Raw genomic sequence first — 57,671 nt, forward strand, 5'->3', positions numbered from 1 at the left:
TCTTGAATACGGAAGTAAATTTCTTGAGCGATACCAAGTTCTGAGGTGGTAATTAGGGAATAAATCACTCTATCTAACTGGGTTTTCCGTTGAAAAAAGTAGGAGTTTAAATCCCCTCCCCAGGTTTCCTCTTTGAACTTTTCTAGTTTTAATTGTCGTACCGCCATGATTTTCAGTTTTTGGAAACTTTCGCTCTGTGGTTCTAGTCCTTGATATTGTTGGGCTAATTGTTCGCAGGCTAGTTTTTCTTCTTCTGGGGTACAGACAATTTCTGCGATCGCTTGATCAATGAATATTTCCTTAATTAATAGCGGTAATAGCTGGTATTCCGACAATAATGATAAAACTTCTGTAGGCTGGAGGGTGCGATCGCCCAATTGTAGAACTTGATTCATATTATTTGTAATCAGGTTTGTCACCATTGTTAATTTCTCTTCAAAAGATAGTAGAACTAGATTGTCACCAAGTTATATTTTGGTTAAATTATACAATTTATGACAACTTTACTCTGCTTTGGTTTCAGTGTAGTATTTAAATACTAATTATTTGCCAATAACCAAAAGTTGATTTCTGGGCATTTAAGTAGTCAGAGTGTTGATATTTGGATATTATCGTACCAACTTACCATAAATTAATAAATTTGTCATATCAAACTTACTTTGTAGGAAATCGGGCATAATGACGAATTAGCAGCCTAAATTAGATAACCAGTCATTGCGGTTATTGCGTATTCTTCACTTACCCACTAATCTTCAAAAACCAATCCATCCTGAGAAATAATTACAACACCTAATAAGTTAATACAGGACAAAATTATATAAAGGGTAAATTTAATTTCTCTAAAAAGGTAAATATAATCACAAAAATACTGTAGGGGCAATCCCCCTGTGGTTGCCCGGAATCATAATTAACGAAATCTGCCCGGATTTAGCCGATTGGGGCTTTGGCGTGTGGTACTACCTTTAATTGCTACTCCATTTCTCAGTTTTCCACCAGTACCACCATCTTTAGGATCAAGGTATGGTTTCAAATTAATCCCACCTTTAGTAGAAGTAACTTGATTCTTGCTACCACCTAAAAGCGTTTGTCCGAGACTGTATAAGCTATTGCCATTACTGCTATTACGATTAGTGTAAGTATTGACAGCAATAGTTTGTTGTCCACTATCAGCAGTAGTTAAATTTTGGAATACACTATTGCGAATAGTATAAGGATCTTTGCCACGAGGGACTGTTAAGACAATTCGACAACTGGGTTGGGCTTCGGTGGTGACACAGATAATATTTTCGCTATTTTCTACGGCTATTTGCAGTTCTTGTAATCCATCTGGGCGATATGATTCTAAACGGGTGGCGATCGCTTGACAACGTTTCTGAGCATCCCATCCGCCTCCTAAATTCTGAGGTGCAGCCCAAGCAAAGTATTGTCCTGGTTGACTTTGGGGCTGATACATGACTGTAAACTGTCCATTGTTAGACTGGCAACTAAATCTGGCGCTACTGTCAACTGTGGTGGAAGTTGGGATGGTGGTTGATGAACCTGATGGTACTGTAGTAGATGAACCTGATGGTATTGTAGGAACAACAACTTGAGCAAAAGCTACAGTATTACCAAAAAATAAAGAACAGCCCAAACTACTCAACAATAAAACCCGAAGTGATTGTAATGACATAAATATAACCTCTGTGAGAAACAGGTAAATAGTTGATATCTCTATTGACGGAGAATATATTTTTTTGATTCATTAACAATACCTATTTTTTTGTTTTTAGTATACATAGCAGAAACCGCTACAAGCTACGAAGGATTATCAGCAGCTTACAGCGGTTTCTTGATTAGGTTGTGGTTCAATACAAAAATAATAGAAGTGGACTTGACAAGCAATCAATTAAGCTCGATTTAAACCACGCTTCCCTTATTTCTAATGGGCAGGCACTTCTGGCTGCGAGTTCAACACCTCCAATAACAATTTGGTGAGATTTAGGCGGAAAAACTTTGACAGGAAGCTAAAATCTAAAATTGATTGCCGATACATTAGAGCAGGAGGCACAAACTCTAATGAAAAGTTTGGATTTAAGGTTTGACTTTTAACCTTTTTGTACCATACCCTTAATCTAGCATGAGTTTTTTTATTTGTGTTGTCTGTTTACTAAACTTGAAATTTATTAATATATTGCAACAATTCGGAATGGGCGCAGACCTCACAATTCGGAATGGGCGCAGACCCTGCGCCCCTACTTGACTCCTGCTATAGTAGAGGTTTTATAAGTTATAAACCGATGGAAATTATTATTGGTTGGCTATATCCCAAGTTGATGAGTACCTATGGCGATCGCGGAAATGTGATCACTATCCAACGTCGCGCTCAATGGCGGGGGTATAATGTCATTGTTTTACCCTTAGACCAAGAGTCCACCACAGAAGATATAAAATCAGTAGATGTGATTGTTGGTGGGGGCGCACAGGATCGTCAGCAAGAAATTGTCATGAGGGATTTGCAAGGGGCAAAAGCTGAGGCAATGCGTGATAAAATCGAACGTGGCACGCCGGGAGTTTTTACCTGTGGTTCTCCCCAACTGCTGGGAAATTATTATGAACCAGCCTTTGGACAAAGAATTGAAGGTTTAGGAATCTTAGATTTAGTTTCTATTCATCCTGGTGAAAATACTAAAAGATGTATTGGTAATTTAGTGATAGAAGTTACAGCCTCCCGGTTAGCGCAAGAACTAGAAGCAATGACAGGGACAAAACCTTATTTGGTCGGGTTTGAAAATCACGGTGGCCGGACTACATTAGGAAAAGTGGAAGCTTTAGGGCGTGTGGTGTATGGTTTGGGGAATAATGGAGAAGATGGCACAGAAGGCGCGTTTTATCAAAATGCGATCGCTACCTATTCTCACGGTCCATTATTACCAAAAAATCCTTTTGTTGCCGACTGGTTAATTCAAACTGCGTTAAAGTTGAAATATCAGCAAGAAATTAAACTTTCACCTTTAGAAGATACTTTGGCAATGCAAGGACGGGAAGCGATATTGAAACGCTTAAAAGTTAATTTGCCCAGTGTGGCTGGAGTTAGGTAATAGGTGATGGGTAATGGGTAATGGGTAAAACATTCTTCCCAATTACCAATCACCAATTACCAGCTTTATAAACTACATTATTTCTTTATTAAATAAGAATAATTTTCTGTACAATGTCTGATAAATTTCTATAGAAGCGTGAAATTGTGTAATTAGTTATTATTTTAAATCTGTGCAACTTCCTTTCGACTCCGCTCAAGGTAAACCTTCTTCCCCAGAATTTGAAAATCGCTCAAATTGTCACCCTGATGAGGGGTTGCAAAAATTACTTAATCGCCTTGTTATCAGAATAGAACGCGATGAATTAGTGCGAAAAACGACAAATCACCTGAGAGAATCACTTCAGGCTAATCGTGTAGTATTGTATTATTTCTATGAACAATGGCAAGGGCAGGTAACATTTGAATCATTGAGTGCTGATGAATATTCGATTCTTGGTTTTACCGGACCAAGCGGTTGTTTTAACCATGAATATGCTGCTTTGTACTTAGAAGGAAGAGTAAGAGCGATCGCTGATATAGAATTAGAACCAATTCAGGATTGTCACCGTGATTTTCTTCGCAGTATGCAAGTTCGCGCCAACTTGGTAGTACCAATTCTCATACCGAGAGGATTATGGGGACTATTAGTAGCGCATCATTGTCAGCATCCCCGTGATTGGACATTAACAGATATTGAACTTGGTATTGAGCCGAGATACGTGTAAAAACCTGCAAGATGGTCTGGAAACGCTTACTGTGTCTACATTTCAAAGATTTCTGGAGGGAGATTAATCGCCGCCTCCAAAGGTTGAGGAATATTATGTAAATTCACCACATAATCACCGTATCTTTTGATATGTCTTGTAATATAAGGACTCAAAGCAGCAAGGTATCGCATAGGAATCACCTCACCCTGTGACATCAACGTTTGAATCGCCAACGACATATCCACCGTATTTTGCAAAATCACCGCACTGGCCACCAAATCCAGATACTTTAACCGCTTTTCCTGCTCAATTGGATCATTCTCAGTAATCATCCCTTGCTTACCAAAAAATACCCAATCCAGAAAACCATTGTACATCTCCACAACATTTGTTACCGCCGTAATTTCCCGTCTCAACGTAACATTAGAAATATAATCCAGCAGAAACATAGTCCGTACCACCTTACCCAACTCTTGAAAAGCTTGATAAAGACGATTTTTCCGACTGTAGCTCCCTAACTTACGTAACAGCGTCGAAGGCATCACCTTACCAGCCTTAATTGACAGTACCACCCGCATCATGTCATACCAATGAGTCTGAATTAAACTCCAATTGACAACACCCTTAAACAGCGGTTCAATATGCTGATAGCTCACATCCGTACCAGGACGCACAAAACTAAGATCCTGCCAATTACGGATACGTGGCATCAACTTAATACCCAGAAGATAGGAAATAGCAAACACAGGTCCAGATTGACCTTGAGTATCTGCGTGTAACGTATCCGGCTGAATATCCGAAAGATTTTTCAACAACCCATCCAAAATATAAACCGCTTCCCAAACCCCACAAGTAATGAAGTGAGTAAACAAAGCAATGTATTTATCAGAAACATGATGATAGGCAATACCACCATAGCCACCGTAACGGATATGATACTCACTGTGTAAATTATTTTCGTATATCTCAAACTTACTACCATCCGCTGCCGCCTTTTTCCCCGTCCCCCAACAAGAAGGTAAGCTGAAACGGTTATAAGCATTAATAATATCCCGAATTGCCGCTTCAATCTTGGCAGCACTAACATGGCGACGGTTAGTATAAGAAATTTCATGGGCAGTCACCATACCCCCCGAATGACGAGCCATTTGATTAGGTCCAAGATTGCAACCATAACCAAAAGTAGTAAAAATATAACGTTCCCCAGGGTCAGATATTTTGGCTTCACTTCCCGACATTAAACCAAAATGTCTAGTCCAATTCAACCAATGCTCAACATTGCATAATATGTCTAAAATACTCCGTTCCGGCATCAGCGCCCGGATTTTCGACTCCAATAAATCCACCTCTGGAGGTTGGGTAAATGATGGCGGTTTCTTTAATACAGGATTGCCTTCCTTATTAATTGTAAATTGTTTATCGACAGCACAAATATTATCTACTTTCTCAGCGACTTGTGTTAAACATAAGCGTAAATGTTCGACAAAATCCGTTGGATTAGCCGGAAAACCAATTAAGTCACAGTAATCTTTTATTAATGGTTCACACTCAACAGGACTTAATAATTGTTCGCGGAAATCCGCGTAGCTCTCCGACCCCACAACACAGGCATCTCCCGTTTTAAATTCAGTCGCCAAATTGTAAAAGATGCAAATTTCTAATTGCTGACGTACCAAAACCTCGGTGTCATCAATTTCGGCGACAACTAGCGCCCGCCAGTTATTACTAATAAAACCCAAATCAATATCAAAAGGTAAATATTTAGAGCGTTTGTGTTCATGATCTAACACAAATTGCAAAGCTTCAATCACTGATTCATCCGCAGAAGTAGAAAGAATATCTAGAGAACGCACTAAACTAAACAGTGCTTTGCGGTTGGCAGCATAAAACCGCCACATTAATGGTAAATAGTTATTGGTATTGTACGCCGCAATTTCATCTAATTTTTGCATCAGCAATTCTGCCCCACCATGTTCATCCAAAATTAACTGCACCTGTTCTCCAAATACAGCATTATCCTGGGTTTCCTTGGCTTGTTTGGATGCTTGCAATACTTGTCCCAATGTCGCTAACAACTCTGATGTTTCTGTCAGATGTTTATCCCGGAGTTCCTGCAATCGCAGTTTGGCATTATTTTGAATTTTCAGGATACGTTTAATAAACATCTCAACCAGATAATCACGAGTTTTTACCTGTGCTTCGTATAATAGACATAATAGCAATGTCCGCCGTTTGGGTAAATTAATATCTTGAAATTCCGTGATATCTAAAGTTCTAGCATAAGCGGCAAAATGTCTAACTTTGGTAGGAGTAATATTTTGTAGTAATCGCTTGGCATCTCCAAAAGTCATGAGCATATCAAACTTGTTTTGCAGGAGTTTCATCCCATTTAGTTTGGCACTTTTAGGTGGCGATTTTAATAAATTCAGGGTGGCATTTTCATCATCATCCTCATTGTCTATCACCACGAGTAATTGGTCTAAATAAGTTTGTTCGATAGTTGAAAGTCCTTGAGAACAAAGTGCAAATAACTGATTATTGACCATTGACCGAATATGGCGAATTAATCGGTCAAGGGTGCTAAATGCTGGTAATTCGTATCGTTCTTTCACTAATTCCTCAATTGCCACATTGATTAAATCAGCAGGGTGGTCTTTAATTTGGGCTGCTTCTGCAACTAATGTGGCTATTAATCTTTGACCAGTTTTATCATATTGTTTGACCCCTAAATATTCCCGAATAATATTTTTATAGGTATGACGTTGGCGTTCGGAGGGTATTGCTTTTACTGAGTCTTGTAACTTTAAACACGACCGTAAATGTTTAATTACTGCAATTGGGATCTGTTCAGGATGAGGGAAATATCCCAGACGTTGAAAGGATTTGAGCATCACCATTAACCGTAGTAATCCTTCATGGTTCTTGGTTTTAGACTTAACAAACTTGATTTCTGTGGGTGTCGGAGTATAAAGTTCTGCCAGTTCTTTGGGGTCAGGAAATTGTTTAAATTTGGGGTAAGCGGTACGGTCAATTGAAGCCATTCAAGTAATATTTATAACATAAAATTTAAGTTAGCCCAGAAAATGCTTTTATCCCTCACTCCTCTACCAAAGAGTATTTTATATTCTTTTGGGTAGAAATTGACAATGCCCATAAAAATGTTGTTTTTTAGCTCAAAAAGTTGTCAATAATTATGAATGTTATGGTGACTCAGTTCAGCTTTGTAGTTCTGGATTAATCAGCATATTTAAGGCGTGACGGGCGGCTGATTCAGCTTTTTGGGAGGTAACTTTCTGGTAGCGTAATGTGGTTTGAATGCTTTCATGTCCCATGAGTGAGCGTAATTCTTCTATGCTGATTAATCCTACTCGTTCTGTAGCATAAGTATGGCGTAAATCATGAATACGTACCCCGGTTAATTCGGGATTTGTGCTGGTAATTTCTCGCCAATAATCATGCAATGTATGATAGCTAATTCTACTGACTTTGAGGGTAACTGGATGTTGTGCTGTGAACAGTGCGTTGATGTTTTGATGTCGTGTGTGTTGGAAATATTTATTTAGTGATTGGGCGGCATCATTGCTATAAAAACACCACCGTTGTTTGTTGCCTTTTCCCAATACCTGAAATTTCTGATTTTTGATATCTATGTCTGATAAATTCAGGGCTAAAAGCTCTCCTATTCTGCATCCTGTGCGATGCAATAGATGAATTATTGCTGACAGCCGCAGGTTATCTTTGGTTGCTGTATAGAGGATATTTAGCTGGTCTGATGTTAGATATCTTATAGGAGTATCACTTTTATGTTCACCTTTTTCTCGTTGTGGGGAACGCTGTTTTAATCCGTGAATTGGGTTGATTTTTATATAATCTTGTTGGACGGCGAAGTTAAATAGACTTTGTAGCAGAAGTGTTGAATGTTAGGAAAAGATTAAAAAAAAGTACCATAATTTGATACAATCTAAAAAAATCTAGATAAAGAATTATCAAATTATGCGCTTAAAGAATTTCCCAGAAGTGGTCAAAACAATATTGAAACCATTGCCCAAAAAAGATTATCCAGTTCTGGACACATTTTCATTTGTATCAGTGTGGTTACAGTATGTCATGGATAAAAGTATAGTGAGTATGAGAGATTTATTTCAAAGACTAAATAATCAAGGGATAGATTTAAAAATATCAAATTTTTCCAAGGCAAGTAAAAAGAGAGATACTCAAGTATTTTTGGAGATAATAACTGAATTAAACAATCAACTGAGAAAGAAAAAAGGAAAGGAAGAAACCCAAGCATTATTTCCTATAGATTCAACAATTATTACATTAACAAGTAAATTATTATGGAGTCAAGGATATCATCAAGTAAAACTATTTTGTGGGTTAGATAGTTTGACATCAGAAGTTGGTGGAATGGTGATTCATTTTGGGCAAGGACATGACCATAAATATGGACAAGAAACAGTAGAAGCAATTCCGTCAAAAGGAGTAGGGATAATGGATAGAGGATTTGCATCCTCCGAAAGAATATCTGAATTAAAACAACAAAAAAATAAAGCTTTTGTCTTAAGAATTAAAAATAATGTCACTTTAGAAATGCTAGAAAATGGTAATTGTAAAGTTGGCAAAGATGAAAGAGAAGTGGAAATTAGAGTAGTAGCATTTTGTGATATAGAAACTAAGAGTGAATTTCGTTTAGCAACAAACTTATTAAATGAAGGAGAAGAGCAAGTTAGTAATCAAGAGATTATGGAAATTTACATACAAAGATGGCAAATTGAATTGTTATGGAAATTCTTAAAAATGCACCTCAAGTTAGACAGACTTATGACAAAGAATGAGAATGGAATTAGAATTCAGATAATGTGCTGTTTAATCGCTTATTTGATATTGCAACTAATAGAAATACCGCAAGAATTTGGCAAAACTTTATTAGATAAGCTCCGTTATCTTCAGTCCTATATGTGTCAGGAAATAAGTTATGTTCATTGGTTTAGAAAACTTATTTGGATAAGATGAAAAATAGCACTTATAGGCTAAGTTTATTTCAATATGTAAAGTTTTATTACGCTATTCAACATTTCTGACTTTGTAGTATTGCTTGATGCTTGTGGTGGGTTGTGTATTTTAAATGTGAGAGGCTATCTAGATACTCTACTAATGTTTGCTTACTGATTATTTCGATTGGCCAACTTCCATACTCTGCCAGGAAGTTTAAGAGGGTTAGTTCGTAGGTTTTTATGGTACTGGGTGCTAGTCCAGTCCGTTCTAAAAATTTGACGGCAACGGTGGCTAATGTGACAGCTTGCTTCACGGAAATTTGTGTGTTTTTAGCAAGGTTATTTATTCCTAAATTATATATGTTTTAGGGAGAAATATTGGCAGCGTTTTATGGATACTTTTAAAACTCCCAAACCCGGAGAATCTCTGTCCGACTATGTTTTGCGGATGAGAAAGGAACTCAATTTAACTCAGTTTGAGGTGGCGAATGCGGCTGGTGTTCATTCTCGTTCTGTGGGGAAGATTGAACGGGGATTGACAAGGAAACTCAGCCATAAAACTCTCAGCGGTCTTGCTTTGGCTTTCTCTGTGCCTGTTGAGTATTTGCAGGCTGTTGTCAGGGGAGAAGAGGTTCTGGCAATGGCAGCGATTAAGTTTTGCCCCCAATGTTGGAATCCTGGTGGTGTTGTGGATTTAATGTGGGGTAATGTTAGGGCTAGGTTTTGTTATCTATGCGGTACGCAATTACGGTCTAGTTGTGCCAATTGTGGTGAGTTGGTGGTGTCGTTGAGGTATAAGTTTTGTCCTCTGTGTGGAAAACCTTATAAGGATGGGGGTGAAAATTGATGAAAGCTAGACACAGTAAGCGTTTCCAGACCATCTTGCAGGTTTTTACACGTATCTCGGCTCAATACCGTGTTTCTTTGTCAGTATTGGCCGTACCTTTGTAAAAAGCCCGAAATCCTTCTTGATAATCTACCCACACACTCCAGTAATCTTGGGGAACAAAAGCCAGAATCTCTCTTTCGCGCTGACAAATTAGGTGTAATGTGGCGCTTTGAACTCTACCTACGCTTTTTGCCCCGTTATTTAATCCCCAAACCAGGGGACTACCTTTATAACCTACCAACTTATCAAGACAATCTCGACATAATCCTGCACCGATTAAATTAGTGTCAAGTTTTCTGGGATGGGCGATCGCATTTCGCACTGCTGATGGTGTAATCTCAGTATAAACTACTCGTTTGGGGTCTCTTAATCCTAACGTTTCTTTAAGATGCCAAGCAATGGTTTCTCCTTCTCTGTCTGGGTCTGTAGCTAAAACAACTTCATCAACTTGCCTAACAGCGGCTTTTAATTGTTGAATTGTTTCTTTTGCCCGTTGGTCACGGGGGATATAATTGCAGCGAACAGTATTACCATCCATTGTAAATCCTAGTGAATCATCACCGTCGTTACTGAGTTCGCGGATATGTCCACAACTAGCGCGGACAATCCAATCTGCACCGAGAATTTGACTCAATTTTTTGACTTTTCCGGGAGATTCGACCACTAGGAGGCGTTTAGGCATGGCGCTTGTTTTTGAGATGCTTTATCTAGGATAATTGAGAACGAGTGTATTTACCATTCATAGCACAAAGAAAAATTAAGTAATTGGACAAAAATATTTATACTCAACACGGCTTAATAATTTGATTCTGTGGGTAGGGGTAAAGCAAGAGCTTCATTGGTGTCAACTTAAGCTCAAATCCTGATGATATCTCGTTCCCAGTCTCTGACTGGGAATGCTATTACAGAGGCTCTGCCTCTGTTTTCATAGAAGGCAGAGCCTTCTAGAATTCATTCCCATACAGAGTATGGGAACGAGAAATTCATTCCCAGGCGGGCTATGGGTTTTACGTTAATACTATTAGGGACTTCCAAGAAATAAATTATCTTGATTAACGAACCACAGAGGCGCAGAGGACACAGAGGAATAAGGGTTTGAGAGATTTTTGCGTTAGGTGGTTGAGTATTTTTTTATTTGGAAGTCCCTTAGACTGGGAATTCATTCCCAGGCGGGCTATGGGTTTTACGTTAAGTTGACACCAATGAAGCTCTTGCTTTACCCCTACAAATCTAGGTTTTTCGTAATTTTGTAAAAGTCCATGTCTCAACCGTGTTTAGTATACAGTCATTGCGAGCGAAGGGAAGCAATCACAACCCTTGCGATTGCTTCATTTCACTTCGTTCCATATGGCTAACGCCACGCAACGCTTACGCAATGGCATTGTGTAATTAATTTTGCCTCACTACTTAGAGCCGCTTTAAAATCTTTAAATTATACTGTAAAAAATCAATTGGGAAAGGACTATTTAGCTCATATCACAGCAATTTTCTCATTAAAACAAGGTATAAACATCTAAAAACCCGATCAAGGTTGACCGGGTTCTAATGAATTTGCAGGTTTCAAATGATTAAAGTGAGTAAGTGAATTTAAGTTACTAAGGGTGGACTTTCTAAAACGCAAATACAGCATCTCCACGTCTTTCCGCTCTGGGATTTGGCCTCGCCACCTCATCTAGAGTTTGGCTAGTTGCCACTTCGTCATCAATAACGCTGTAATTGTCGGGCTGATGATAGGGGACACACTGAATCATTTACCCTTTCTTTTAGTTGGTTTTTATTTGCTTGGTGTCCTATGCTTTTAAGATATCATTTGATTTTTGAGATAGGACTTATTCTTTACATTTATTAACAAATTGGTGGCCTTATCTTCGATGATTGCCTTTTTGCCAACTTTGACTATTAGGCTGTTTGCTGAATTTAGCTTGAGGAAAAAGTCGCTGTTCTATTTGTTCATAACTGCCTTCAAAGTCGCATTTACCAAAATGGGGACATTGACGACAGTAAACGCCTTTGCTGTAACGTTCTAGATTCTCACGGTTGAAAAAATAGGGTTTATGACTAAATGTACTTGCTACCCATTGCCATGACATATTGTTACTTGCTGGATCACCGTCGAGTAAATGTTGAAGAAACCATTTTGCGCCGGCTTGCCATTGAATATGTCGCCAATGGATAATATAAGCTGCTAACCACATTCTTGTATGGTTGTGTAGATAGCCTGTTTCTCGTAGTTCCTGACTAAAGCTGTCAATGCAAACTAGTCCTGTCGTTCCGGTTGTGATATCTTCAGGTAGTTGGGCTGCGTAGTCTGTTGATTGATAACCGGTTTTGAATTCTTCTTGATTTTGCCAAATCTCGTTTCCTAGTTTGACATATAATCTTTGCCAATAATCACGCCAGCCTAATTCGTTAATTAGTTTATTAGCATCCTCTGGATTCTCAATTCGGTTCAGTATATATTCTCGAACTTCCCGCAAACTCAAGACTCCATGACGAAGGTATGGTGACAATTTGGTAATGTCACCAGTTAGGAAGTTGCGGGTTTTTGCGTAAGCTATGGGGTCAATTTTTTGTAGCGCTTGTTGTGCGGCTTTCCTTCCTCCGGGAATATCGCTAATGTGATCATCTTGTGCTGCGGCTTGGGGGAACTGTTCCTTGAGATATGCGACTAATTCGGCTCGATTTTGGAAATCACGTAACATAAAATTTGTATATGTCAATTTAAGATTTTAAGAATAATTAAACGCAGATGAACGCAAATAAATGCAGATAAGGAAGGATGAGTCAATGTATTTTATGATTCTGTGGAGATTCACGTAAAATTGGTATTAGTAGTTTACAATCAGATGTGGTTTTATCCCCTAACTAATTGGTCTATATCCTAACTCATTTTACCTATTATACTCAAAACGGCTTGATTGTTTGATTCTAAACGTAGGGGTAAAGCAAGAGCTTCATTGGTGTCAACTTAAGCTCAAATCCCTACCACATCTCGTTCCTAGTCTCTGACTAGGAATGCAGTTGATGAGGCTCTGCCTCTAATATTATTGAAGGCAGAGCCTTCTAGAATTCATTCCCAGTCTCTGACTGGGAATAAGATGAACAGCATTAATATTTAAAATGAGTTCGTAGGGGCGCAGGGCCTGCCCCCAAATAAGGACTGCCCCCAAATAAGGACTGCCCCCAAATAAGGACTGCCCCCAAATAAGGACTGCCCCCAAATAAGGACTGCGCCCAAATAAGGACTGCGCCCAAATAAGACCTGTACCCAAACAAGACCTGCACCCAAACAAGACCTGTACCCAAACAAGGACTGCACCCAAACAAGACCTGCACCCAAACAAGACCTGCACCCAAATAAGACCTGTACCCAAACAAGACCTGTACCCAAACAAGGACTGCGCCCAAAATATTATGCGCTCAACATCGTATTTATCTTGAAGATACATTAAAGGAATTTAAAAACCCTTCTATACTCTTAGTTAAAAACTTCTGTCTTTTTTTGGTAGTTTCCGCACTTACTTGATATAACCGGGTTTTAACTAAATATATTCTTAGTTTGACAATGTTTACTCCTGGTTTACTATAGCTAATTTCCCTGCCAAAATAAGAACCTAATCTAATTTTTTGTTCACTAATTAAAGTTCCTTTGGCTTTTTTAACCACATTATTGCGTCCGTTATCTAAAGCCTTTTCAACCAGCTTTTTGCGATTTAATAATTCAATATATTCAGAGGAATAATCAACATAACCAACGGCATAATTAACTTCCTCTTGTTGGCGTTCAACACTAAACAGATTTAATTTAATTTTCCCCGATTTTGTATTTACTGTTTGTTTAGTCTCCCTGGGATTCCCTGGCATTAAAATCCGAAAACTACCGTCAGCAGGAGAAAACAACTTCCAGATAGATTTCGCTACTTTTACCTGTTGGTTAGCGGCTATAGTTGGAGTAATTGTATATCCGCCACATAAAACCACCAGCGCAAGAGAATAATTGAGAAATCTTATTTTCATGATTATCGAATTTAAGTAGGTGAACACAATAAAACCAAACTGTGTAAAGAAACGTAAAATCGCCCAAACCCTCTTGCCTCTTGCCTCTTGCCTTTTGCCTTTTGCCTTGCCATAACGACAATTTTCAACGCCAACCTACTTAATGCTATGAAATTTTATAAGAAAATAGGCTAAAAACCCTTGAGGGCAGGTTTTGGACCTTGGCGGAAAAACTTAACTGTCCTTTAGGGACTTCCAATTAAAAAAATCCGCAAAAGTTTCTTGTGGTGCGGGCATCTTGCCCGCTGATTACCAAGGACAGGCAGGATGCCCATCCCACAAAATTGGGTAATTTATTTTTTGGTGATCCCTTAGGCAAGGAATGAAAGCCAATGGAACGAAGTGAAATGAAGCAATTCCAAGGGTTGTGATTGCTTCCCTTCCCTCGCAATGACTGTAAGTAGGTTGGCGTTGAAAATTGTCGTTATGGCAAAGCAAGAGGCAAAAGGCAAAAGGCAAGAGGTAAGAGGGTTTGGGCGATTTTACGTTTCTTTACACAGTTTGGTTTTATTGTGTTCACCTACTTAAATATTTTTGTCCAATTACTTACCGGGGTAGGCACGGGGGCGCTACCCCTACACCTACATTAAATCTAAATCTTTTATATAATTAATTTTGCCTGCCTACTTATTCAAAACTACAAACCATTGCAAAATGTCTTCAGAATTCCCAATTGGTAGTAAAGTCCGTGTGGTATCATTGCCACCATACCTGAAAACGGCTGAACCAATGCCTATGTTACGTCCCCCTGAAGTAATTCATATTGGCGAGGAAGGTATAGTTCTTGACCATCGCCCTGGTGGTTATTGGGGTGTCCGCTTTACTAGAGGCGCTTTTCTCATAGATAGCCAACACATTGAAAGTATCGAAAACCTGTCCGAACCGCAATCAGATTGAAAGAGAACAACAAAAATGTAAACTTATTTAAGTTATTCTTTTGGTTGAGAAAATGGGTTCCCGTCGCACTTTTATTAGCATTTTATTTGCTTCTTGTTTGGCTGTTATTAGTTGGTTTAATTTTACCCCTCCTGCTCAAGCTTTAGGTGGTAAATTACCCACAATTAATCAACCTGCACCTGAGTTTACCTTACCCACTAATACAGGCAATGGTAAAGTTTCTCTAGCTGATTTTCGGGGTAAGTGGGTAGTTCTTTATTTCTACCCCAAAGATTTTACTTCTGGTTGTACTATTGAAGCACGACGGTTTCAGCAAGATTTACCTAAATATATTCAGAAAAATACTGAGATTATTGGTATCAGTGCTGATGATGTTGATTCTCATGCAGAATTTTGTGACTCGGAGGGGTTAAAATTTCCTTTGTTAGCTGATATTAAGGGTGAAGTTAGTAAGGCTTATGGTTCTTGGATAGGTGTTGTCTCCATGCGCCATAGTTTTATTATTGATCCTCAAGGGATATTACGCGCAACTTTTGTGAAGGTTAATCCTAGTATTCACAGTATGGAAGTTTTGGAAATGTTGGCCAAGTTGCAATCTTCTATTTCTTAGAAAGACGGCGATTAGAAAGATGCCGGAGGCATCTTTCCAATCGCCAGGGATAATTCCATTGGAGGCTAATTTTTTGAGATGAATCATGATCCTTATATTGTTAAACCAGGTGATCAGATTTCTTTGATCAAGGACTATAATCCAGGTTATAGATGCGAGTTTCACCCAAAAACTGATGCGATTAAAAAATTAAAAACAGGTGTTTTACAACTAGCTAAATATCAAGATGTTCTCTATGCCCAAAATAGTTATTCTTTGTTAATTATTTTTCAAGCTATGGATGCTGCTGGTAAGGATAGCACCATTAAGCACGTGATGTCGGGGGTGAATCCCCAAGGGTGTCAGGTATTTAGTTTTAAATCTCCTAGTGAGGAAGAATTAGATCATGATTATTTATGGCGTTCGATGAAGTCTCTCCCGGAAAGGGGTAGAATTGGCATTTTTAATCGTTCATATTACGAGGAATTACTTATAGTTCGTGTCCATCCAGAAATTCTTAAAAAACAACAATTACCCAAGTTTCCTCAAGGTAATCAGATATGGAAACAGCGATTTGAGGAAATTAATAATTTTGAAAAATACTTGGTTAATAATGGGGTAATTGTGCTGAAGTTTTTTCTAAATGTCTCAAAATCGGTGCAAAGAAAGCGGTTTTTAGCACGGATTGATTCACCGGAAAAACATTGGAAATTTTCTGCTAGTGATATCCGAGAAAGGGCTTTTTGGGATGATTATATGGATGCTTATGAGCAAGTTTTTAACAATACAAGTACAGAATTAGCTCCTTGGTATATTGTTCCTGCTGATCGGAAATGGTTTACACGGTTGGTGGTAGCAGATATTATTTGCACAAAGTTACAGGAGTTAAATTTGCAATATCCTGAAATTAGTGAGGAAAATAAAAAGCAATTACAGGAAGCTAAAAAAAATCTGGAAGCAGAAAATTAGCTTTGTCAGTGAAATGTGAACAAAAAGATCCCCGACTTCTTTTCAGATCCCCGACTTCTTTAAGAAGTCGGGGATCTAAGCATTTATATGTTTACAAATTAGCTATGATTGATCCATAGGTCTGTAGGTACAGGGAATGAGTTGAAAATTTAGATATCTTAGAGTTGGGAAAGATGATAATTTTCAGGATAAATATGCCAAATCTTCCTAACTTTGATATTGTGGCTTTAGCGGCTTCTGCTGGTGGATTAACGGCATTAATTGAGGTGCTTTCAAATTTACCTGCAAATTTCCGAGCAGCAATTGTTGTGGTTCAACATTTAGATCCTCGTCATCCATCCCTGATGGCAGAAATTCTCAGTCGTCGGACTCCACTGAAAGTAGTCCAAGCAAAAGCAGGAGATGAACTCACTCCGGGGACTGTTTATATTGCTCCTCCGAATAACCACCTGTTGGTGAATAGTGATGGTACAGCTTCTTTGTCTCAGTCGGAAATGGTGCATTTTCTCCGTCCTTCGGCGGATTTGTTGTTTGAATCCGTGGCAGCAAGTTATAAAGAAAGAGCGATCGCTGTTGTCCTCACAGGAACTGGTAGTGATGGCGCAATGGGAGTGGAAGCAATCAAAAAAATGGGTGGGACGGTAATTGTCCAGGATGACAAAAGTGCTGAATTTCCGGGAATGCCATCTTCAGCAATTAAGACAGGGAATGTAGATTTCATCCTCCCTTTAACAGAAATTTCTTCCGCTTTGATAACTTTGGTTATGTCTCATGCTATTTCGTCATAACATATCACTAATTTAGGTTATGATAAAAAGCTGACTGTGTATAAACAATAGTTTTGCAAATTCAATATCCGTAAGCCAGATTGATTTAGTTTACAATGATCTGAGGATGTGTATCTGTTTCTAGTAAAACCCTAATTGATTCTATGAATGCTCCACACAAAGACCTTGATTTTGAAAATCTCCTCCAATATTTGAGAATCAATCGAGGGTTTGATTTCACAGGTTATAAACGTTCGACTTTAATGCGTCGTGTTATTAAAGAGATGGAGACTTTAAATATAGATAGCTTTGTGAATTATCAAGATTATTTAGAAGTTCATCCAGATGAGTTTAAAAATTTGTTTAATACCATTTTAATTAATGTGACTGCTTTTTTTAGAGATAGTTCAGCTTGGGAATATTTAGCCAAAGAAATTATCCCTGATATCATCAAAAATAAACAAAAAGATGAACAGCTTCGGTTCTGGAGTGCTGGTTGTGCGTCTGGACAAGAGGCTTATACTTTAGCAATGGTTCTAGCAGAAATATTGGGAGTAGAAGAGTTTCGTAAGCGGGTAAAAATCTACGCAACAGATGTAGACGAAGAAGCTCTCACCCAAGCTCGTCAAGCTAGTTATTCAGCCAAAAATATCATTGAAGTTCCATCAGAACTGCGCGATAAATATTTTGATCTAGTAAATAAAAATTATGTTTTTCGCCAAGATTTGCGTCGTTGCGTGATTTTTGGTCGTCATGATTTACTTCAGGATGCACCAATTTCTCGTTTAGATTTATTGGCTTGTCGCAATACCTTAATGTATTTTAATTCAGAAATACAAGGAAAGATTATCAATCGGTTTCATTTTGCCATTAATGATCATGGCTATCTATTTTTAGGAAAAGCAGAGATGTTAGTCATGCACTCTAATTTATTTATACCTATACATTTAAAAGATCGTGTATTTGCGAAAGTATCTTTGGGAAACATCCGTAATCGTCAACTAGTTATGACAAATTTGCAAAATAAAGAATCCTCTAATAATGTTTATGCTGAAGAACTGCGAATTAGAGATTTGGCTTTTGATACAGCGTCTAGCGCCCAAGTTGTTATTGATAATCATGGTATATTAATTATGATTAATGAACAAGCTCGGAGTTTATTTAGTTTGACAACGAGAGATTTAAATCGCCCTTTTCAGGATTTAGAATTATCCTATAGACCTGTAGAGTTACGCTCATTAATCGAGCAAGTATATAATGAACGCCATCCTATTATACTCACAAATGTTGAACGTTATCAGCCAAATTCAGAAGTTCAATATTTAGATGTGCGAATCATTCCTTTACAAGATAATGATCAAACCATTCTCGGTGTCACAATCTCTTTTAATGATGTCACCCGTTATCTGAAACTCCAAACAGCATTACAACGTTCTCGACAGGAATTAGAAACAACCAATGAAGAATTGCAATCTACTAATGAAGAACTAGAAACAACCAATGAAGAATTGCAATCTACTAATGAAGAACTAGAAACAACCAATGAAGAATTGCAATCAACAAATCAAGAAATGGAGACAATGAATGAGGAACTGCAATCTGCTAATCAAGAATTACAAACAATAAATAATGAATTAAGCGATCGCACCACTGAACTTGACCAAACTAATATTTTTCTTGCTTCTATTTTAAGCTCTCTGCAAATGGGAATGGTAGTCTTAGATAATAGTTTTAATATTTTAATTTGGAATCATACAGTTGAGGATATGTGGGGTTTACGCAGTGACGAAGTAATGAATAAATCCTGGTTTAGTTTGGATATCGGTTTACCTGTAGAACAACTGCGAAATTCCCTTCGTGATATTATATCTAGTAAGAAGAAATTACAGGAAATACTTCTGAATGCCACCAATCGTCGCGGTAAAAAAATCCAATGTTATGTTGCCTGTAGTCCTTTACTAAAAGAAACAGTAGAAGGTATTATCATTATGATAACAGATGTGGAGAAAATCAATAGTATGATTTCTCCAGTGGACATTGAAGAAAGACAACGGGAAGGATAATAGCAAGGAGTCAGGAGGTAGGGGCGCAGGGCCTGCGCCCAGTCTTTATTTTTAATTGTTAATTTTTAATTGCTAATCTATGTCTATAATTATTGCTGGAGAACGGAGTGGAGTCGGGAAAACAACAGTTACACTTACCCTATTAGCATCTTTACGTCGTCGTGGTGTAAAAGTGCAATCTTTTAAGGTGGGACCCGATTATATTGATCCGATGTTTCATCAATATGTTACTGGTCTTCCTTGCCGAAATTTAGATGCTGTGCTAACTTCAGAAAGTTATGTGCAGCAATGTTTTCACCATCATTCTCCCCAGTCTGAATATACTTTAGTTGAAGGGGTAATGGGTTTGTTTGATGGTATTAGCCATTTGTCAAACACAAATGAAAAAACCGACTTTGCAAGTACAGCCCACGTTGCTAGATTATTAGATATACCAATAATATTAGTAATTGATTGTAGTCGTTTATCGGGTTCAGTAGCTGCGATCGCTCACGGTTATTGTTCTTTAGATAGTAGAATTAAAGTTGCTGGATTAGTCTTAAATCGAGTCGGAAGCGATCGGCATTTATCATTATTAAAAGCTGCCCTTTCACCTTTACAATTACCCATACTCGGTGTCTTACGACGACAAGATAATATTACCATTCCTGACCGTCATCTGGGTTTAATTCCCACCGCAGAATTACCAGAATTAGATCAAATAATTAATAGTTTGGCAGATTTAGGTGATATTTACTTTGATTGGGATAAACTTCTCCCACTTTTAAAATCAGCATCTTCCCCAATTCCCAATTCTCAATTCTCAACTCCCAATTCTGCTGTAAGAATTGCTGTAGCGCGAGATCAAGCCTTTAATTTTTACTATCAAGATAACTTAGATCTACTAGAAGAATTAGGAGCAGAATTAGTATTTTGGAGTCCATTAAATGATGATCAATTACCCAAAGATATCCAAGGAATGTATTTTGGTGGAGGGTTTCCTGAAGTATTCGCACAACAATTATCTAAAAATACCAGCCTAATACAAGCAGTCAAAAACTCAATTTTAGGAGGAATACCCACAATTGCGGAATGTGGAGGATTGATGTATTTGTGTGAGAAAATTATTGATTTTGATGGTAACTCTTGGTCAATGGTAGGAATATTACCCACTTATGCACAAATGGATAAAAGATTAACATTAGGATATCGTCGCGCAGTAGTTTTAGAAAATACTTTTTTACTTGATAGCAATAAAAACATTTTTGGACATGAATTTCATCGTTCTCATGTAATCACTAATTCTCCCCAACCATTATTTAATACCTATCGCTATGATTGTGATGAAAATACAGGTTTTGAAGGTTGGAATTTACCCAATGTTCATGCTTCTTATATTCATCAACACTGGGGAGAAAGTAGAGAAATTCCTCAAAGATTTATCCAGAAATGTTTAAGAGGATGTTTGAAAAGTCGTATCCCGTAATTTTCATCACATTGTTACCCCCCTTTCCCCTTATAAAGGGGGGTAACAATAAAAATCCAGTTCCCTCCCCTTACTAAAGGGAGGGTTAGGGTGGGGTAAAAAATATTTGATACATCAACCATAACTTTTAAAACACCTTCTAAAATCCTAGTGACAAATGACATTAAATGGTTTAAAAATGAAAACTATTAGAGTTTTTATAGGATGTTTGAGTTTGTGGCTATTCTTAGATATAGCTGCTTATTTGGGTGCGGAAATTTTTTGGTTTCAGGAAGTTGGTTATATAGAAGTATTTTTGCAAAGATTGTTAACTCAGGGGAGTTTATGGTTGTTTATTGTGAGTTTGAGCGCCATTTACTTATTAGGAAATCTCACTTTAGCTGAGAGGTTGAAATATCCCCCTTTTTCTCATTCTATTCCGGTACAGGAACTAAAAATTAGTCAAAGATTAACGAGTTTTCTTAGTCCTCAATATCCCAGAAATAATCAATCCCCTCAATGGCAAAATTATACCAGTAAAATTAAATTGCGATCGCTCTTACCTCTAATATTAGGGTTAATTTTTTTACTGTGCCTGATGCTAATACACTATGGAAACATTGCCCTCTCCTATTGGTTAGAGAAAGTTAATCAATCTAGTTTATCAGTACCACTATTATTTCGAGCCGAGATAATTTTACAGTTGGGAAGACAGATAATTTCTCAACCTTGGTCTTTAGGACTATTGGGGGGATTATCTATGGCTATATTAATTTATAGCAAATTGTGCTTCAGAGCGATCGCTATTATTTTTAGTCTTATCTTTGGCTGGATACTATCTCAACATTGGGCAAAAATTCTCTTATCTTTTCATCCTATTTCCTTTGATCATCCTGAACCATTATTTGGCAAGGATATCAGTTTTTATATTTTCCATCTCCCCATTTGGGAACTTTTAGGATTTTGGTTAATAGGATTATCCCTATATGGTTTTATTAGCGTCATTCTCACCTATTTATTATCAGCAAATAGTCTCAGTCAAGCCGTTTTTCCCGGATTTTCTTCTCCACAAATGCGCCATTTATCGGGATTAGTCGGCTGTTTAATGTTAGTCGTATCTTTAAATTATTGGCTCAGTCGTTATCAACTCCTATACTCGGTTCGTGGTGTCAGTTATGGAGCTAGTTATACTGATGTTAAAGCCCAATTACCAGCAGATACAATACTATATATTTTATCAGTAGCTATAGCCTTATACTTATTATGGTTAACTGTATTTTGGCAACAAAAATCTTCACATCATCGCCGGGTAAGTTATGCTTTAGGTATTTATATAACTTTGATATTCATAGGTAATTTTATTATACCTATGGCTGTACAAAGTTTTATTGTTGAGCCAAATGAATTACAAAAAGAACAACCTTATATAATGCGAAATATCGCCCTAACTCGTCAAGCATTTAATTTAGATGTCATTGACTCTCAAATATTTAACCCCACAGGAAAACTCACAGAAGCAGATATCAAAGCCAATGAATTGACAATTAGAAATATTCGGCTTTGGGATCAAGAACCATTATTAAAAACTAACCGTCAGTTACAACAAATTCGCCCTTATTATAAATTTCCCGATGCTGATATTGATAGATATTTAATTAAAAATAACGGTGATCAAGAAAAACAACAGGTACTAATTGCAGCGAGAGAATTAAATTATCCAGATGTTCCCCTCCAAGCACAAACATGGGTAAACCAAAATATGATTTATACTCATGGTTATGGCTTCACTATGAGTCCCGTCAATACCGTTGCTGCTGGTGGATTACCAGAATATTTTGTCAAAGATATTAGTGAAAATGGTAGCGTATTAAATACTTCTAGTCCTAATATTCGTGCCAGTATTCCCATCGGACAACCCCGAATTTATTATGGAGAAATTAGTAATACTCACGTCATGACTGGGACAAAAGTTAAAGAATTAGATTATCCCAGTGGCAGCGATAATGTTTATAATAGTTATGATGGATTAGGGGGTATTCATATCAACTCTCTATGGCGAAGATGGCTATTTTCCATATATTTAAAAGACTGGAAAATGATATTTACCAGAGATTTTTTACCAGAAACCAAAATATTATTACGGCGGAATATTAACCAACGAATTCGCACCATTGCCCCTTTTTTAAAATTTGATAGTGATCCTTATTTAGTTGTAGCAGATGCCCATATAGATGGTCAAAATCAACAATTTCCCGGTAAAGAAAATTATCTTTATTGGATAGTTGATGCTTACACCACAAGCGATCGCTATCCTTACTCAGATACAGGTAAAAATAGTATTAACTATATCCGTAACTCTGTTAAAATCGTCATTGATGCTAACAACGGTACAGTCAGATTTTACATTGCTGATGCCTCCGATCCATTAATTACAGCTTGGTCAAAAATATTTCCCAAAATGTTTCAACCACTGAATAATTTACCAATCAATCTCCGCAATCATCTCCGCTATCCAGTAGATTATTTCAAAATTCAATCTGAACGCTTAATGATCTACCACATGACAGATACCCAGGTATTTTATAATCGGGAAGATCAATGGCAGATTCCCAATGAAATCTATGGTAACGAAAGCCGTAAAGTTGAACCCTACTATTTAATAACCAGTCTCCCTAACGTTTCCTTTGAAGAATTCATCCTCCTACTTCCCTACACACCCAAACAACGCACCAATTTAATCGCTTGGTTAGCAGCACGTTCCGACGGTGAAAATTATGGGAAATTAGTATTATATAACTTTCCCAAAGAACGTTTAATTTATGGACAAGAACAAATTGAAGCCAGAATAAATCAAGATCCAGTTATTTCTCAACAAATTTCCCTATGGAATCGTCAAGGTTCCAGAGTAATTCAAGGTAATCTGTTAATAGTTCCCATTGAGCAATCATTACTATATGTTGAACCAATTTATTTAGAAGCCACACAAAATAGTTTACCAACATTAGTGAGAGTAGTCGTAGCCTATGAAAATCGCATCATCATGGCACCCACCTTAGAACAAGCACTACAAGGAATCTTTCAACCAGAACTCGCACCACCAGCAACTATTATTCGTCTCCTAGAAGACGAAATACCCCCTGGTTAAATAGCTGATATTTCAACTCAGAATTATACTGATTTTAGTTTAAACTAATAAGTAATTGGACAAAAATATTTACAGTCATTCCGAGGGAAGGGAAGCAATCACAACCCTTGCGATTGCTTTATTTCACTTCGTTCCATATGGCTAACGCCACGCAACGCTTACGCAGTGACATTGTGTAATTAATTCTGTCTCACTACTTAAAATAAAAACTTCCAGGAAAATGTAACTAAGTAGGTGAACACAATAAAACCAAACTGTGTAAAGAAACGTAAAATCGCCCAAACCCTCTTCACTCTTGCCTCTTGCCTCTTGCCTTTTGCCTTGCCATAACGACAATTTTCAACGCCAACCTACTTATGCTATATCATTTAGATTTTCATGTTGAATACCCCGATAACATAAATCAACAAGAACTATTTGCCTTATGGAGTGAAGAAGCAGATGTCGCCCTCCAAGCCAAACAAGCCGGAATAGTGGTTGATTTATGGAAATGTGTTGGTACTCGTCGTGTAATTGTCATTGTTGATGTTCCTACTCCCGACACATTAGACCAAATTCTTCTAGACTTGCCTATCATGAAAAAAAACGGACAAAAAGTGCAAATAGAAGTAACACCTTTAAGAAAATATGAAGACTTCGCTGCTGATATCAAAGCTAGATTAAATAACCAGGAATAGCTACAACACCGATTTAATAATCCGTAAAATGGCAATTCTCTCTAGGGGCAATGCCCCCGTGCTTGCCCCAAAACCCTACCAGAACAACCACAGGGGGATTGCCTCTACAATTAAATTAATGTATCGGTGTTCTAGAAATTCAAAAATTTAAAAAACTATTAGAGTAAGCCGCAAAATAAATGATCCTGTTTTGTCATGCTGAGTGTAGCGTTCGCGGAGCGTGGCGTTAGCCATAGCGAAACGAAGCATCTCAAGAGATTCTTCACTACACTTCCTTTCGTAATGCCTATGGCAGCACGAACAGAATGACATTGGGCATTTCTTTTTGTGGAGTTCTCTTACCAACTGTATTTTTAATATCCACGTACTACTTCAGGTATATATTCACATAATAAAAAACAAAACTATTGACAGAGATAACTAATCTTTACTTTTGATAAACCTATAATCAGAAGCCATATACAGCTTTACTCAAACAAAGCATAGACTTAAATTAAAAGTTTCAAAATCAAACATCAGTCACAATTAAAACAGACTTTATATTGAGGAGCTTGCCACTTGGTTCTGTCACATTTTTTAATTACAGCACTTTCTGATGTTATCAGGTACAGTTTTCTATCGCAAAACCCGTAGGGGCGCAGGGCCTGCGCCCTCCATTATGTCCTTCGCTCTTCATTGTATTCCATGAAAACGAAAATTGTTGTAAGAACCATTATAGATAATTAAGGAAAATAAGATGTATATAGAGCAGGTATTGGGAAATACATTCATGACCGACAATACCAACTTGTCCATTGCTCAAGGTGCAGTTCAACAAGAAAAAGTCCAAGTGCAATATCACAACATCCAAATACCAGATTTAGCACTATCGTTAGCTCCTCTGGGATTTATTTTTGTTTGGGCTATTTTTCTCCTGCTTTTTCATAAAATCCGCACCAATGCAGATGATAAGGTCTGCATAAAAAACAAAATTCTACAAAAAGTCCCCTGTAAAAAATGTCAATTTTTTGCCAATAACCATTATTTAAAATGTGCCGTCAAGCCTGATACTGTTCTTACAGAAGAAGCCATAGACTGTTCTGAATACGTGCCTAAAAAGGTCAGCTTCCCCCCTAAAAACTTATTTCACTAAATATCAGATCCCCGACTTCTTACAGCAAATTGTCATCAAACCCGGAACAAGAACCCCACCCCCAACCCCCTCCCCGCAAGCGATGAGGGGGCTAAGATGTACTTTATATGATTGGAAATCATTGTGAAGAAGTCGGGGATCTATTTCCGATTGCTCCATAAATGCCATCTATCCATCCTAAAAAGCGTCTGTGAGTACGTGGAGTCCCAATTTCCAAATAATCTAACCCAGTATCTAAACCAGGAAAAATTGCCGCTAATCTGTCAATAATTTGCCATGCTGCTATTTCTTTTTTAGCCGCATACTCCCTTTCTGAAAGTCCTTCAGTCGGTTAAGGAAATGTAGGTTGGGTTGTTCGCTTTAGCGTTGCGGAGCAATCGGAACGAACCCCAACAAAATCCTTAATAATGTTGGGTTATGGCTATACTCAAAACGGCTTGATTGTTTGATTCTAAACGTAGGGGTAAAGCAAGAGCTTCATTGGTGTCAACTTAACGTAAAACCCTTAATAAATAAGGAGGAGAACAAGAGCGATGGCGCGGAATGAACTGCTATAGGCGATTCCTAGGTCGCGCTTTGCGATCGCTCTTGTTCAAGAGGGTGATGTGCCTAGCTCACCGAAGGAATCGCATTTGAACCAAAAAAGAGGATAATAAAATTATGAAAAACACTCACAGGGTCAAAAATTATGACTCAAACAAGAAAAAGAAAAAATGGGAATCCAGATTTGCGTCGTCAGCAACAAACTCCATCGCCATCATTACCACAAATTGAAGAAGAATTAACAAAATATCTACAACCAAGTCTATTTACACAATTAAAATATTTACCAGGAAACAATGATAAACCGATGAGAGATAGATTGCTAAACTTACCAGTAATGGTAGCACTAAGTAGGTTGGCGTTGAAAATTGTCGTTATGGCAGGGCAAGAGGCAAAAGGCAAGAGTAAAGAGGTTTTGGGCGATTTTACGTTTCTTTACACAGTTTGGTTTTATTGTGTTCACCTACTTAATTCTCAGTTTAGTTTATCGACAAATAGCGGGATTATCAGAAGCAGTAAGAGTATTAAAAGAAGAAGGATTAAGTAGGTTGGCGTTGGAAATTGTCGTTATGGCAGGGCAAGAGGCAAGAGGCAAAAGGCAAGAGTAAAGAGGTTTTGGGCGATTTTACGTTTCTTTACACAGTTTGGTTTTATTGTGTTCACCTACTTATTATGGGTATATGACCAATAGAAGTTAGCAAACAAGCATTATCAAAAAGATTAAAAATAAGCGAAGATAATTCATCAAAATTAGGTGGGAAAATCATGATAATTGTCGAAGCCTTTACCCAAAATCCCGTCAAATTATGGTATTAACAAAATCCCAAAAGTCATGACCAAAACTGGGGAAAAGATTTGTTAGATAAACTGCCAGAAAGAGGCTTGATAATAGTGGATCTAGGATTTTTCAGCTTTAATTGGTTTGACAAATTAACCGAGAGTAAAAAGTACTTTATTACCAGAATAAAAGAAAAAACAAATTATAAAGTTAAACAAGTATTATCTCAATGCACTTATTATAAAGATGAAATTATCATCATGGGTAAATATCGTTCAAATCCATGTAAATATCCAGTGCGATTAGTATCAGTTTTAATTTGGGAGGCTGTACCGTTAAGTTGACACCAATGATCACCGCTAAACCCCTACCCGCTTAAATCAAATAATTAAGCCGTGTTGAGTATAATTGACGGGTAAATAAATTTTTCCTCTTCCTTCTTCCTTCGCTCTCTTTGCGTCCTTCGTGGTTCATTTCTTCTTTATGTTCTTCCCTCCCCTGCCCTGCCTCTCTTCTCCCCCTGCTTGCCTTCACCCGTCATTTTCGGGTTGACAGACTACTAGGGTTTGCTGAATAAGTTGTCTGTGAGGGCTAGAAGTATGGCTAACGCCACGCTATCAGCAAACCCTATCTAGAAAATCAAATATCATGAGGATGGATACCTAATGCTCTTAAATAAACCACTAACTTTTCCTATTGCCACTCACAATTTAATAGTATCGGGTTTTCATGCCCTATCAGATCCCATTAGAATCAGTGTTATAGAACTTCTGCGTCAGCGTGAACTATGTGTATGTGATTTATGTGATGCTTTAGAAATAAATCAATCAAAACTTTCTTTTCATCTCAAAACCCTCAAAGAAGCAAGTCTAGTAAATTCCCGTCAAGAGGGACGCTGGATTTATTACAGCTTGAATATTTCCCAATTTCAGATTTTAGAAACATATCTGGGGGAATTTCGCGTCAATTCTGGACTTTTATCCCCTCGTTCCTGTGGTGAATAGTTGATTTTTATTTCTCGTTCCCATACTCTGTATAGGAATGAATTACAGAAGGCTCTGCCTTCAACATTGGTGTCAACTTAACGCAAAACCCATAGCCCGACTGGGAATTCATTCCCAGTCTCATAGCAAAACTTGTCTTTTGATGACTAAATAGGGTTTGCTGAAAAAGTTGTCTGTGAGGGCAGGGAACTGGATTTTTATTGTTTCCCTTCTTTATAAGGGGAAAGGGGGGTAAAAAAGCGATGAAAATGACGAAATACCACTTTTAAAACATCCTCTTAGGAACTGACAAGTAAATGCTTGGGCGATCGCTAGTATACTAAACACGGTTGAGAGATGGACTTTTGTAAAATCACGAACAACCCTGATTTGTAGGGGTTTAGCACTGCTAAACCCCTACCTACAGAATCAAATAATTAAGCCGTGTTGAGTATAGTTTTCCCAGTAAAGGTAAAACGTTCAAAGTAAAAGATATTTGTCTATATTTTTTACAACTATAGCAATCCTATTTGATTTGTGAACATTACCAGAGTCAGATCCCCGACTTCTTAGAGAAGTCGGGGATCTTGTTTTTCATAACTAATTTAGGATTACTATATAACTCGGACTTATTTCTGGCTCTTGCGTCTCTTTTATGGTGATTGAGGATTGATGATAACAAAACCCTTACGGGACAAGGGTTATAAACAATTATTTCCATATTTTCAATGAAATGCCTACACAATAGGGCTTTCAATGATTTTGAACCAGGGTTTCCATAAAAATAACCGAAGAACCTTATTTCTTTAATGATATTTTTATCTTACAGCAGTTGCAGGTTGAATGCAACACAATTAAGGGCGCAGACCCTGCGCCCCTACAGGATTGGCGATGAAAGTTTGTACCTCATAACAGCAGGAAGGGCTGTATTTTTTTTGTAAAACCCTTAATCCCCCTGATGCTTTGGGGGGAAACCGGAAAAATTAGTTCCCTCCCCTTGCAAAGAGGAGGGTTAGGGTGGGGTAATTTGAGGAATAATGGTGATTCGATAACTTGTGTGTACACCGTAGCCTTATAAAGGGGAGGGAACTGGATTTTTATTGTTTCCCCCGTTTACAAGGGGAAAAGGGGGTAAAAAAGCGATGAAAATTACGGGATACCACTTTTCAAACATCCTCTAAAAGCCGACTCACGATTTATTTCTGGGAAGCGATTCGTGAAATTTTATTTCTGGAGATGTATATATTTATATTAATCCCATTCCCGTAATTGCTTATGCACTACTGCTAAATACCACATATAATCATCAAGCTTATACTCATCCGCAGCTTTAACTATATATTCCTGCGCTAACTCTAAATTATTCTCAGCTTCATAATATAAACCCAAATAGAGATGACTGTAAAACTTACCTTTTAATCCTGCCAATTTTCCTACGTTCAAAACATCATCTGTTGTACAATTACCTGCAAATAAATCATAAACAGACTTCATGATTTTTCGCGGATCATTTTTCACAGGTAATAAAGAATTACGAGCTTCTGTAACACCGGATAATCTAGCTATACAAAGATATCTCCAGACAGTTTCTTCCACATCTTGAGCATTAACAGTTAAATCTATTTCAAACTGTTTTGCACCTTCAGCAAATCGTTCTGCATAATAATAAGATAATCCTCGTTGCCACAGATAAGGAGTAATTTGAATATCTAACTTTTCTGCATGATCAAAATCTTGAATTGATTCGGCAATTTTTCCTAATTTAAAATAAACCATACCTCGACGAACATAAGCATTAGCATTATTTGGCTGAGTGTTAATGGTATTATTCCACTCTTGCAGTTGATTTTCTAGGGAGTTGGTAAAAAACATTTTGGTAATCAAATTTGCTACTTTTAATCTAGCTCTCTCCGTCCTTCTAATGCTCTAGCTAAGGTAAGTTCATCAGCATATTCTAAATCACCACCTACAGGTAAACCAAAAGCAATGCGGGTGACTTTTGTAAATGGTTTTAGTAATTGACCTATGTATAATGTTGTGGTTTCTCCTTCGATGCTAGGACTAATAGCTAAAATCACCTCTTGGGGTTTTTGTTCGCTTACCCGTCTGACTAAAGGCTGAATATTTAACTGTTCTGGTCCAATACCATCCATAGGGGAAATTACGCCACCTAAAACATGATATTTACCTTTAAATTCACGGGTTTTTTCCAATGCAATCACATCACGAGAATCTGCAACTACGCAAATAATTGTATTATCTCGCTGAGGATGACGACAAATTTCACAGATTGGATCTGATGAAAGGTGAAAACAAACTTTACACAAACCGATCTGTTTTTTTGCGTCAATAAGTGCTTGAGCTAAGGCTTCTACTTCTGCTTCTGGTCTTTTTAAGATGTGCAAAGCTAAACGTTGGGCGCTTTTTGGACCAACTCCGGGTAGCCGTTGCAATTGTTCGATTAATCTGGCTAGGGGACGTGCGTAAACCGTAATTCTACCTCCGGGGTTTTTTCTATTTTACAGTTAAATTATGTTTCGCGCAAAGGCGCAAAGACGCAAAGTTTGAGGAATTTTAACCAGTAAATATTATAATCATGATTTATGCGAAGAGATTCACTTTTTTATAAACTCTTTCAACAATATCCATCTTTGTTGTTTGAACTGTTGACAGATCCGCCGATTAATGCTCAGGCTTACCGCTTTGATTCTGTGGCTGTCAAAGAACCGACTTTTGCAATTGATGGTGTATTTTTACCACCAGAAGGTGATGAACAGGGCATAGTATATTTTTGTGAGGTACAATTTCAAAGAGATGAGGAATTGTATGAAAGAATCTGTGCGGAAACTTCACTATATTTTTATCGTAATCGCAAAAGATTTTGTGATTGGCAAATAGTGATCATTTATCCATCTCGAAATACAGAACAAAATGACATTTATCCTCATCGTGGATTTCTCAACAGTCCTCAAGTACATCGAGTATATTTAGATGAATTGGGAGATATTCAAGAATTACCATTAGGTTTAGGTGTCATGTTACTAACTACTCTGGGAGAAAGTCAAGCCCCAGCAGTAGCTAGATATTTATTAACCAGAACCCATGAGCAGTAAACCAAAAAGTTTTTCCCAAAAAGCGATTCCTATAAAACACTGATGCTATCATCAAACAATCAGTAATATAAAATACTTTTTAATTCCCAGTGTTCTAACCAGTAGATATCATATAGATAACAATTACTTATGATTGGCTGGGTAATAATTTCTTGACGCTAACCGGATGGAATATAAATGCTTTCAACGACTTGATATTTCCTCTGTAGGGCTTGAGATAAAAAAGCTAACATCTGTTTGAGTGTGAAAAGTGTGCGATAAATTAATCGACTACCCTTCCTTTTACGGCTGATTTTGAGCCATAGTAGATTCACCCAGATATTAACTAGAAGAAAGGATATTCCAATGAATAGTAATCTCAAAACTGGATTTTTGTTATTCGTCTTAATTCGACAAATATTTTTCAGACGATAACTAGTTTCAATGCCAAATCTTTTTCGATAATCTTGATAGATATAATTTAAATTTGTTTTGACCTTATAAGCAAGATAAACAAAGTATTGAACTCCATGCTTTTTATGCTTTCCCTTTCTATATTTACAGACAATCCATAAATCAAATGTGACGAAATCATCTTTGTCTCTTGTAATGGTATAGGTAGTTTTATAACTTTTTTTACCCTTGAGAAATTGTTTGATTCCTCCTTTTTTTCCAGTCTTGATAGCAGGCATAAGAAAGGGGATATCTAATGCCTGTAACCATCTAATTACAGGAGTATTAAAAAATCCTCTATCCAAGTAGAGTTTTTTTACATTTATTTTGAGGGGTTCAAGTTCTGCTAATAAATAAGTAATTAAAGCCACACTAGTATCTAATTGGCGAACACCTCTTATTGCCAGAGTTACACGCTTATTATTACTAATAACGTATAAAGTGGCATAGGCGTAAAATGAATTAGTACCAGATTTAGCTTCACTTCGATATATGTAGGGTAATTCTGACGGTGTTGGTTTACCATAATAACAAATTAAATTTAAATCAATCGCTATTTTTAAACACCCCTTTTTTAATCCTAAAGGAATTCGACTTTTTAATGCTTGATTTATTTGCGCTTCTAATTCCTCAAAATTATTAATTTTATTGAGATGATATCTAATATCATTAGCTGTCGGAATATTTTTTAACAATTTAGCTGTGTTTTCAATACTGTCTCCAGTGCTGGCTGCTTTAACCAGAATCTCGAATAAAGTTTGTTGGTCACAGGCTCCTTGCGTTTCAATCGAAAAATTTTCTACTAAACACTGAATAACCTGCGTCTTGGGTTTCTGAGTCGGTTAAAACGAGTTCTTCTGTAGATTCGCCCTGCGTGGCTTTTGTTAGAGATGAAACAGTCAATTTTTTCAACCAATATGCTACACACTACATTCATCATTTCATATTTTGACCCAGTGCAAATTACTATAACTATTTCTTATGTATTTAGTATTTTATATCACATAAATGTCTATCGTATTTTGTTGTTGATGCCTGCTTCGTCTGTAGCAATAGCGTTAGCATTCCGTAAAAATCGCTCTTTGGGAAAAACTTTTTGGTTTACTGATGAGGAGATTGTCACACCATCAAGTCAAGCTATGATGGAGATGATCACGACAATCATGGTCTACAAGTTTGAAAATCTGAGTCGTCGGGAGGTAGAATCAATGTTAGGAATTACACTCAAAGAAACTAGAGTTTATCAAGAAATTAAAGAAGAAGGCAGAGAGGAAGGACTGGAACAAGGCAGAGAAGAAGGACTAGAGGAAGGACTAGAACAAGGCATAGAACAAGGCATAGAACAAGCTACAATTAATTTGGTGATTCGACAATTAACAAAGCGGTTTGGTAAAATATCTCAGAGAAAGATAAAATCTATTTCTGGTTTACCATTGTCTGTGTTAGAAGAATTGAGTGAAGCTCTTTTAGATTTTCAGAGTTTGAATGATTTGCAAACTTGGTTGTTAATCCATACTCCGGCAAAAACTGACTAACTATGTATTCTGGGTTCTGGGTGTAAGGTTGATAATAATTGACTTTCCACCTCTGCTAATTCGTCTAATCTGTCCATGACGATTTTTCGGTCAAAATAGGTGTCAGCTAAAACCCAATACATCCCAAAATGTCTGGCTTCTGATGCCATTAAACTGCGGTAAAATTGAGCTAGTTCTGGTTCTGGACAGTTAGCAGCTAGGAGTCCTAAGCGTTCATGACTGCGGGCTTCTATTAAGCCGGTGACGAGTAAGGAGTCTAAAAATCTCTGGGGTTCTTGTCCCCGAACTTGGGATTTTAACCCCGCACCGTAGGGGGGTGCGGATAGGGCTGCTAGTTTGATCTGACGGCGTTCTAGCCATTGATTAACAAGTTCAAAGTGTTCGAGTTCTTCACGAGCGATCGCTGTTAACTCCCTCACCATTTTAGCATTAGAGGGATAGCGGAACATCATATTTAATGCTACTCCTGCGGCTTTGCGTTCACAGTGGGAGTGATCTAGTAAAATAATATCAAGGTTAGCGATCGCTTGCTCTACCCAAGCATCACTGGTAGGTTGTTTGAGGGCGTTGATTGTGGGTAAAGGTGAACTCAGCACAGCGAAAAACTCCAAATTTAATAATTAATTTTAATCTAGGAAAAAAGAGATGTTTGCCGAATTATTTCTATAATACAGTAAATTTGATTATTTATTCACAGGCACAAACGGTAATTTTAATAAACTGATCACATTAAAATTTCTAGTTTCTTCGGGTACACCAAATTGGATGGTTTCTGGTTGGGGTGGATAATAACGAGATTGAAATATTATATCCCAGATAGTTAATAAACTTGTATAATTACTATTTAAATATTTTGTTAGTTGACAATGATGAGCGCGATGATAATTAGGTGTAACAATAAAATAACTCAGGAATTTATCTATTTTGAAAGGTAAAGCAAAATTACTATGATGAAAAACTAAGGATATAGCAAATAAAGATTCATATAATATCCACGCATTTGGGGTAACTCCCAATAGATAAATTAATCCAATTTTGGGAATATTGGAGACAATTACTTCTACCGGATGAAAGCGGTAAGCTGTGGATATATTCATCCATCTATCTGTATGATGAACTTTGTGAAACCGCCAAGCAAAACCCCAAGTGTGGATTAATCTATGCCACGTATACATATATAAATCTAGCAATAAAAAAGAGAGAATAAAATGCAACCAAGGTAAATTTAGATCATAAAAAAATCCCTGTGATAAAGTTGGTTTCCAGAGAGATTTTAAGATTAAAATAACTGTGAGGTTAACCAATAAAGAATTTACTAAACCTAAAATTAGATTGTGAATAACTCTTTTAAGTAAAGTTTGATGATATTGAAAAAAGGGAATTAATGTTTCTAAGATTCCAAATATCACAATACTGCTAAAAACAGCCAGAGATTTATATTCCATTTTGTTTGATGTCCTGATAATTCTGCCGTAGATGGGTCAATTTTTTCTCTCTATTCATGAATTTTACCATGAATATTTTCTTAAGTCTCAAGAACAAAGAACAAGATCCCCGACTTCTTTAAGAAGTCGGGGATCTGAAACTCTTAATTTAAGAAAATTTCCTTAAAAATCCCAATAATTGCTTAGTTTTTGGTGTGAGTAAAGTCTTGCGATAAGCGTCTGCGGCTTTTTTAATGGCTTCTGCTTGGGTGGGGTAAGGATGAATTACACTGCTAAGTTTACTTAAACCAATTTGATGAACAATAGCTGTGGTAATTTCGGAAATCATCTCCCCTGCATGATTAGCAACTATGGTTGCACCCAGAATTTGATCTGAGCCTTTTTTGTGATGAATCTTTAAAAAACCAGATTCTTCATGATCGGCGATCGCTCGATCTATGCGACTATAAGGTATCTTAATAGTTTCTATCTCTATACCCAATTCTTTCGCCTCCTGTGCATACATCCCCACATGGGCAATTTCCGGGCTGGTATATGTCACCCAAGGCATCACTAAACTACTGAGTTTAGATCGTCCCCAACCAAAAGGCGAAAACAGGGTATTTTTAATCACAATTCGGGCTGCCGCATCTGCCGCATGAGTAAATTTCCAATTCATGCAGATATCACCAGCGGCGTAAATTTTCGGATTTGTGGTTTGCAAATAATCATTTACTTTCACACCGAAGGTTTGATCGTATTCTACACCAACTACCTCTAAATTCAAATTTTCCACATTTGGCGCACGTCCCGCACCAACTAATATTTCATCAACTGTCACTGAATCTCTTTCACTATTCACAGAAAAATATAGGCGTTTTCCTTCCGTAACTGTGACAACTTCTTCTAATTGACAATTTAATACTAAACGAATCCCTTCATCAATCAAAACTTTTTGCAAAATTTCCGCTGCTTCTGGATCTTCCTGATTTAAAATATGTGAACCGCGATGAAATAATGTCACCTCACAACCCAAACGCTGAAATGTTTGTGCTAATTCACAACCGACAGGACCACCACCAATTATTGCTAATTTTTCCGGTTTCTGAGTCAGAGAAAAAACAGTTTCATTAGTTAAATAACCTGCCGCTTCAATTCCTCGAATTTTCGGTTTCACAGCCCTAGCACCCGTGGCAATGACAGCTTTTTTAAATTTTAAGGTTTGCTGATCAACTTCTATAGTATTCTGACTTTTAAATTTACCATTACCTAAAAAAACATCAATTCCTAAACTTTTAAATCTTTCCACAGAGTCATGATGACTAATACTCGCCCGAATACGTCTCATTCTCTCCATAACTGTGGCAAAGTCTACATCAAATTGCTGGGAAATATTAATCCCTAAATCTTTGGCTTTTTTGATTTCTTCAACTACACGAGAAGAACGAATTAAACATTTAGAGGGGATACAACCAAAATTTAAACAATCTCCTCCCATGAGATTTTTTTCAATTAATGCTATTTTCAAACCCAAATCTAAACCCGCAGCCCCCGCAGCGACAACTAAACCCGCAGTTCCCCCACCAATAACTACCAAATCATAATAATCAGCCGGTTGGGGATTTAGCCAGTTATCGGGATGAACATTTTTGATTAGTTTTTGATTAAACTCATCCATTGGACGCATTGTGACTCTTGGAGATTCTGAATTTGACATTTTTTTACCTCTGAAGAATCAAGTAAGTAGGTTAGCATTGAAAATCGTCGTTATGGCAAGGCAAGAGGCAAGAGGCAAAAGGCAAGAGTGAAGAGGGTTTGGGCGATTTTACTTTTCTTTACACAGATTGGTTTTATTGTGTTCACCTACTTATCAAGTATGTTTGTGATTAGACAATCTGTTATTTATAGATACATTATAATTAAAATTTTGTCGGTTTGATATTTAACAGATTTTCTCAAGTTTCTGTAAATAAGCAACTAAACTTCGGAATCAAATTTCTTCGTCTAAAGCTTTCTTAGCTATTTTAGTAACATAGATTGTCACAGCAATTGTCGCTATTAACCCAATGATTTTAATTACCCAGGACAAGATGAGATTCACAGGTTGATTATGAGTGCTAATTAAGGCTAAATCTCCTGCTAAATAACCAAAATACACATACATAATTGTTCCAGGAATCATCCCCACTGAACCAATTAAATAGTCTTGAAAAGAAACACTAGTAATTCCGAAAGCATAGTTTAATAAGTTGAAGGGAAAAAGGGGAGAAAGTCGAACTAATAGGACTATTTTTAATCCTTCTTTACTAACGGCTTTATCAATGATGGCAAATTTTTTATAACTAGATATTTTCTCTTTTACCCAACTTTGAGCTAAATAACGTCCTACTAAAAATGCGGCTACTGCACCTAATGTAGCCCCAATAAACACATATAAAGAACCCCAAATTACCCCAAAAAGGACTCCAGCACCTAAAGTGAGAATTGCGGCTGGTAAAAAAGCCAAAGTAGCAATAATGTAGATACCAATAAATACTATTCCCCCCAAAGCACCAAGACTATTAATCCATTGTAAAGTATTTGGTAAAAATGACAGGAAACTGAGAGAAGATACACTAATAGATTCCTGTACTAAAGCTAAATCTATTTCTGATAAAAATGTCATAACCATAAGAATTATTTACAATTTTGAAGAAGAGTACCAATTACGAATTCGATGGGGGGATATCCCTAGTAAATAAGCGATGACAATAATTTGATTCCAAAGAGTAGTTTGGATAATTCCTTTTTTTAACCATCTGCGAGGTGAGGTAATTACAGGTGTTGGTAATAGATGGATTTTTCCCAAAGGTTTTAATTTTCTCATGAGTTCAAAGTCTTCCATCATTGGTATTTGGGGAAAATTACCAACTCGTTGAAATACATCTTTGGTGAGAAAAATCGCTTGATCTCCATAGGGCATTTGCCAAAGATGCGATCGCCATTTTACCCCAAATTCGACTAAACGCAACCCCCAATCAGGGGCATTTATCCGTAAAGCGAACGCACCAGCGACAATTCCCGGTTGTGCTAAGGTTGTGCAAATCATCTGCTCGAAATTAGTCGGTAAACGAGTATCAGCATGGAGAAACAGCAAAATCTCCCCACTAGCAGCCATAGCACCTGCATTCATTTGATTAGCACGTCCGGGAGGAGAAATAATCACCTGAACATTTAAGGATTTGGCTATTAATAATGTTTGATCTTGTGAACCACCATCAACCACAATTATTTCTACATTATTACTGGATTGACTGCTAGTAATTGCTTCCTTAATATTACTCGCTTCATTGAGTGTGGGAATAATAATAGAAATTTGAGCATTCATATCATTAGGGCTAGGAGGTAGGGGCGCAGGACCTGCGCCCAGTCAGGAGTCAGGAAGAAGAATTGGAGGATTGATTTATTAAATTAGTTATTCTGTCATTTTGTTTAAGAGGTTGTTTGAAAAATCTAAATTATTACTTATCCTGGCGACTAGAAGTCGCGGCTACACAGACAAAACCCTTGATTTTAATTAGTCCACGGAGGTGGAATTCGTTTGTGTAGTAGCGTATCCCTGACGGGAGCCGGATGCTCTATTATATTCGCCCCAAACTTTTCAAACATCCTCTAAGACTCCACTACGAATCATCATTTGTGGCCAAATTAACAGAAAAAATCCCATCCAAATTAATAATGGAATAGCTACTAAAATTGTCACCCAAAGAATTTTAAATATTAACCAACTACCGCCAATTAATGTGACAGCAGTGAGGATAATTGACCAAGGCTGACACCACCAAGGTTTATATTTCCAAGGACTAATTGTTTGTTGTTCAGACATTTTTAGATGAAAAAACTAGAATTTGCTAAGAGAGAAATCATGGGCAATAGGTGACTTTTTTAATAAAGTGACTACTAACCATTGACACTTGCCGATTTTGATATTTCATTATGTACATGAATATTATATCAGCATTTATCCTCATATTTTTTCATAATCATTTATTCGTAACTTTGACTACTTTTAGTATTTTTTCAAGAGTTCTAAATAGACGGCAAAATATATTATAATATTGTTACATATTTGTTAAGAAAGGTTACATGACTCTTAACAAAAGGAAATATTGTTTATGGTTGTTCCCAATGAGAAGAATGCACCACATGAGATTGTTATCGTTGGTGGTGGCTTTGGTGGACTGTATGCCGCCAAGGCTCTTGCGAACGCGAAGGTAAATGTTACTCTCATTGATAAACGTAATTTCCACCTATTTCAGCCGCTTTTATATCAAGTTGCCACAGGTACGCTATCACCTTCGGATATTTCCGCACCACTACGATCTGTATTCAGCAAAAGCAAAAATACAAAGGTGTTGTTAGGAGAAGTAACTGATATTAATCCTAAAGCGCAACGAGTTATTTTTGGTGATGAATCCATACCTTATGATACATTAATTCTAGCCACTGGTGCTAATCATTCCTATTTTGGTAAGGATAATTGGAAAGAAATTGCCCCTGGTTTGAAAACTGTAGAAGATGCGATAGAAATGCGTCGGCAGATATTTTCAGCATTTGAAGCCGCAGAAAAAGAAAGTGATCCGGCAAAACGTCGGGCTTTGTTAACTTTTGTGATTGTGGGGGGAGGTCCGACTGGTGTAGAATTGTCAGGTGCGATCGCAGAGTTGGCATACCAAACCCTCAAAGAAGATTTTCGTAACATTGACACCACAGAAACGAAAATTTTACTATTACAAGGGGGCGATCGCATTCTCCCACACATTGCCCCAGAATTATCGAAAGTAGCAATAGAATCTTTACAAAAATTGGGTGTGATTATACATACTCAAACCAGAGTCACAAATATTGAAAATGACATTGTTACTTTCAAGCAAAACGGTGAATTGACAGAAATTCCCTCAAAAACTATCTTGTGGGCAGCGGGTGTGCAAGGTTCGGCTTTGGGGAAAATCCTCGCAGAACGCACAGATGTAGAGTGCGATTTCTCTGCCAGAGTAATTGTAGAACCTGACTTAACTATCAAGGATTATAAAAACATTTTCGTAATTGGAGATCTAGCTAATTTCTCCCATCAAAATGGTAAACCCTTACCGGGTGTTGCCCCCGTAGCTAAACAACAAGGAGAGTATGTAGGTAAACTCATCAAACGACGGCTTCAAGGTCGTACTTTGCCAGAATTTAAATACAATGATGTAGGTAGTTTGGCAATGATTGGGCAAAATTTAGCCGTTGTAGATTTAGGCTTCATCAAACTCACAGGTTTCATTGCTTGGGTATTTTGGCTAGTAATTCACATCTATTTCTTAATTGAGTTTGACACTAAACTAGTAATAGTAATTCAGTGGGCATGGAATTATATTACTCGGAATCGACGCTCTCGCTTGATTACAGGTAAAGAGGCTTTTTTAGCAACACAACCTGTTAACAATAGTGGCGATTCCCAACCCAACAAAAATAAGCAACCAGTCAATCTCTAGTATTTGTGGTTGGCATTAAGTAGCTCAATTAAGAACACTTGACACCCAAATCCTTGACTATTTAGAGAAGTCGGGGATTTATTTTTTTGCATTGAGTTCTTCTCATCAAATACTCACAAAACTTATTCCTGCAACCAATTTTCTAAACTTAATCCCTCAACTCTCAATAAATCGCTATCATTAGAAACCAGAATAAATCCTTTAACAATAGCAGTTGCAGCAATTAAAATATCCTCTGTTTGGATTGGTAATCCTCTTAATCTAAGATTTGCATGAATTTCTGACGCTTTTTCTAAAATCGCTAAATCATCCAAGAAAATGATTTGATAATCCTTACAGAAATTATCAAATCTTTCTAATTGTTTAATTGCTTTTACTGCAAATAAACCTCTTTTAACTTCAAAGAAAGTAATGCAACTGATACTCAATAACCCTTCTTGAGATTGAAATTCTTTTAATCTTTGCTTAATTTTGGGATTGTTTTTCAGTTCTAAGGAGACAATATTGGTATCTAATAAATATGCCATATTCTTTATTTCCGTTTAATCATTTCATCAAAAATTGCTATTTGTTCGGGAGTTAATTCATTTAAAGTTCCTGCTACTGCTTCTGTCACCATAATTCCGCTACAACGGGTTTTTAAGTCCTGATCTTGCATACTATTAAACTCATCAATAGGTAAGTTTTGCTGAAATAGATTATATAACTCGTGAATCATTTTCTCTGCGTTAAGTTCTTCCTTAAATAAAGGACGTTCTTCCATCAAAATATTAACTATTTTCTCAATTCTGCTGATCATGGACTCTTGTTGAAGTTCTGTTGATAACATAATATTTCCTCCTGGGAAATGTAAATGATATTCATGGATGTCATTTATTATAGCAATCTCAAAAAGTAGGTGAGGATGTGTGGAATAGGGCGAAAACGATTTGGGCTAAGTTACAGCCGAAGATAGAAGCCAAGGAAGCAGCAAAGGAAGCAGCGGAGGATGTAGCTAAAAATCCCGATGATGAACTTTCAAAAGCAAGTTTGCAGAACCAACTGAAGAAGATTTTGGAAGCGGATACAGCGCTCGCTGAAGAAATAGCCAAGATTTTACAAGCAGAGATTGATAAACCTGGTGACAATATTCAAATGAGCGCTAATGCTTACGATAACAGCACGGTTAAGCAGGTGGGTAAAATTGAAGCTGATAGTGTAACTTTTTAATCAGTCACATTTCACAGGTAGGGGTTTAGCAATGCTCATTGGTGTCAACTTAACGTAAAACCCATAGCCCGCCTGGGAATGAATTCCCAGTCTAATAGCAAAAGTCATCTAAAGATGACTAAGAATTATCTAAATCCTCAGTTTACTTTAGTAAACTTTAGCTATTAGCCCGGAAATTCATTTCTGGGCGGGTGTGGAAGCCAAACAAATAAGCCATTTGTAGCTTAAGTTAACACCTGATAAATCCCTACAATTTATACAATGTCGCGCCATCTTTCGAGTTCGCAGCTACAACATCCACCATTTACCTGCTGTAAGCTATGACAAATGAATCTAACCCCAATCACCAAAATAATATTGAAATGAATGTCAATGCCTTTGGTGATAGTAAGGTGACTCAAATTGGACAATTAAATGCCCAGCAGGTACAGATTATTGTTGACAGAATAAATCCTGCTATAGAACGAATTGAACAACTTGCTAAACCAGAATCACCGGGGATTCTCAAAGCGGGAAACCCTAGTAAAAGTTTGGCTTATTGGCAAGGAAGAACAGCAGAAATTGCCAATTTAAAACAATGGTTAAATAATCCAAATATTCCTCTAATTGGTATTGAAGGTATTGGTGGTATAGGCAAATCTATGTTATCAGCCTATATTTATGAAGATGAAACAATAGCAGGTTTTACAAAACGTTTTTGGGCTGATGTGAGTTCTGGGGCAATTTTTACTGATGTGGCTACTCAAGTTTTGCAAGATTTTGGTTTTCGAGTCCCAGAACAAGAAACACAATTAGTACAAGCTTTGGTGAAATGTTTGCAATCCGATGAATATTTATTGATCATTGATAACTTAGAAAGTCTTTTACAAACAGATGGAATTTGGGGAAGTCAATTCTATGAGGAATTTTTTACAACTTGGGTAGAATGTGGGGGTAAAAGTAAGGTAATTGTCACCACGAGAGAAAGACCAGAATTACCGAAAAGATGGGAATGGCTACCCTTATCAGGTTTAAAAATAGAAGATGGCATCAAACTATTAACAGCTTTAGGTATTCAAGGAAATTTAGAGGAATTTGTCAAATTAGTAGATGGTTATCCCTTACTGTTGCGATTTGTAGCAGATTTATTAAAGGAAGAATATCCCCAACACCCGCATTTAAAAAGATTGGAAAGTTTAGGTTTGGGGAATTTGCAGCAATTATTAACAGATAAAAAAGTAGTGGGTTCGCACCGTCGGGAAAATGTGGCGATGGTGTTGGTATTAGATACCAGTTTTGGGCGGTTGAGTGAATTGCAAAAGTCTCTATTACAAAATATTAGTGTTTATCGTGGTGCGGTAAATAGTAAGGCTGCGGTGGCTGTATGTTTAGGAAGTTCAGAAACAGAGATTGAGAGGGAATTAAGAAATCTTGTCAAGCGTTCTTTTTTATCAGAAAAATTGATTGATGATGGCAGATGGTTTGAGTTTCAGCCTGTGGTTTTGGAATATGTGAGATATAAGGCAGGTGATCAGACAGAAGCACATCAAACAGCTATTAATTATTATCAGTCAATTGCTAAACAACCACCTTGGCAAACTAAAGATGATATTCAGGAATATTTAGAAATCTTTTATCATTTTTACCAATTGGCAGATTATGATTCAGCATTTGAGGCAATTCGCCATTGCGATGATTTTTTGACTTTACGGGGTTATTATGCTAACCAAGTAGAATTATATGGGCAGTTACTAAGTAAATGGTCGGAAATTGATGATAGACAAAATTGGCATTATTGGTCTTCTCTCACTTTATTAGGCAATTCTTACCACTACCTGGGACAGTACGAAAGGGCGATCACTTTCTACCAGCAGTCTTTGGATATAGCTAAGGAGATAGGGGATATTCAGGGGGAAAGTCGTTCCTTAAACAATTTAGGCAATGCTTACTACTCCCTGGGACAGTCCGAAAGGGCGATCGCTTTCCACCAGCAGTCTTTGGATATAGCTAAGGAGATAGGAGATATTCAGGGGGAAAGCATTTCCTTAAACAATTTAGGTTTTGCTTACAACTCCCTGGGAGAGTACGAAAGGGCGATCGCTTTCTACCAGCAATCTTTGGATATCAGCAGGGAAATTGGCGATGTTCTAGGGGAAAGTTTGTCTCTCAACAATTTAGGTGATGCTTACGACTCCCTGGGACTAGATAGGGAACAAGACGCACTGGAGGCTTATCGCAATGCGCGGGAACTATATCAGACAATGGGACTTGATGCCGATGTGCAAGATTGCAATGATAAAATTGAGGGTCTTTCTCAACCTAAAAAACCTGTAGTTTCTCAGCATGGGTTTTGGGGTTGGTTGCGTCGGTTGTGGCGTTGGCTAAGTGGTTGGTTTCGGCGATAAATAAAATCTGTTAAGTTATAATTAATCTAATCTGTTAATTCCCAAATCTTTGAAAATTATAGTTTCAAATTTATGAACAGCCAAACTATTCCTCAAATTATTCCTAAGAAGGATATTACTGAGTATTTCAATTTTCTTTTTCCTGGAGATATTAGACTAAAAAACTCCAGAATAGGAATTGAGACAATACTTTATGAATACATTGATTGTGGACGTTCTCCAGAAGAGATTGCTCAAATATATCAATCACTTTCTTTAGAACAAGTCTATGCCACTATTCTTTACTATTTGCAAAACAAAGAAACTATCAGCGATTACATGAAGAACTGGATAGAACATGGTCATAGAATGAGAGAAGAACAGAGACTTAATCCCCCACCAGTATCAGAAAAACTCCGTCAACTGAGAATAGAAAGACAAGCAAAAGTATAAGGAAATGACCATTAAATATTTGATTGATGAAAATATCAATCCTTTATATCCAAAACAAATTAAACTCAAAGAACCTGATATTGTTGTTCAGGTAATAGGAGAACCAGGAATACCACCGAAAGGGACACTTGATCCTGAAATTCTCTGTTGGTGTGAGGAGAATAATTTCGTATTAGTCACAAATAACCGTACTTCTATGCCTGTACATTTAGCTGATCACATGGCTGTGAATCGTCACATACCAGGAATTTTCATTCTCAATCCTAATTTAAGTGTTGGTGAAAATATAGAAGAATTAATCTTAGTTGCTTTAGCTTCAGAAGATGGTGAATATCAAGATCGTATAGTTTATTTACCCTTACCATAGCTGTTAAAAATATTCAAGAGAAAGTTATTTCTTGGAAAATTTAGGCAATGCTTAGGACTCGCTAGTATAATACAAAAGAGCGCGTAATTAATAAACTATTAAAGTTGTAAAATCCAATGTATGACAACATCTGTAAATATCTCGCCGAAAACTTCCAAGCAGACTTAGCTACATGGTTACTAGGTTCACCAGTCGAATTAACAGAACTGAGTCCAACAGAATTATCAAACGAACCAATTCGCGCCGATTCGTTAATTTTATTACAATCAGAGAACTTAATATTACATATTGAATTTCAGACCGATGGTAATAAAAATATACCCTTTAGGATGTTAGATTATCGAGTTAGAGGTTATCGGCGTTTTCCTGACAAACAGATGCGTCAAGTAGTGATTTATTTGAGAAAAACAGATTCTGAATTAGTCCATGAGAATAGTTTCAGATTAAACAAAACTTACCATGAGTTTGAAGTAATCCGTCTATGGGAACAACCAACAGAACAATTTATGACCGCGCCCGGTTTATTACCATTTGCCGTGCTAAGTCAGACAGAAGATCCTACAATGGTATTGAGCCAGGTAGCACAAGCAGTCGAAAAAATTAAAGATCAACAACAACAAAGGGATATAGCTGCTGCCAGCAGTATTTTAGCCGGGTTGGTGTTAAATAGAAATGTAATCAAGAAAATTTTCAGGAGTGAGATTATGCGCGAATCAGTAATTTATCAAGACATCCTTGAAGAAGGTGAAGCTAAAGGTGAAGCCAGAGGCAAAGCTGAAGGTGAAGCCAAAGGTAAGGCTGAAACAACAAGAAAATTGGCTATAAATTTATTACGAATTGGTATGAATTTAGAGCAAATTGCTGAAGTCACTGAATTATCTGTTGAACAAGTTCGAGATTTACAACAAGAAATTCAATCATTGTAAAACTGAGTATTTGTAGTGATTTTTCAGTAAAGAGTGCGATTCCTACGGAGCGCTTCGCTATCGCTCTCCGTAGGAATTATGTATACCTCACAACCAACGAAGATGAGCGATCGCCTTAATCCCCCATCATTATCAGAAAAACTCCGTCAACTTAGAATAGAAAGACAAGCGAAAGTATGAGGAAATGACCATTAAATATTTGATTAGAGACTTCCAAGAAATAAATTATCCTAAGAAACGAACCACAGAGGCACAGAGTACACAGAGAGAGAATTTCTGCATCAGTTTTGGGACATTTTTTTATTTGGAAGTCTCTTAGGAACGCAAATTTAATAACCTGCAATTCTGATGTAACCTGGAATGGTGCGTTACGCTGTCGCTAACACACCCTACTTTTGCACCTTATTTAATTCACATTCCTTAATGAAAATATCAATCCTTTATATCCAAATCTTTGAAAATCATTTTTAAGTAATTGGACAAAAATATTTACAGTCATTGCGAGCGAAGGGAAGCAATCACAACCCTTGGAATTGCTTCATTTCACTTCGTTCCATATGGCTAACGCCACGCAACGCTTACGCAATGACATTGTGTAATTAATTCTGTTTCACTACTTATCAATCTTCCTGCAACTTAAAATTCACATCTTCATAAATATCTAACAGTGGAATTTCCAAATTTATAGAACCTAAAAAGATTTTATCTTGATCAGATTCATAAGCACGAAATAACCAAGCATCATCTTCAGCTTTTTTATAATGTTCTATGCTGATTTCATATTGGCTAATTAACACATATTCTTGAAATTCAGGAATTGAGCGATAATAACGAAATTTATCAGTGCGGTCGTGATTTTGTGTAGATTTAGAAAGAACCTCAACAATTAAACAAGGATTAAGAATAGTATCTTTACGTTGCGGTTGAAAAAGTGGTTCACCATCAATCACTAAAATATCTGGATAAGTATATTGATGATAACGCGGAATCCATAATCGCAAATCACCGATATATGGTTTGCAACTTTTACCCCGCAGTGCAAATTTCAAAAAGGCATAAACATTGCCGGCAATTTGATTATGATTAAGAGAACCCCCAGTCATTGCTACTATTTCTCCATTTCGGTACTCGCTGCGAAATTCTGCAAGTTCTTCTTGTGCTAAATATTCTTCAGTAGTGTAGTAACGTTGTTGAGTTTGCATAGTTTATTTTTTTGCTATCTCATGTTTTGATAATAACTACAGTAGATACATTTTTCATGTGGTAAATTTTATATTATTTTAGATGATATCTGTGAAAACTGCAAGCTAACACGAGTATAATCATAACACTTGGTGAATAATATATCAAAAAAGGAGAATATTCTAGAATGAATTAGAGGTTGTTTGAAAACTTTTTCGTGTGGGATCTGACACCCGCAGATCCCCCTAAATCCCCCTTAAAAAGGGGGACTTTGAGGAATTTAGCCCCCCTTTGTAAGGGGGGTTGGGGGATCTCGATTAATTCTGATACTTTTCAAACATCCTCTTAGCTATGAGAAACATTAATATTCATTATGATGAAACTGATTTAAGTAGGTAAACAAAATAAAAATGAGGGGTATTGCATTTTTTAAAATGGCTGAAACTCAATCAGAATCTCGCATTGAGACAACTTTACATACCGTTATATACCTTTAAATTTTTCTGTTTACCTACTTATCACTAATTAATATTCATTCAATATCTTCATAATTAAAGTTAATATTTATAATAATTAGGAATATAGGCGAACATTAGTTCGCCCAAAATATCCTAACCAACATCATCATGAGCGAAACGGTTAAACAAGAAATCTAAGGCATAATTTCGCAGTTGATAATATTGAGGATCTTCCATAATTCTCGCTCTATCTCTAGGGCGAGAAAAAGGAATTTCCATCACTTCCCCAATTTTTGCATGAGGTCCATTGGTCATCATTACCAACTTATCAGCCAAAAATAAAGCCTCATCAATATCATGGGTAATCATCAAAACTGTACAACGATTATCACCCCAAATCTTCAACAATTCTTCTTGCAATTCTTCCTTAGTAATTGCATCTAACGCCCCAAAAGGTTCATCTAAAATCAACACTTTCGGCCGAATAGCCAAAGCCCGGGCAATAGAAACCCTTTGTCTCATCCCCCCAGACATTTGCATAGGTTTCTTTTCCATTGCATCAGCTAAACCCACCATTGCTAAATGATCTCTGACAATAGCGCGTTTTTCTGCTTCTGGCTTAGTTGGATAAACTGCATTTACAGCTAAATAAATATTTTCAAATGCTGTTCTCCAAGGTAGTAAGGCGTAGTTTTGAAATACGACCATTCTATCTGGACCTGGTTTTGTAATAGGTTGTCCTTCTAATAAAACTTGTCCAGTGGTAGGAAAGTTGAAACCGGAAACCATGTTTAATAAAGTTGATTTACCGCAACCAGAGTGACCGATAACGCAAAGAAATTCCCCTTGTTCAACGTTGAGGTTAACACCATCGAGAACTGTAAATGGTCCATTTTTAGTGGGATAAACTTTACAAACATCTTGGATTTGTAAAAACGGTTGACTGCTAATTGTGCTAGTAGCTGTGTTGGTAGTTCTCAAGTTACGGTTTTGCATTTTAAATTTTTAGTTTTGAATTTTTTTAATAACTCGTTCCCAGTCTCCGACTGGGAATGCTATCAAGAGGCTCTGCCTCTGGTAAAATGAAGGCAGAGCCTTCTATACTTCATTCCCATACAGAGTATGGGAACGAGGAAAACGAGGAACAGAGTATGGGAACGAGGAAAAGACCCGCTCGTTTCCCACTTACCGCGAGGTCTTATGATGAAAGATCCCCGACTTCTAATGTGATGATGTCAATAAATCATGAATCTTTAGTAGAAGTCGGGGATCTGGTTTAAGCTGCAATTTTACGCGGTGCATCAAGAACAACTTCTGCGACGGAAAAATCGCGTTTAATTTCTAAACTGGTGAGATAGGCAAAAGGATCATCAGAGTTGAAAGGTTTACCATCAAATAATTGAATTGGTTGACGAGTGTAGCTAATATCTAAACCTAATTCTCTAGCTGCGGTACTAAATACACCAACTCGACAAACTCTTTCCACAATTTCTACCCAGTTGCGAGGAAAGGGCGTTTCTCCCCATCTTGCTAATTGTGTCATGATCCAGATTTGTTCGGTTCTGCTAGGACGATTAATAGCAGAATCAGAATAAAATTGATGATGGGCATACTCGCGCATGGGATGATCTAAATCACAGGTATTAATGCCATCAGGATCTTCAATTTGGATAAAATCAATGTCGGTGCTGACATAATCCCGACTTGCTAAAATTTGTCTAACTTCTTGGGCATTTTGGGGATCAGCACAATATTGACAAGCTTCTAATAATGATTTGGTTAAGGCAATATGAGTGTTTGGATATTTATTTGCCCAGTTTTCCCGTACTCCTAAAACCTTACCAGGATGTCCTAACCAAACTTCTAAATCTGTGGCAATGGTAAAGCCTGAACCTTCAACTGCTGCCCGATAATTCCAAGGTTCACCTACAGAATAACCGTCAATAGTTCCACCTTTTAAATCTACTACCATTTGAGCAGGAGGGATATTTTTCATAACCACATCACTGTCGGGGTCAATTCCACCTGCTGCTAACCAATAACGTAGTAATAGGTTGTGCATGGATGCGGGATGAACTACTCCCATTCTGTGTGTTTGTTCGCGGGTTTTTAGGAGATAATTTTTGAAGTCGGATAAGCTATGTACACCTTCGTCATAAAAACGTTTGGCTAAGGTAATGGCGTTACCGTTGCGAGTCATGGTTAAGGAGGTAACTACTGGTAATGGTTCGTTTTTATTGCCTCCTAAAGATAACCAAATTGGCATTCCTGACGGCATTTGTGCCGCATCTAAATAACCCCCAGTGATGCCATCAACGACTCCGCGCCAGTTGCTTTCTCTGACTAAGGAAACTTCATCTAAACCATGTTTGGTGAAAAAGCCTTTTTCTTTGGCTATAGCTAATGGCGCACAAGCTGTAAGGGGTAAGAAACCGATTTCTAAATTAACTTTTTCTAAACCATGACGGGCAATATCTGGAGTTTTTCTTGCCCGAATTTTTTTGATGCGTTTTTGTTGGTTAAGGAAGTAAATCATTTCACTTCGCAAGGTGTAGTAGCTGGGATGTTTTACTACTTCCATGCGTTTGCGAGGACGAGGAATATCAACTTCTAAAATATCGCCAATTTTTGATTCTGGTCCGTTGGTTAACATGACAATTCTGTCAGATAACAAAACGGCTTCGTCTACGTCGTGTGTCACCATAACGGCGGTAACTTCGTTTTCTTCACAAATTTGCATTAATTGTTCTTGCAAATTCCCGCGAGTCAGTGCGTCTAATGCACCGAAGGGTTCATCTAATAGTAATAGTTTAGGACGAATTGCCAAGGCGCGGGCTATAGCTACCCGTTGTTTTTGTCCACCTGATAACATCCCTGGTTGTTTATCAGCATGGGGACGCAAACCAACCATATCTATGTGTCTATCAATAACCGCTTTGCGTTCGGCTGCGGGCATTCCATGCAATACTGAATCTACCGCTAAGGCGATATTTTCTCTTACTGTTCGCCAAGGTAAAAGCGAATAGTTTTGAAATACGACCATTCTATCTGGTCCTGGTTTTTTAATTCTTTGTCCTTCTAAAGTGACTAAACCTTCTGTTGGTAAATCCAAACCGGCAATCATATTTAAAAGCGTGGATTTACCGCAACCAGAGTGACCGATAAGAGAAACAAATTCGCCTTTTTTAATTTGGAGGTCAATACCTTTGAGGGCGATATATTGACCGCCACCAGTTAATTCAAAAACTTTATCAATTTGCTCAACGCCAACAAATATAGACATAATTTTGGTAATTGTTAGTTGTTAGTTGTCAGTTGTCAGTTGTCAGTTGTCAGTTGTTATTTCTTTGTTATTAACTAATGACCACTGACTAAGTAGGTAAACACAATAAAACCAATCTTTGTAAAGAAAAGTAAAATCGCCCAAACCCTCTTCACTCTTGCCTTTTGCCTTTTGCCTCTTGCCTTGCCATAACGACAATTTTTAATGCTAACCTACTTAATGACTAAGAGGGTGTTTGAAAAGTTATGATTGCTGTATCAAATATTTTACCCCTCCCTAACCCTCCCCTTATAAAGGGGAGGGAACTAGATTTTTATTGTTTCCCCCCTTTACAAGGGGAAAGGGGGTAACAATGTGATGAAAATTACGGGATACCACTTTTCAAACAACCTCTAATGACTAATAACTATTTCTGTTCACTTGGTAAAATCCAGTTTTGTAATGCAGCCATGAGTTTATCTAGGATGAGACCAACAACACCGATATAAACTAGTGCCAAAATTACTTCACTAACGTTGTTATTTTGATAAGCATCCCAGATAAAAAAGCCGATACCAACAATACCGGACATCACGATTTCTGCCGCAATAATCGCTAACCAAGCCAAACCAATAGCAATTCTTAAACCTGTAAAAATGTAGGGTAATGCTGAAGGAATTAAGATATTAAAGAAATACTCTTTTTTAGAAAGTTGCAGAACTTTAGCAACGTTGTTATAGTCTTGAGGAATTTGAGTTACACCCACCGCAGTGTTAATGAGAATCGGCCAAATTGCGGTGATGAAAATTACGAATAATGCGGCTGGTTCGTTTTGGCGTAATGCTGCTAGGGAAATAGGAACCCAAGCTAAAGGAGGTACTGTTCTTAATAACTGAAACAAGGGATCTAAAGCTTTTGACATGGTTCTATTAACACCAATCAAAACACCCAAGGCAATACCGACAATCGCTGCTAATGTATAGCTAATAGCAACCCGTTGGAGACTAGCCCAGATTTGCCAAAAAAGTCCTTTATCAGTGCCTCCTTTGTCATAGAAGGGATACAAAATCAAGATCCAAGTGTCTTGAATAACTTGAATTGGTCCGGGTAATGTTGCCCCTGGAGTCCAAGAAAATAGTTGCCAAATAGTTAAGAAAATTAAAAGGGCAATAGCTGGGGGGATAAGTTCAGGAAGTTGTTTCTGTAAACTTGATAAAAGTTTATTCTCTAATTTAGGGCTTGTGGCACGTTTTTGGGCTATGGTCATGGATTTTTCCTCTAATTTATGAATGATTAATGGGTGTTTTGTGAAAATTAAATTTGCATTTTAAAAATCCGTGTAGAGACGTTCTAAGTAGTGAGACAGAATTAATACACAATGTCATTGCGTAAGTCTTGCGTGGCGTTAGCCATATGGAACGAAGTGAAATGAAGCAATCGCAAGGGTTGTGATTGCTTCCCTTCGCTCGCAATGACTGTAAATATTTTTGTCCAATTACTTATGTCTCTACATTTTCAGGCAGGTCTATTGATTAAACACCTACTTTTTTAATTTTTAAACTCTTGAGATATTCTTCTGGTTTTTCAGGGTCGAATTTGACTCCATCAAAAAACTCTTCAACTCCACGAGATGTACTAGTGGGAATGTCAGCAGCAGGTATTCCTAATTCTTTAGCTGCTTCTTTCCAAATATCTTCGCGGTTCACTTTTTTGATTAATTCTTTAGCTTTAGCTGCACCATTGGTAATGTAATCTTTGGGTAAGAATCCCCAACGCACATTTTCGGTGATGAACCATAAATCATGACTTTGGTAAGGATAGGAAACGCTGCCTTTAGCATCTTTCCAATAATAAGCAGCCATTGATTTATCATCAATTGTTCGACCATCACCCATGTCATATTTACCTTGGTATGGGTCAGCCAGAACTGCTGGGGAAGATAAACCAAAATACTTTTTAGCGGCGAGAATTTCTGCGGCTTCTTTGCGGTTATCAAAGTTATCTAGCCACTGTTGGGCTTCCATGACACCTTTTAATAAGGCTTTTGTGGCTTTGGGATTTTGGTCAACCCAATCACCTCTCATGGCAAAATATTCTTCGGGGTGATTTTTCCAAATTTCGGCTGTTAATGCCGCCATGAAGCCGATTTTGTCGTTAACCAGACGAAATGGCCAGGGGTCGCCAGTGCTGAAAGCATCCATTGTCCCGGTTTTCATGTTGGCGACAGTTTGCGCCGCTGGAACTGTCAGCAATTTGACATCTGTATCCGGGTCAATGCCACTTGCTGCTAACCAATAACGAATCCATAAGTCTTGGTTAACGTGAGGGAATGTGAAAGCTGCGGTGAAGGGTGTGGAGGATTTGAGTTGGGCAAATAGGGGTTTAGCCGCATCGAGTTTTAAGCTAATACCTTTCCCTAAATGTTTGTTGGCGATCGCAATGGCATTACCATGAGTAACTAACTGGGCAAGAACATACATGGGTATTGGTTTATTACCCTTAGTAATTTTTCCTTCTGTAATTAAGTGTGGCATGGGCATTTGCCATTGACCACCATCAATACCACCACCAGCAGAACCAATTTCTACGTTGTCTCTTGCTGAACCCCAAGAAGCTTGTTTAGAAATTTCGACATCTGACATCCCATATTTCTGAAAAAAGCCTTTTTCTAAAGCAATTATTAATGGTGCAGACTCAACAATGGGAATATATCCAAGTTTAACTTTTGTCGTTTCTGGTTTTTGTTCGGCACTAATATTAGCTACTGCTTGAACACCAGATTTTACAGAATTACCAGTGGTTTCTGGTGGGTTTCCTAAACAGCCTTTCAGTAATACGGCACTGGCAGAAACTCCAGCAGTGACAATAAATTTACGGCGAGTAATTTGATTCAAAAAGTCGGACATAACTAAATCTCCTACATTTACAAAGTTATTTTTTAGCCATAATTAGACATTAAAATTCAAGCAAAATCATAATATTTTCTTGCTAATGCCATAAAAGAATTGCCTTTTCTAGATAAAAAAGCTGATTTAGGTATGGGGGCAAAGTTTAATTACTTTGGGTTTTTGGGTAAGATGGAAAACAACCTCTGAACCAATTAAAATCAGTTTACAGGTTTTTTTGGGAAATGGATCAACTTGGCAAGGTAATTATTAAATAAATATTAGATTAGACATATAAGTAAAAATTTATAGTCTGGACTTAATTTTGTGACAAGTTATTAATATATATTGCTTGATTGATGATAACGATTATTCTCAACTATGATTTCCGTAATTTTAGGTTGATTTAATCACATAAAACAGGAGAGAAATAGACCATCCTGATGTTAACTATAGAATGACATCTTCATCCATAGATAAATTTGATGATAACCATTTTTGATAATGGAGAATTACTACAGTAGAATTCAGGAGTCAGGAGTAAAACTGGCTTTGTGTATATATAAGTAGGTTGGCGTTAAAAATTGTCGTGATGGGAAGGGAACTCCAAAAGAGGTTTTGGGCAACTTTACTTTTCGTTACATATTACTCTTACAGCAGTTGCAGGTTGAATGCAATACAATTAAGGGCGCAGACCCTGCGCCCCTACAGGATTGGCGATGAAACTTTGTACCTCATAACAGCAGGAGGTGCTGTATGAGAAGCCGCTCCGCGTCTACAGTTTTTTCCGTTCACCTACTTAGTTATAGGAAGGGGATTATAGCTAAACAATGACAGGATCAACCTTTGCCAGTGATAATAGACGAAAAATCACATACTGATTACCAGCAAATATGAAACGTCGTGAATTTATAAATTGGGTGGGATTAGGTTGTTTAGCTAGTTCCTTACCTATCGCAATTGCAGCCTGTTCTCCCGAAACCAGTACATCAGCTAATCCTGGATCTAATGCTGCTACTAAAGGCTGGCAAAAGGTGGGTACGGTGGCACAATTAGACAAAACTGGTCAACTATTGGTGGAAAATTCCCCAATTGGTGCAGTATTAGTGGTTGGCACATCTAAAACCGCAAAAAATTTGATTGCTGTGAATCCAACTTGTACTCATCAAGGTTGTACGATCGACTGGAAAGCCAAAGAAAGCAAATTTGTTTGTCCCTGTCATGGAGCAAAATTTGCTCGTGATGGCAAGGCACAAGACGGACCCGCTAAAAAACCACTGAAAACCTACCAAGCCAAAATTGAAGGTAGTTCTGTCTTAGTCCAAGCAACTTGATCTTCCTAAAGAATTTTATATAGCAGGAAGTAGGGGCGCAGGGCCTGCGCCCAGTTAGTACAAGTCCTGCGCCCAGTTAGTACAAGTCCTGCGCCCAGTTAGTACAGGTCTTGCGCCCAGTTAGTACAAGTCCTGCGCCCAGTTAGTACAAGTCCTGCGCCCAGTTAGTACAGGTCTTGCGCCCAGTTAGTACAAGTCCTGCGCCCAGTTAGGAGTCAGAAAAACATTCTTCTCCCTGTTCCCTGCTATATAAATCGCTATACAACACATCAATTCAGTATTCGCAAGTATTTTTGCTAATTTGGTTATGTAAATTAAATACTAGACAATTAATTAAATTAAATTAAAATTATACAAATAACCCGTTAAATTAATAAGAGCTATAATTTTATACTTAGGTTAAATCAAAATGCGTCTAGAGCAGTTGCAAGCCTTTTTGGCGATTGTTCAAACTGGCAGCTTTCAACAAGCAGCAAAACAATGTGGTGTGACTCAATCAACCATTAGTAGGCAAATTCAGGCATTAGAAGCAGATTTAGGGATAGAACTATTTCATAGAACCTCCCATGCCAAATTAACGTTAGGTGGTGAACGATTACTTCCTCGTGTACATAAAATCTGCCAGGAATGGGAGTTGGCTACACAGGAATTAACAGATTTAATTGGAGGAAAGCAACCAGAACTATGTATTGCGGCAATACACTCAGTTTGTGCTTCTTACTTACCACCCGTGTTACAAAAGTTTTGTCATCATTATCCAGATGTCCAATTGCGAGTTACATCATTAGGAAGCGATCGCTCTCTGAAAGTCCTCAAAGATGGTTTGGTAGACTTAGCAATTGTCATGCACAATCGCTTTCTGATCACAGGTAAAGAAATGGCTATAGAATTCCTATACGAAGAACCCATAGAAGTCCTCACCGCAGCCAATCATCCCCTAGCTGAATATGAATCTATCCCCTGGTTAGAGTTAATTCGTTATCCTCAAGTAGTATTTAAGGATGGTTATGGAATGCAACGTCTGATTCAAGATAAATTTGAACAGATGAAAACTACACTTAAAACAGCTTTAGAAGTAAATACCCTAGATGCCTTTCGGGGGGTAGTTCGTCAAGGAGAACTCATTGCCTTACTTCCCCAGTCAGCACTCATAGAAGCCAGATATGACCCCACTCTGGCTGTCCGTTCCCTCTGTGAAAATAGTAATTTACGTCATAATTCCCCCCTGACTCGTCAGGTAGTCATGGTAACAACTCAAGATCGTCTCCACATTCCTCCCATACAATATTTTTGGCAACTTGTCAAGGATAATATTCCTGGAAATTCTAGCAAGAGTTAGGAGTAAAAGAGAATTGTGGAAGGAGTTTCATGATCAATTTGAGCCTATACAGCACTTTTCCTTTAAAATTGCCTTTTTCCACTAACAACTGATAATTAACAACTAACAAATGACTAATAAATTTCGGGAATTTATCCAAAAAGTAGGTAGTGGAAGTCACACATCAGATCATTTAACCCGTGCTGAAGCAGCTACTGCGACAAAAATGATGTTATTATCTGAGGCGACACCAGCACAAATTGGCGCGTTTTTAATTGCCCATCGGATTAAGCGCCCTACTGGGGAAGAGTTAGCAGGAATGTTAGATGCTTACTATGAACTAGGTCCAAAATTGTCGGCAATAGCCCAACCTGTCATCGTTTTGGGTATGCCCCATGATGGCAGAACCCGTACTGCACCCATCAATATCATTACGGCTTTGTTATTAGCTACTGCGGGTCAACCTGTAATTATGCACGGCGGAGATCGCTTACCCACAAAATATGGTTTACCTTTAATCGAGATTTGGCAAGGTTTAGGAATAGATTGGACTGGTTTATCACTGGAACAAACCCAGGGGATTTTTGAAGAAACAGGAATTGGCTTTATTTACACACCCAAACATTTTCCTTTAAATCAAACTCTGTGGGAATATCGTGATCAATTGGGGAAACGTCCACCATTAGCAACAATGGAGTTAATTTGGTGTCCATACATGGGGGAAGCCCATATTATTGCCGGTTTTGTTCATCCACCCACGGAAGCAATGTTTCAAGCCGCTTTAGGATTACGTGGGATGACAAAATATACTTTTGTTAAGGGCTTAGAAGGTAGTTGTGACTTACCACGCGATCGCACAGCCATTGTCGGTTTATCTTCATCAAATCCAGAAACATTAACCCGTCTGCAACTTTCACCCCGTGAATATGGCTTTACTACTAAAAATGTTCCTCTAACTACTACAGAAGAACTCATTCAAGATATGCAAGGGGTTTTGATAGGAAAAGCCAGCGAATTAATGCAAACAGCCCTCTGGAATGGTGGTTTTTACCTATGGCGCAGTGGGATTTGTCCAGATATGCAAGCTGGTATAGACAAAGCCGCCGAATTAATTACCAGTGGTCTATTAGCTGCTAAACTGCACCAAATCAAGATGTTGCTGAGTTAAATTTATAATCCATTCTTTCTTCTAACTCCTGACTCGGTGACTCCTACTATTCCTAATTAATCCGCTTACTAAGCAGATCATCATAATATCGCACTTCTAATAGCTGGTTTTTTTCACCCACAATGACAACAGTAGGAGAGTAACATTTTAACTCTTCCATAGTAAACTGCCCGTAAGTCATTATAATCAAGCGATCGCCAACTACGCCTAAACGTGCGGCTGCTCCATTCAATTCAATAGCTCCTGAATTAGCTGGAGCGGATATGGCATAAGTAATAAAACGCTCGCCATTAGCAATATTCACTACTTGTACTTGCTCGTAAGGGAATATACCAGCTTTTGCCAAGAGAACCTCGTCAATACTAATACTGCCCACATAATTAATATTTGCCGCTGTGAGTGTACAGTTATGAATTTTTGCTGATAAGAGAGTGCGCTGCATTTGATTTTAAATTTTTTTTTGCAACCAGTGAGAGATGGGGGAATGAGATCAGTAGGTTCTTACTAATTATTCCAGAATAATCGGTTTAAGTAGTCAGACAGAATTAATTACACAATGTCATTGGGAATGGAAAGAAGTGAAATGAAGCAATTCCAAGGGTTATGATTGCTTCCCTTCGCTCGCAATGACTGTAAATATTTTTGTCCAATTACTTAGTGGGTAATGAGTAATTCACATTACCATCACCCATAGTCTATTATGCTTTAGCTTTAGCTGCTTGAATGAACTTTTCTACTAAGGGGGCTACCTTATCAACATCCTGCCAACCGAGAATTTGTGTTACCTTTTTTTCCAAATTTTTATAACTACGGAAAAACTCGGCAATTTCTTCCAGTTTATGAGGGGCTATGTCTTTAAGGGACAATACATGAGCATAGCGCGGATCTTTATCGGGAACACAAAGAATTTTTTCATCGCGATCGCCACCATCAATCATTTCCAAATAACCAACCGGTCTAGCGGCAATAACGCAACCGGGAAATGTTGGCTCATCCATGATCACCATACCATCTAACGGATCGCCATCATCA

The 57,671-nt window shown here is 37.5% G+C and carries 49 protein-coding genes and 6 pseudogenes (1 of these 55 running past the window's edge); 27 read left to right on the top strand and 28 right to left on the bottom strand.

Annotation, left to right across the window (positions count from 1 at the left end):
* Together HEQ36_RS12385 and HEQ36_RS12390 are read right to left on the bottom strand one after the other, a co-directional pair.
* Nucleotides 1-395, bottom strand: a pseudogene (locus tag HEQ36_RS12385) (peptidylprolyl isomerase); the annotation flags it as partial.
* 512 nt (nucleotides 396-907) lie between these two features.
* Nucleotides 908-1,672, bottom strand: coding sequence for a COP23 domain-containing protein (locus tag HEQ36_RS12390; protein WP_168636577.1), 765 nt, complete (start codon nucleotides 1,670-1,672; stop codon nucleotides 908-910).
* 592 nt (nucleotides 1,673-2,264) lie between these two features.
* Between HEQ36_RS12390 and HEQ36_RS12395 the strand changes: the two genes are divergently transcribed.
* Nucleotides 2,265-3,080: a type 1 glutamine amidotransferase gene (locus tag HEQ36_RS12395; RefSeq protein WP_168636788.1), complete on the top strand. Its 816-nt coding sequence runs from the start codon at nucleotides 2,265-2,267 to the stop codon at nucleotides 3,078-3,080.
* 172 nt (nucleotides 3,081-3,252) lie between these two features.
* A complete protein-coding gene (locus HEQ36_RS12400) occupies nucleotides 3,253-3,786 on the top strand; it encodes a GAF domain-containing protein (protein ID WP_290707836.1) in 534 nt (177 codons plus the stop codon).
* Nucleotides 3,787-3,821: 35 nt separating this feature from the next.
* Here the strand turns inward: HEQ36_RS12400 and HEQ36_RS12405 are convergent, their stop codons facing one another.
* On the bottom strand, nucleotides 3,822-6,809 hold the full coding sequence (locus HEQ36_RS12405; protein WP_168636483.1) for a Tn3 family transposase: 2,988 nt from the start codon (nucleotides 6,807-6,809) through the stop codon (nucleotides 3,822-3,824).
* Between the two features lie 174 nt (nucleotides 6,810-6,983).
* A complete protein-coding gene (locus HEQ36_RS12410; RefSeq protein ID WP_367272409.1) occupies nucleotides 6,984-7,676 on the bottom strand; it encodes a tyrosine-type recombinase/integrase in 693 nt (230 codons plus the stop codon).
* A gap of 85 nt (nucleotides 7,677-7,761) precedes the next feature.
* Here HEQ36_RS12410 and HEQ36_RS12415 point away from each other — a divergent pair, with 85 nt between their 5' ends.
* On the top strand, nucleotides 7,762-8,781 hold the full coding sequence (locus HEQ36_RS12415) for a transposase (protein ID WP_053537527.1): 1,020 nt from the start codon (nucleotides 7,762-7,764) through the stop codon (nucleotides 8,779-8,781).
* Between the two features lie 55 nt (nucleotides 8,782-8,836).
* On the opposite strand, the gene HEQ36_RS12420 is transcribed toward HEQ36_RS12415, so the two are convergent.
* On the bottom strand, nucleotides 8,837-9,076 hold the full coding sequence (locus tag HEQ36_RS12420) for a phage integrase N-terminal SAM-like domain-containing protein (RefSeq protein ID WP_290707839.1): 240 nt from the start codon (nucleotides 9,074-9,076) through the stop codon (nucleotides 8,837-8,839).
* Between the two features lie 77 nt (nucleotides 9,077-9,153).
* Here HEQ36_RS12420 and HEQ36_RS12425 point away from each other — a divergent pair, with 77 nt between their 5' ends.
* A complete protein-coding gene (locus HEQ36_RS12425; RefSeq protein WP_168635408.1) occupies nucleotides 9,154-9,609 on the top strand; it encodes a zinc ribbon domain-containing protein in 456 nt (151 codons plus the stop codon).
* Between the two features lie 82 nt (nucleotides 9,610-9,691).
* On the opposite strand, the pseudogene HEQ36_RS12430 reads toward HEQ36_RS12425, so the two are convergent.
* From HEQ36_RS12430 to HEQ36_RS12445, 4 genes and pseudogenes are all read right to left on the bottom strand, one after another.
* Nucleotides 9,692-10,333 (bottom strand): annotated as a pseudogene (locus HEQ36_RS12430) (DNA topoisomerase); the annotation flags it as partial.
* A gap of 928 nt (nucleotides 10,334-11,261) precedes the next feature.
* Complete coding sequence (locus tag HEQ36_RS12435; RefSeq protein ID WP_168636572.1) at nucleotides 11,262-11,402, bottom strand: hypothetical protein; 141 nt, start codon at nucleotides 11,400-11,402, stop codon at nucleotides 11,262-11,264.
* A 111-nt stretch (nucleotides 11,403-11,513) separates the two neighbouring features.
* Entirely contained in the window at nucleotides 11,514-12,353 is an 840-nt protein-coding gene (locus HEQ36_RS12440) for an FAD-binding domain-containing protein (RefSeq protein ID WP_168636571.1), read from the bottom strand.
* Nucleotides 12,354-13,083: 730 nt separating this feature from the next.
* Nucleotides 13,084-13,668: a hypothetical protein gene (locus tag HEQ36_RS12445; protein ID WP_168636570.1), complete on the bottom strand. Its 585-nt coding sequence runs from the start codon at nucleotides 13,666-13,668 to the stop codon at nucleotides 13,084-13,086.
* A 693-nt stretch (nucleotides 13,669-14,361) separates the two neighbouring features.
* Here HEQ36_RS12445 and sipA point away from each other — a divergent pair.
* The 9 genes from sipA (at nucleotide 14,362) to HEQ36_RS12490 (ending at nucleotide 25,390) form a co-directional block, all read left to right on the top strand.
* Nucleotides 14,362-14,604 carry a regulatory protein SipA gene (sipA, locus tag HEQ36_RS12450; protein WP_039204971.1) on the top strand — a complete coding sequence of 81 codons (243 nt, stop codon included), beginning with the start codon at nucleotides 14,362-14,364 and terminating at the stop codon, nucleotides 14,602-14,604.
* Nucleotides 14,605-14,656: 52 nt separating this feature from the next.
* A complete protein-coding gene (locus HEQ36_RS12455; protein ID WP_168636569.1) occupies nucleotides 14,657-15,214 on the top strand; it encodes a peroxiredoxin in 558 nt (185 codons plus the stop codon).
* A 78-nt stretch (nucleotides 15,215-15,292) separates the two neighbouring features.
* Nucleotides 15,293-16,162, top strand: coding sequence for a polyphosphate kinase 2 family protein (locus HEQ36_RS12460; protein WP_027404222.1), 870 nt, complete (start codon nucleotides 15,293-15,295; stop codon nucleotides 16,160-16,162).
* A 194-nt stretch (nucleotides 16,163-16,356) separates the two neighbouring features.
* Nucleotides 16,357-16,950 carry a chemotaxis protein CheB gene (locus HEQ36_RS12465; RefSeq protein ID WP_053540051.1) on the top strand — a complete coding sequence of 198 codons (594 nt, stop codon included), beginning with the start codon at nucleotides 16,357-16,359 and terminating at the stop codon, nucleotides 16,948-16,950.
* A 143-nt stretch (nucleotides 16,951-17,093) separates the two neighbouring features.
* A complete protein-coding gene (locus HEQ36_RS12470; protein ID WP_168636567.1) occupies nucleotides 17,094-18,992 on the top strand; it encodes a CheR family methyltransferase in 1,899 nt (632 codons plus the stop codon).
* 79 nt (nucleotides 18,993-19,071) lie between these two features.
* Entirely contained in the window at nucleotides 19,072-20,457 is a 1,386-nt protein-coding gene (locus HEQ36_RS12475) for a cobyrinate a,c-diamide synthase (protein ID WP_168636566.1), read from the top strand.
* A 178-nt stretch (nucleotides 20,458-20,635) separates the two neighbouring features.
* Nucleotides 20,636-23,581, top strand: a complete 2,946-nt coding sequence (locus tag HEQ36_RS12480; RefSeq protein WP_233455534.1) for a UPF0182 family protein — start codon at nucleotides 20,636-20,638, stop codon at nucleotides 23,579-23,581.
* A 356-nt stretch (nucleotides 23,582-23,937) separates the two neighbouring features.
* Nucleotides 23,938-24,258 carry a muconolactone Delta-isomerase family protein gene (locus tag HEQ36_RS12485; RefSeq protein WP_053540047.1) on the top strand — a complete coding sequence of 107 codons (321 nt, stop codon included), beginning with the start codon at nucleotides 23,938-23,940 and terminating at the stop codon, nucleotides 24,256-24,258.
* Nucleotides 24,259-24,994: 736 nt separating this feature from the next.
* Entirely contained in the window at nucleotides 24,995-25,390 is a 396-nt protein-coding gene (locus HEQ36_RS12490; RefSeq protein WP_053540046.1) for a hypothetical protein, read from the top strand.
* Between the two features lie 148 nt (nucleotides 25,391-25,538).
* Here HEQ36_RS12490 and HEQ36_RS12495 read toward each other — a convergent pair.
* A pseudogene (locus tag HEQ36_RS12495) lies at nucleotides 25,539-25,715 on the bottom strand (carotene isomerase); the annotation flags it as partial.
* Nucleotides 25,716-26,078: 363 nt separating this feature from the next.
* Here HEQ36_RS12495 and HEQ36_RS12500 point away from each other — a divergent pair.
* The 3 genes and pseudogenes from HEQ36_RS12500 (at nucleotide 26,079) to HEQ36_RS12510 (ending at nucleotide 27,715) form a co-directional block, all read left to right on the top strand.
* Nucleotides 26,079-26,480: a hypothetical protein gene (locus HEQ36_RS12500; protein WP_053540045.1), complete on the top strand. Its 402-nt coding sequence runs from the start codon at nucleotides 26,079-26,081 to the stop codon at nucleotides 26,478-26,480.
* A gap of 290 nt (nucleotides 26,481-26,770) precedes the next feature.
* Nucleotides 26,771-27,055 (top strand): annotated as a pseudogene (locus HEQ36_RS12505) (transposase); the annotation flags it as partial.
* A gap of 321 nt (nucleotides 27,056-27,376) precedes the next feature.
* Complete coding sequence (locus HEQ36_RS12510) at nucleotides 27,377-27,715, top strand: metalloregulator ArsR/SmtB family transcription factor (protein WP_053540043.1); 339 nt, start codon at nucleotides 27,377-27,379, stop codon at nucleotides 27,713-27,715.
* Nucleotides 27,716-28,945: 1,230 nt separating this feature from the next.
* On the opposite strand, the gene HEQ36_RS12515 is transcribed toward HEQ36_RS12510, so the two are convergent.
* Nucleotides 28,946-29,566 (bottom strand): tetratricopeptide repeat protein, encoded by a 621-nt coding sequence (locus tag HEQ36_RS12515; protein ID WP_168636563.1) that lies wholly within the window; start codon nucleotides 29,564-29,566, stop codon nucleotides 28,946-28,948.
* Nucleotides 29,567-29,589: 23 nt separating this feature from the next.
* Complete coding sequence (gene recR / locus HEQ36_RS12520) at nucleotides 29,590-30,189, bottom strand: recombination mediator RecR (RefSeq protein ID WP_081424264.1); 600 nt, start codon at nucleotides 30,187-30,189, stop codon at nucleotides 29,590-29,592.
* Between the two features lie 108 nt (nucleotides 30,190-30,297).
* On the opposite strand from recR, the pseudogene HEQ36_RS12525 reads away from it, so the two are divergent.
* Nucleotides 30,298-30,804: pseudogene (locus tag HEQ36_RS12525) on the top strand (Rpn family recombination-promoting nuclease/putative transposase); the annotation flags it as partial.
* 161 nt (nucleotides 30,805-30,965) lie between these two features.
* Here the strand turns inward: HEQ36_RS12525 and HEQ36_RS12530 are convergent.
* On the bottom strand, nucleotides 30,966-32,054 hold the full coding sequence (locus tag HEQ36_RS12530) for an ISH3 family transposase (protein ID WP_325064634.1): 1,089 nt from the start codon (nucleotides 32,052-32,054) through the stop codon (nucleotides 30,966-30,968).
* Between the two features lie 294 nt (nucleotides 32,055-32,348).
* Here HEQ36_RS12530 and HEQ36_RS12535 point away from each other — a divergent pair.
* Nucleotides 32,349-32,774: pseudogene (locus tag HEQ36_RS12535) on the top strand (DUF4351 domain-containing protein); the annotation flags it as partial.
* Here HEQ36_RS12535 and HEQ36_RS12540 read toward each other — a convergent pair.
* From HEQ36_RS12540 to HEQ36_RS12565, 6 genes are all read right to left on the bottom strand, one after another.
* Nucleotides 32,771-33,370 (bottom strand): tRNA isopentenyl-2-thiomethyl-A-37 hydroxylase MiaE, encoded by a 600-nt coding sequence (locus HEQ36_RS12540; RefSeq protein WP_168636562.1) that lies wholly within the window; start codon nucleotides 33,368-33,370, stop codon nucleotides 32,771-32,773. The pseudogene HEQ36_RS12535 and the gene HEQ36_RS12540 overlap by 4 nt on opposite strands.
* Before the next feature lie 87 nt (nucleotides 33,371-33,457).
* Complete coding sequence (locus HEQ36_RS12545; RefSeq protein WP_168466831.1) at nucleotides 33,458-34,219, bottom strand: sterol desaturase family protein; 762 nt, start codon at nucleotides 34,217-34,219, stop codon at nucleotides 33,458-33,460.
* Between the two features lie 148 nt (nucleotides 34,220-34,367).
* Entirely contained in the window at nucleotides 34,368-35,915 is a 1,548-nt protein-coding gene (locus HEQ36_RS12550; RefSeq protein WP_168636561.1) for a mercuric reductase, read from the bottom strand.
* 273 nt (nucleotides 35,916-36,188) lie between these two features.
* Nucleotides 36,189-36,869, bottom strand: a complete 681-nt coding sequence (locus HEQ36_RS12555) for a TVP38/TMEM64 family protein (protein ID WP_168636560.1) — start codon at nucleotides 36,867-36,869, stop codon at nucleotides 36,189-36,191.
* A gap of 9 nt (nucleotides 36,870-36,878) precedes the next feature.
* A complete protein-coding gene (locus HEQ36_RS12560) occupies nucleotides 36,879-37,565 on the bottom strand; it encodes a TIGR04283 family arsenosugar biosynthesis glycosyltransferase (protein WP_168636559.1) in 687 nt (228 codons plus the stop codon).
* Nucleotides 37,566-37,838: 273 nt separating this feature from the next.
* Nucleotides 37,839-38,063 carry a DUF6737 family protein gene (locus HEQ36_RS12565; RefSeq protein WP_053540036.1) on the bottom strand — a complete coding sequence of 75 codons (225 nt, stop codon included), beginning with the start codon at nucleotides 38,061-38,063 and terminating at the stop codon, nucleotides 37,839-37,841.
* 289 nt (nucleotides 38,064-38,352) lie between these two features.
* On the opposite strand from HEQ36_RS12565, the gene HEQ36_RS12570 reads away from it, so the two are divergent.
* Complete coding sequence (locus HEQ36_RS12570) at nucleotides 38,353-39,714, top strand: NAD(P)/FAD-dependent oxidoreductase (protein ID WP_168636558.1); 1,362 nt, start codon at nucleotides 38,353-38,355, stop codon at nucleotides 39,712-39,714.
* 122 nt (nucleotides 39,715-39,836) lie between these two features.
* Here the strand turns inward: HEQ36_RS12570 and HEQ36_RS12575 are convergent, their stop codons facing one another.
* Together HEQ36_RS12575 and HEQ36_RS12580 are read right to left on the bottom strand one after the other, a co-directional pair.
* Nucleotides 39,837-40,241: a type II toxin-antitoxin system VapC family toxin gene (locus tag HEQ36_RS12575; RefSeq protein ID WP_168636557.1), complete on the bottom strand. Its 405-nt coding sequence runs from the start codon at nucleotides 40,239-40,241 to the stop codon at nucleotides 39,837-39,839.
* 5 nt (nucleotides 40,242-40,246) lie between these two features.
* Nucleotides 40,247-40,543: a hypothetical protein gene (locus HEQ36_RS12580; protein ID WP_168636556.1), complete on the bottom strand. Its 297-nt coding sequence runs from the start codon at nucleotides 40,541-40,543 to the stop codon at nucleotides 40,247-40,249.
* Nucleotides 40,544-40,620: 77 nt separating this feature from the next.
* Between HEQ36_RS12580 and HEQ36_RS12585 the strand changes: the two genes are divergently transcribed.
* The 5 genes from HEQ36_RS12585 (at nucleotide 40,621) to HEQ36_RS12605 (ending at nucleotide 45,032) form a co-directional block, all read left to right on the top strand.
* Nucleotides 40,621-40,923: a hypothetical protein gene (locus HEQ36_RS12585; RefSeq protein ID WP_168636555.1), complete on the top strand. Its 303-nt coding sequence runs from the start codon at nucleotides 40,621-40,623 to the stop codon at nucleotides 40,921-40,923.
* 320 nt (nucleotides 40,924-41,243) lie between these two features.
* Entirely contained in the window at nucleotides 41,244-43,307 is a 2,064-nt protein-coding gene (locus HEQ36_RS12590; RefSeq protein WP_233455533.1) for a tetratricopeptide repeat protein, read from the top strand.
* 72 nt (nucleotides 43,308-43,379) lie between these two features.
* Nucleotides 43,380-43,739, top strand: coding sequence for a DUF433 domain-containing protein (locus tag HEQ36_RS12595; protein WP_053540032.1), 360 nt, complete (start codon nucleotides 43,380-43,382; stop codon nucleotides 43,737-43,739).
* A 4-nt stretch (nucleotides 43,740-43,743) separates the two neighbouring features.
* Complete coding sequence (locus HEQ36_RS12600) at nucleotides 43,744-44,106, top strand: DUF5615 family PIN-like protein (RefSeq protein ID WP_053540031.1); 363 nt, start codon at nucleotides 43,744-43,746, stop codon at nucleotides 44,104-44,106.
* Nucleotides 44,107-44,222: 116 nt separating this feature from the next.
* Nucleotides 44,223-45,032 (top strand): Rpn family recombination-promoting nuclease/putative transposase, encoded by an 810-nt coding sequence (locus tag HEQ36_RS12605; protein ID WP_053540030.1) that lies wholly within the window; start codon nucleotides 44,223-44,225, stop codon nucleotides 45,030-45,032.
* Between the two features lie 620 nt (nucleotides 45,033-45,652).
* On the opposite strand, the gene HEQ36_RS12610 is transcribed toward HEQ36_RS12605, so the two are convergent.
* From HEQ36_RS12610 to HEQ36_RS12630, 5 genes are all read right to left on the bottom strand, one after another.
* A complete protein-coding gene (locus HEQ36_RS12610; protein ID WP_168636554.1) occupies nucleotides 45,653-46,234 on the bottom strand; it encodes a Uma2 family endonuclease in 582 nt (193 codons plus the stop codon).
* A 591-nt stretch (nucleotides 46,235-46,825) separates the two neighbouring features.
* Nucleotides 46,826-47,668, bottom strand: a complete 843-nt coding sequence (locus tag HEQ36_RS12615; protein ID WP_039200832.1) for a nitrate ABC transporter ATP-binding protein — start codon at nucleotides 47,666-47,668, stop codon at nucleotides 46,826-46,828.
* A 280-nt stretch (nucleotides 47,669-47,948) separates the two neighbouring features.
* Complete coding sequence (locus HEQ36_RS12620) at nucleotides 47,949-49,955, bottom strand: nitrate ABC transporter ATP-binding protein (RefSeq protein ID WP_053540028.1); 2,007 nt, start codon at nucleotides 49,953-49,955, stop codon at nucleotides 47,949-47,951.
* A 406-nt stretch (nucleotides 49,956-50,361) separates the two neighbouring features.
* Nucleotides 50,362-51,201, bottom strand: coding sequence for a nitrate ABC transporter permease (ntrB, locus tag HEQ36_RS12625; RefSeq protein ID WP_053540027.1), 840 nt, complete (start codon nucleotides 51,199-51,201; stop codon nucleotides 50,362-50,364).
* A gap of 265 nt (nucleotides 51,202-51,466) precedes the next feature.
* Nucleotides 51,467-52,840: a CmpA/NrtA family ABC transporter substrate-binding protein gene (locus HEQ36_RS12630; RefSeq protein ID WP_168636553.1), complete on the bottom strand. Its 1,374-nt coding sequence runs from the start codon at nucleotides 52,838-52,840 to the stop codon at nucleotides 51,467-51,469.
* Nucleotides 52,841-53,712: 872 nt separating this feature from the next.
* On the opposite strand from HEQ36_RS12630, the gene HEQ36_RS12635 reads away from it, so the two are divergent.
* The 3 genes from HEQ36_RS12635 (at nucleotide 53,713) to HEQ36_RS12645 (ending at nucleotide 56,639) form a co-directional block, all read left to right on the top strand.
* The gene (locus HEQ36_RS12635) at nucleotides 53,713-54,153 is read left to right on the top strand and encodes a ubiquinol-cytochrome c reductase iron-sulfur subunit (RefSeq protein ID WP_168636552.1); all 441 of its coding nucleotides are present in this window, start codon (nucleotides 53,713-53,715) and stop codon (nucleotides 54,151-54,153) included.
* Between the two features lie 409 nt (nucleotides 54,154-54,562).
* Nucleotides 54,563-55,492: a LysR family transcriptional regulator gene (locus HEQ36_RS12640; RefSeq protein ID WP_168636551.1), complete on the top strand. Its 930-nt coding sequence runs from the start codon at nucleotides 54,563-54,565 to the stop codon at nucleotides 55,490-55,492.
* 109 nt (nucleotides 55,493-55,601) lie between these two features.
* Nucleotides 55,602-56,639: an anthranilate phosphoribosyltransferase family protein gene (locus tag HEQ36_RS12645; RefSeq protein WP_053540024.1), complete on the top strand. Its 1,038-nt coding sequence runs from the start codon at nucleotides 55,602-55,604 to the stop codon at nucleotides 56,637-56,639.
* A gap of 52 nt (nucleotides 56,640-56,691) precedes the next feature.
* Here HEQ36_RS12645 and panD read toward each other — a convergent pair whose 3' ends face one another.
* Complete coding sequence (panD, locus tag HEQ36_RS12650) at nucleotides 56,692-57,081, bottom strand: aspartate 1-decarboxylase (protein ID WP_168636550.1); 390 nt, start codon at nucleotides 57,079-57,081, stop codon at nucleotides 56,692-56,694.
* Between the two features lie 256 nt (nucleotides 57,082-57,337).
* Nucleotides 57,338-57,671: the 3' portion of an inorganic diphosphatase gene (locus HEQ36_RS12655; RefSeq protein WP_027404163.1), read on the bottom strand. 185 nt of this gene lie beyond the right edge of the window; the window shows 334 of its 519 coding nt (coding positions 186-519); its start codon lies beyond the right edge, outside the window — the gene reads right to left on this strand; it ends in the stop codon at nucleotides 57,338-57,340.

The organism is Anabaena sp. 54, assembly GCF_017355725.1.
GTDB classification, from domain to species: domain Bacteria; phylum Cyanobacteriota; class Cyanobacteriia; order Cyanobacteriales; family Nostocaceae; genus Dolichospermum; species Dolichospermum heterosporum.

Bases quoted from the DNA above. Each gene is read 5' to 3' on its own strand.
- HEQ36_RS12390 (WP_168636577.1), bottom strand. From the start codon at position 1,672: ATGTCATTACAATCACTTCGGGTTTTATTGTTGAGTAGTTTGGGCTGT.
- HEQ36_RS12405 (WP_168636483.1), bottom strand. From the start codon at position 6,809: ATGGCTTCAATTGACCGTACCGCTTACCCCAAATTTAAACAATTTCCT.
- HEQ36_RS12415 (WP_053537527.1), top strand. From the start codon at position 7,762: ATGCGCTTAAAGAATTTCCCAGAAGTGGTCAAAACAATATTGAAACCA.
- HEQ36_RS12425 (WP_168635408.1), top strand. From the start codon at position 9,154: ATGGATACTTTTAAAACTCCCAAACCCGGAGAATCTCTGTCCGACTAT.
- HEQ36_RS12435 (WP_168636572.1), bottom strand. From the start codon at position 11,402: ATGATTCAGTGTGTCCCCTATCATCAGCCCGACAATTACAGCGTTATT.
- HEQ36_RS12440 (WP_168636571.1), bottom strand. From the start codon at position 12,353: ATGTTACGTGATTTCCAAAATCGAGCCGAATTAGTCGCATATCTCAAG.
- HEQ36_RS12445 (WP_168636570.1), bottom strand. From the start codon at position 13,668: ATGAAAATAAGATTTCTCAATTATTCTCTTGCGCTGGTGGTTTTATGT.
- sipA (WP_039204971.1), top strand. From the start codon at position 14,362: ATGTCTTCAGAATTCCCAATTGGTAGTAAAGTCCGTGTGGTATCATTG.
- HEQ36_RS12455 (WP_168636569.1), top strand. From the start codon at position 14,657: ATGGGTTCCCGTCGCACTTTTATTAGCATTTTATTTGCTTCTTGTTTG.
- HEQ36_RS12460 (WP_027404222.1), top strand. From the start codon at position 15,293: ATGAATCATGATCCTTATATTGTTAAACCAGGTGATCAGATTTCTTTG.
- HEQ36_RS12465 (WP_053540051.1), top strand. From the start codon at position 16,357: ATGCCAAATCTTCCTAACTTTGATATTGTGGCTTTAGCGGCTTCTGCT.
- HEQ36_RS12470 (WP_168636567.1), top strand. From the start codon at position 17,094: ATGAATGCTCCACACAAAGACCTTGATTTTGAAAATCTCCTCCAATAT.
- HEQ36_RS12475 (WP_168636566.1), top strand. From the start codon at position 19,072: ATGTCTATAATTATTGCTGGAGAACGGAGTGGAGTCGGGAAAACAACA.
- HEQ36_RS12480 (WP_233455534.1), top strand. From the start codon at position 20,636: ATGAAAACTATTAGAGTTTTTATAGGATGTTTGAGTTTGTGGCTATTC.
- HEQ36_RS12485 (WP_053540047.1), top strand. From the start codon at position 23,938: ATGCTATATCATTTAGATTTTCATGTTGAATACCCCGATAACATAAAT.
- HEQ36_RS12490 (WP_053540046.1), top strand. From the start codon at position 24,995: ATGTATATAGAGCAGGTATTGGGAAATACATTCATGACCGACAATACC.
- HEQ36_RS12500 (WP_053540045.1), top strand. From the start codon at position 26,079: ATGACTCAAACAAGAAAAAGAAAAAATGGGAATCCAGATTTGCGTCGT.
- HEQ36_RS12510 (WP_053540043.1), top strand. From the start codon at position 27,377: ATGCTCTTAAATAAACCACTAACTTTTCCTATTGCCACTCACAATTTA.
- HEQ36_RS12515 (WP_168636563.1), bottom strand. From the start codon at position 29,566: ATGTTTTTTACCAACTCCCTAGAAAATCAACTGCAAGAGTGGAATAAT.
- HEQ36_RS12545 (WP_168466831.1), bottom strand. From the start codon at position 34,219: ATGGAATATAAATCTCTGGCTGTTTTTAGCAGTATTGTGATATTTGGA.
- HEQ36_RS12550 (WP_168636561.1), bottom strand. From the start codon at position 35,915: ATGTCAAATTCAGAATCTCCAAGAGTCACAATGCGTCCAATGGATGAG.
- HEQ36_RS12555 (WP_168636560.1), bottom strand. From the start codon at position 36,869: ATGGTTATGACATTTTTATCAGAAATAGATTTAGCTTTAGTACAGGAA.
- HEQ36_RS12560 (WP_168636559.1), bottom strand. From the start codon at position 37,565: ATGAATGCTCAAATTTCTATTATTATTCCCACACTCAATGAAGCGAGT.
- HEQ36_RS12565 (WP_053540036.1), bottom strand. From the start codon at position 38,063: ATGTCTGAACAACAAACAATTAGTCCTTGGAAATATAAACCTTGGTGG.
- HEQ36_RS12570 (WP_168636558.1), top strand. From the start codon at position 38,353: ATGGTTGTTCCCAATGAGAAGAATGCACCACATGAGATTGTTATCGTT.
- HEQ36_RS12575 (WP_168636557.1), bottom strand. From the start codon at position 40,241: ATGGCATATTTATTAGATACCAATATTGTCTCCTTAGAACTGAAAAAC.
- HEQ36_RS12580 (WP_168636556.1), bottom strand. From the start codon at position 40,543: ATGTTATCAACAGAACTTCAACAAGAGTCCATGATCAGCAGAATTGAG.
- HEQ36_RS12590 (WP_233455533.1), top strand. From the start codon at position 41,244: ATGACAAATGAATCTAACCCCAATCACCAAAATAATATTGAAATGAAT.
- HEQ36_RS12595 (WP_053540032.1), top strand. From the start codon at position 43,380: ATGAACAGCCAAACTATTCCTCAAATTATTCCTAAGAAGGATATTACT.
- HEQ36_RS12600 (WP_053540031.1), top strand. From the start codon at position 43,744: ATGACCATTAAATATTTGATTGATGAAAATATCAATCCTTTATATCCA.
- HEQ36_RS12605 (WP_053540030.1), top strand. From the start codon at position 44,223: ATGTATGACAACATCTGTAAATATCTCGCCGAAAACTTCCAAGCAGAC.
- HEQ36_RS12610 (WP_168636554.1), bottom strand. From the start codon at position 46,234: ATGCAAACTCAACAACGTTACTACACTACTGAAGAATATTTAGCACAA.
- HEQ36_RS12615 (WP_039200832.1), bottom strand. From the start codon at position 47,668: ATGCAAAACCGTAACTTGAGAACTACCAACACAGCTACTAGCACAATT.
- HEQ36_RS12620 (WP_053540028.1), bottom strand. From the start codon at position 49,955: ATGTCTATATTTGTTGGCGTTGAGCAAATTGATAAAGTTTTTGAATTA.
- ntrB (WP_053540027.1), bottom strand. From the start codon at position 51,201: ATGACCATAGCCCAAAAACGTGCCACAAGCCCTAAATTAGAGAATAAA.
- HEQ36_RS12630 (WP_168636553.1), bottom strand. From the start codon at position 52,840: ATGTCCGACTTTTTGAATCAAATTACTCGCCGTAAATTTATTGTCACT.
- HEQ36_RS12635 (WP_168636552.1), top strand. From the start codon at position 53,713: ATGAAACGTCGTGAATTTATAAATTGGGTGGGATTAGGTTGTTTAGCT.
- HEQ36_RS12640 (WP_168636551.1), top strand. From the start codon at position 54,563: ATGCGTCTAGAGCAGTTGCAAGCCTTTTTGGCGATTGTTCAAACTGGC.
- HEQ36_RS12645 (WP_053540024.1), top strand. From the start codon at position 55,602: ATGACTAATAAATTTCGGGAATTTATCCAAAAAGTAGGTAGTGGAAGT.
- panD (WP_168636550.1), bottom strand. From the start codon at position 57,081: ATGCAGCGCACTCTCTTATCAGCAAAAATTCATAACTGTACACTCACA.